The sequence below is a fragment of the Afipia sp. GW823-FHT06G09 genome, assembly GCF_058794875.1.
The window spans coordinates 808391-865486 of sequence record NZ_JBXAHF010000004.1 but is presented as its reverse complement, the minus strand read 5'-3'; the positions used below and the strand labels follow the sequence as shown (position 1 = coordinate 865486).

The window sequence follows — 57096 nt, the reverse complement described above, 5'->3', positions numbered from 1 at the left end:
TCCAGGAGGGTGGTCCGGGTTGGCAGGACCGCATCAATGCCGCCTTGAGGAAGGCGGCAGGGATGTGCGAATAGCTCACGCCACGCGATTGACGCGCGCGGCTTCCTTCTGTGCATCGAAATCGCGCCGCCGCCGGGCAAGCTCTTCCGGCGACATGCGCTCGACATTGTTGTAGTCGAGCTTCCATGAAGCATCTGCGCTCCAGCGCAGTGGCGACTGCACAGTGGTCTGCGGACCCGGTGCGCTTTCGAGCACCTTCAGCGCCAGTTCCAGCGTGAGCGCCTGGGACGACAGATCGTTCGGTCTGCCGGCGGAGTTACCCAGCGGGAAGTCACTGAACAGGAACCGCGGCACGGCAGCGTGCTCGACGATGTCCTTGGCGCATCCCATCACTACGGTTGAAATTCCACTGGCCTCGAGGTGTCGGGCAACCAAAGCCGTGGTCTGGTGGCACACGGGACAATTGGGGACCAGCACGACGGCATCGACGTTGTCGGCCTTGCATCGCGCCAGGATATCCGGCGCGTCGGTGTCGACCGTGACGCGGTGGCTGCGATTGGTCGGCGCGCCGAAGAAGCGCGGCGCGACGTCACCGATCCGGCCTTCGCGGGCAAGCCGGTACAACTGCTCCAGCGGAAACCAGGTGTTCATATCGGTTGCGGACGTATGCACGCGATCGTAGGCGATGTGGGAAATGCGCAGGTCGTGCTTCTTCCCGCTGTCGCCATCATAGACTTGATAGAACTTCGCACTGCCGTTGTAGGCCGCCCCCGGTCCCTGATCGCCCTTCGTCGGATCAAAACGGGCCGCCGTGGTGACGATGGCAACCCGCGATTGCGCCAGGGGCTTCGTAAGCGGCTGAAAGGGAGCGTCGACGTTGTGCGCCCAGCGGTAGGGCGTGTCGTAGCCGATGGCCAGATAGTAGTCGCGCGTCCGCTGCATGTACGGCACCGGCACGTCGAATTCCTGGACGGTGTTCTCGGGGGCCGCAGGCGAATCCGTCATGGCGTATGTCCTCGAAATCTGGAGAAGTAGGCGTAGCAGATGCGCTTCGCCTCAGCCATATTCTAGGGAACCATGCCGGTCATTCCGGCAGCGCAGGCAAGGAAACCAGCGATGGCCGGAAAGAAGAAAAAGGGCGACGCCACCGACAAGGGCAAACGGAAAGGGCGCCTGGATCCCACCAGGAACGCGCCGTTCAAGGTCGATCCCGATAGTGATGATTTCGCGACGCCGAGGATCGATCTCAGCGAAGATGAATTGAAAGAGCAGGAAGACCGCAGGTCCTGATGGCTCCCTCTACAGGCCGCTCAAATCCGTGGGGACGCTGCCAAAGGTTTTCAGCACCATGGCGTCCTTGAAGTCACCCGTCATTGGGTCACCGGAGCGAGTGAAAGCGACCGCGCCGATAATTCCGGAGGTGCGTGACAGCGTCTCGGCCCGCCGAATCGCCGTGGACGCGCTCTGGAACTCCTCGGCGGTCCCGGTCACAACGGACCCTTCGTCGTCCTCAGTGAACGGAAGGGCTACATAATAGGATATATCGGCCATCCAGGCCTCCCGCAGTGAGAACTCACTATGTTCTCTTTTTGTTCATGTGTCAATTGTCGTTCTCAAGCCGGGATTTTTAAACTTTGGCGGTGAATTCCACAGGTTGAACAAGGATGCCGGCCTGCACTTGACCCACATCCACCCGCCACCTACACACCGCGACACGTGAGCGCGTAGCTCAGGCGGTAGAGCACGTGACTTTTAATCATGGGGTCGAGGGTTCGAGTCCCTCCGCGCTCACCATGGTGCCCTGTCAAACCGCATCCTTGCGGCTACAATCGGCTAGGATTCGCATCGTGGGATGAGTCGGCGATGCGGGCTTGGGAGCGAAAAGGGCCAACTAGAATGTATTTCGTCGCCGGTATCCTGGTTGCTCTCTCGGGGCTCTTCTACGCAGCTGACCACGGCCAGCTCGGCCGGTTTGGAAAGACGATGTGCAATTACGGCGACACGTTTTGCCAGCATCCCGTCTACGTTCTGGTCGGAGCGGGAATAGCCGCAGCATGGGGCACATTCGTCAGCATTAAATAGCTGACGACATTTCCGCGCATTAGGTCGCAGCAATCACTTGATATCGGGACGGACGTCCGACGTGACCGGCTGTTGAACCGTCATGTTAGTTGGCGTTGTTTCCCGGCGAAGACCGATCAGTTCCGCAGCACGCACTGTTGACGAACTCCAAAAGCCAAAGGCGTTGATGCGCGAGTTCTCGAGGATCGCGATCGCGACAGCCGACAGGAACGGCAGGCTCTGAAGCACAAGCACGCCGGCGAAGATGTTGATCTCGCGAACTTCCTTCTGGTTGAAAGCAACCAGCACGATAGCGCCGATGATGAGGAGGATACCGATCACGGCCTCCCAGAAAGCCTGGAATTCCACCGACATGCGGGACAGGCCGCCCTTGGAGGTGCGTGCGAACGGGAGGTGGTCGGTGATCAGGCCGTTGGCGACGGCGCGCGACACAGTCCACTGCACCGACATTGCCGCAACCATTGCGCCCAGCATCTGGCCGACCTTCACCGGCACACGCAGCCTGTAGAGTGTCAGGAAGTGCGCCAGCGAGACGATGAATGCCGCGATGATCGGCAGGGTCAGGATCTTGTCGGGAATGGCGATGTCGGCGAATGAGACGATCGGCACCCAGATCAGGTTGAGGATCGCAACGACCACGCCGAGGCTTTCCGCGCCGAGCCAGTTCAGCCAGCCGAGTGCAAACTCGCGCTTCTGATCGGGCGAAAGCCTGCTCGCATTGGGCAGGAACCGGCGCCAGTGCTTCTTGACGATCTGGAAGCCGCCATAGGCCCAGCGGTGACGTTGTTTCTTGAAGGCCTCGTAGGTGTCCGGCAGCAGGCCATACCCGTAGCGCCTGTTGGTGTAGTGCGTCAGCCAGCCGTGCTCGATGATCGCAAGACCGAGATCGGTGTCTTCGCAGATCGTGTCACCTGCCCAGCCGCCCGCCATGTCCATCGCCGCACGGCGGATCAGGCACATCGTGCCATGGACGATGATGGCGTTGGCTTCGTTCCGCTGCACCATGCCGATGTCGAAGAATCCGGCATATTCGCCGTTCATGGCGTAGTGCATCAGCGAGCGGTCGCCGTCACGATGCTCCTGCGGAGCCTGCACGAGACCCACGCGCGGATCGACGAAAGCCGGGACCAGATCCTTGAGCCAGTCCGGCGTGACGACATAGTCGGCGTCGATGATGCCGATGATTTCCGCGTCCGGGGCCGTGCGCTCCATGGCAATCCGCAGCGCACCGGCCTTGAAGCCCTGCACCTTCTCGGCGTTGATGAAGATGAAGCGCTCGCCGAGAGCGCGGCAGTGGTCCTGGATCGGCTGCCAGAACGCCGGATCGGGCGTGTTGTTGATGATCACCACGCATTCGAAATTTGGATAATCGAGCCGGGACACCGCATCGAGCGTCAGCTTCAGCATCTCAGGCGGTTCGAAATACGCAGGCACGTGAATCGAGACTTTTGGTGCGTAACCTTCAGGCGGAGCGGGGACAGCCGCCGAGATCAGGCGCGAAGGCTTGCGCCCGAAAGCAATGGTCGCGATCTCTTCGATCCGGGCCATCGCAATCAGGACCAGCGGTACGAGCAGAATGAGGCCCAAGGTCAGCGCAAAGGCCGAGCCGAAGACGAAGTAGTGCGTGTTCCAGTAGGCGAACACGGTTGCGAACCATGCGCCCACTCCGTTTGCCGCAGCGGCCAGCATGATGGCTTGCATCACGGTTGGATGGGCCAGGCGCAGGATCGGCAGCGACAGCAGGACGCCGATCAGCAGGGCTATGCCTGCAATTTTCCAGTAATCCGGATCGACGATGGGGCCGGTCCATGCGAATTTCGGCTCGCGTGATGCATTAAGAACGCCCCAGTAAGGTCCAACGCCGCCTTCAAAAAATTTCCAAGGCTGATCGATCGCTTCGACGATGTTGTAGTCCATCCCGATGGCCTCGGCGCGGGTCACGAAATTCCGCAGCACTGAGGCCTGTTCAAATGGGCCGGGGTTGGCGTTCTTGAGATTGTAGCCGGCGCTTGGCCAGCCGAACTCGGCGATCACGATGCGCTTGCCGGGAAAGGTATCCCGCAGCAGGCCATAGATATACATCGCCTGATCGACAGCCTGCTTGTCGGTGAAGTTTTCCCAGTACGGCAGGATGTGCGCGGCGATGAAATCGACCGCCGAGGCCAATTGCGGATTGTCGCGCCAGATATTCCAGATTTCGCCAGTCGTAACAGGGACATTAGTCTGTTTTTTGACGCGCTGGATCAGCTCAATGAGGTCTTCGACCTTCTGTTCGCCGCGGTAGATGGTTTCATTGCCGACGACTATGCCGATGACGTTGCTGTTTCGCTTGGCAAGTTCGAGGGCAGCGGCGATTTCGCGTTCGTTCCGCTCTGCGTTCTTGTCGATCCAGGCGCCGACCGTGACCTTGAGGCCGAATTCGGCGGCAATCGGGGGAACCAGCTCAACGCCGCCCGTCGACGAGTACAGGCGGATGGCCTTGGTCATCGTCGCGAGTTTCTTGAGGTCGGCGCGGATTTTTTCCTTGTTAGGAATGTTGTCGACGTCCGGGTGTCCTGCGCCTTCGAACGGGGCGTAGGACAAGCTGGGCAACATTCCGTTGAAGTCGGGTGCCTTCTGCTCATCCCTCAGGAGGCCCCAGATGGCCGCGTGGACAGCAGTAACGCAGAGGAGGACAGCAACGATGGCGCGCATCAAGGAAAACCATACGGGGCCGAACGTGGCAGGATCGCGAACCTGTCCCCTCGGTTCGTCAGCGTTGATGGCAGCTTATCTATGCTGCGCGGCTTAACAACTCATACGGCGACATGGCCTTTTGAGGGCGTAGCCGAGACCGTATGAATACCCAATGAATACGGGATCGGTTCGTTCCTGTTCCGCCAGCGCTTTGGCGCTCACTTGGCCGGTGTTGCCGGAGCAGGCGCCGCCGCGGGTGCTGGCGGTGTCGCTGCTGGGGGTGCAGCAGCCGGGGGCTGTGGCGCAGCGGCTGCCTGTGGTTGGGCCGCCGGATTGATCCAGCATGCGTGCACACGGCCGTTAAGGGTCTCAGCGACCTTGGGGTCGATCGTGGCGCCGAACCTCACGACACAGCGGAAAGTCGCCTGGATGTGCCCGCCGGGGCAGCCGAAGCGCTCATAGAGGTCGAGGTGACGGAACGCCGTGTCGAGGTCGTCGCGCCACATCAACCCGACCACCCGCCGTCCAAGCCAGACACATTCCGGGTTTCCGGCAGGACCGTTAATCGCCTGGGCCGCCTCGACGAACTCGTCGGCCTTGCGCTTGCTTTCCTTGGCTGCGTCGGCCGGGGCCGCCTGTTTGGGGGCCGTGTCCTGGGCCCGGAGGTCACCGCTTTGAGCGATTGCAGCCCCGATCCCGACAAACAAAGCAAGGGCCGGAACGGCGACTCGCTGAAAAACCGCAACTCGAAACCCGGTACGTACCCGAAGCATGAAATCCCCGATTGATGGCGTGCCGGCCGCCGCGCGCCGCCCACACAGATGCCCTGCCAATGCGGCAGAAGATTGCCTCTACCGCAACTGCCTGATTCACATGAAGGACATTTATGTTTTTGTCCAGCAAGCCGGAAGTTTGATGCCCCCGTAATGAAGGTGTGCGACGAGAAGACCGGGGGTAGCCATTGACTGGGGTCTTGGCAGACCGGCGGCGACCGGTTATCGACGTGCCTCCCTGGAGGACGGAACCCATTTCCCTTCGTACGCCACTGGCCCTTCTGGTCATATCCCTGAGCGCTATTGCCGCAATTTGGTGGTGGTTGGCCACGCCGATTGTACTGGCGCGCGCCCCGATCGACCCTTCCGCGAAGCTTGAATGCGTCTCCTACGCACCGTTCCGCGGGGGGCAGAATCCCCTTCAGCCCGGATTGATCATTGCGCCGGAGCAGATCGCGCAGGATCTGGCACAACTTGCCAAGGTCACTGACTGCATCCGGACCTATTCGGTCGGCAACGGCCTCGATCAGGTTCCAGAACTCGCTCAGAAGGCCGGGCTCAAGGTGATGCTCGGAATCTGGATCGGCACCAATCGCGTCGACAACCGCACGCAGATGGAAACCGCCATCGGGCTCGCCAAGAAATATCCCGGCGTCGTCAGCGCGGTCATTGTCGGCAACGAGGTGCTTCTGCGCGGCGAGATGACCGCTGCCGACCTGACGGCGAATATCCGCTACGTGAAGTCGAAGGTCGGAGCTATCCAGGTCACCTATGCCGATGTCTGGGAGTTCTGGCTCAAGAACCGTGACGTCTATGACGCCGTCGATTTCGTTACGATTCACATTCTTCCGTATTGGGAAGACTTCCCGATTCGTGCGCGCCATGCTGCCAACCACGTCGACGCGATCCGCAAGCGGATGGCGGTTGCGTTCCCGAACAAGGAAATCCTGATCGGAGAAACCGGCTGGCCAAGCGCGGGCCGCATGCGTGAAGGCGCGCTGCCGTCACGGGCCAATCAGGCCCGGGTGGTTTCCGAAATCCTCCAGCTTGCCCGTCAGGAAAAGTTCCGGGTCAATCTGATCGAGGCCTACGACCAGCCCTGGAAGCGGATGTGGGAAGGCACTGTCGGCGGCCATTGGGGTCTGTTCGACGCCGACGGCGCCCGCGATCTGAAATATCCCGCCGGCGAGCCGATCACCAACTTCCCGCGCGCAAAGATCTATGCCGTTGCCGGCATGATTTTCTCGGCGCTCGTCTTTGGCGTGGCGCTGCTGACGCTGCGCCGCAGGCCCTGGTCGCCGCACCTGAGCTCGTGGGTCACGGTCGCGATCTGCGCGACTGCGGGCGGCGCGCTTCTCGGCGTGGCGTACGACAAGCTGATCGTCGAAAGCCTCGGTCTCGGCGGCTGGACCGTCGGCATCCTGCTGTTCGGAGCCGCTGTGCTGTCGCCGCTGATCGTCGCCAACACCGTGATGTACGGGCGCAGTCTTCCGACGTTCATGGAACTTATCGGACCGCGAGAGTATCGCACGGGCTCGCGCATGCAGACCATTCTTGGGATCGTGCTGCTGATTACGACTGTGCTGGCCACCCAGACCGCGCTCGGCTTCGTCTTCGATCCACGCTACCGCGATTTCCAGTTCGCGGCGCTGACCATGGCTGTCGTCCCGTTTGTACTGCTGACGGCGCTCAACAGGCCGGCAAAGGGCACGCGCCCGATAACTGAATCCGTTTTCGCAGGCGCTCTCGCGCTCTCCGCGATCTATATCGGATTCAACGAGGGGCCGGCGAACTGGCAGTCGCTATGGACTTGCGGATTGTATCTGCTTTTGGCGCTTACGCTGTCGCGGGCGCGGGTCGCGCAAACCCAAGAATAAGCAGCGCGATCGCGACGCCCGACAGGCCGATATTGTAGAGCACGATCCCGAAACATGCTGCGACCAGCCCGGCGGTGAGAGTGACAATCGATGGCCGGATGAAGTGCAGGGTCGCAATGACCAGCGCGGCTATTCCGAACACGTAGTTCTTGAACAGATAGGTCATCGTCAGCCGCGTCTTGCACAGCATGGTTTGCAGACCGGCCTCGCATTCGAGCCGAACCTGCGCAAACTCAATGGCCATGTAACGCAGATACAATGCGTATCCGATCGTGAGAAATCCCACGATCAAAATCCATTGCACCTGATAAGGGGTCAGTCTGAACGGCTCTTTTTTCATGCGCCGAATATGGTTCGGAACGGATTGCGATACAACCCGGACGGCCACAAAGTTGAGTGGTTATTTGTTACCGAAAAAAGAGCTGAAGGACGACGGCTTGGGCTGTTCTGCCACAGGTTCGCCGCGCTGCTTGCTTCGCCGCTTCGAGCGATGAACCTGACCTTCGGGCTTCTTCGCTTCCGGTTGTTTCTCGCTGATCATGCTCAGCCGCTGCCCCTCATACAGAGCCGTTTCGCAAGGCCGGTTGCTCTCGGTCAGCACTCCCGCACACAGCTTGGCCGCTTCCGCAGCGTCGGACAAAGGTCCGGCAACGAGCCGCAGTTGCATTCCCAAACCGTCGTGACGCTCTTTCACGACGATGATCGGCTGGAGCGATGCGAGCTGTTGTGAGTTGCTCTTGACTGCACCGCGCCACACTGCGCGCAGGCCTTCGATCGAATTCGCGCCGCCGAGGTCGATACCGAACTCCGTCTTGCGCACGATAGCTGTCGACGGCGTTTCAACAGGCGCCGGGTTTGGCGGGGGGATGGCAGCAGTGACGGCTGGGGCCGGAGGTTGGTCAGTAGCTGACGTTTCAGCCCTCTGCTCGGTAGCCTTGGCAGGAGGAGACGGTGCGGCGGGGGCAGTGGCGACCGGCGCGATCTTGGGAAGCTGCGCCACAGGTTCGGTTTTCGCCTCGGCTGGTTTGACCGGTCCGATGGGGTCAGCTTCAACAACCGGCGGGAGAACTCCCGGTGCAGGAGCCGCAGCCGCTGGTAATGTTGCGGGTGGAGGGGCCGGTGCAGGCCGCGCTAGGGCGCCGGTAACGGAATCCAGTCCCTGCTCAAGCACGGTCACACGCGCGTAAAGGCGGTCGCGGTCGCTGTTTAGCGTCTCGACGGCTGCGGCAAGTTCACGCGCCTTGTTCTGGCTTTCCTTTGCGATCCACTGAACTTGTTGGGACTGCCGTGCAAGTTCGGCGGACGCCATTTGATCGCGGTTAATCGCCGCCGGTGAGCGCGTCGCAAGAATCGCAACGATCAGCGCTCCGACCGTGCCGACGCCCCAGGATGCCAGACGCCACATCGAAGGTCCGCCAAACTCGTCCTCTTCCGCGAGAAAACGATTGATCCAGCCGGCACCGTCATCCTCGGTCAGATCATCGCGGAAATGGTTGCGATCCTTGGTCATGGGACTGTCGGGCCCTCCCGCGGCCCTGCGAATCATTGCGTAAAGATTAACAGAAGCCGGGCCACATGCGTGCTGGCGAGAGCCCCCAAAATGCTTTTGTCGCCCGGCGCTCTCGGGTAAGACCACGCTGGCGCGCACCCGCACGCTGCACAGGAAAAAGCATGAGCGGCAGATCAACTCTTACGATCGTACTCGCAGCCGGCGAGGGCACGCGAATGCGTTCCAGCCTGCCCAAGGTGCTGCATGCAGTTGGGGGACGGCCGCTGATTGCCCACGTGCTGGGGGCTGCGCCGGCCGGTAAGAGCGACGCCGTCGCTGTGGTGGTCGGGCCGGACCATCAGGCAGTGATCGACGAGATCAAGAGAGTTCGCCCGGAGGCCGGCACTTTCGTGCAGCGTGAGCGACTTGGCACGGCTCATGCGGTGCTGGCGGCTCGCGAAGCCATCGCGGCGGGTGCTGACGATCTCCTCATTGCATTCGGCGACACCCCGCTGATCGACGCCATGACGTTCGAGCGCATGCGTGCAGCGTTGAAAGACGGCGCGGCGCTGGCCGTGCTGGGATTCCGCGCCGCCGATCCGACAGGTTACGGACGGCTGCTGGAAGACGGCGGGCAGCTTGTAGCGATCCGTGAACACGCGGACGCCAGCGCGGCGGAGCGCGCGGTGACACTCTGCAATGCTGGCGTCATGGCGTTTGCGGGCAAGACCGCTCTGCAAATCCTCGATCGTATCGGCAATGGCAACAGCAAGGGCGAGTACTATCTAACGGATGCGGTGGCGATCGTGCGCGAGCTCGGCTTGCGGGCAGTGGTCATCGAAACCAGCGAGGACGAAGTGCGCGGAATCAACACCAAGGCCCAGCTTGCCGAAGCCGAACAGGTGATGCAGCGAAAGCTGCGGCAGGCGGCACTTGATGCCGGTGTGACGCTGATCGCGCCGGACACGGTTTTTCTTTCGGCAGACACGACCTTCGGCAAGGACGTCACGATCGAGCCGTTTGTCGTGATCGGTGCGGGCGTGAGCATTGACGACGGCGCGGTGATTCATTCGTTCTCGAACATCGTCGGCGCGCGCATCGGCAAGAACGCGTCCATCGGTCCCTACGCACGGCTGAGGCCAGGTACGGTGCTGGGCGAGGGCGTGCGTATCGGCAACTTCGTCGAGACCAAGGCCGCCGATCTTGAAGCCGGGGTGAAGGTCAATCACCTGACCTATATCGGCGACACCCATATCGGCGAGAACGCCAATATCGGCGCAGGCACCATTACCTGCAACTACGACGGCTTCGACAAGCACCGGACCGAGATCGGCGCCGGGGCTTTCGTGGGCTCGAACTCGTCGCTGGTGGCGCCGGTCAAGATCGGCACCGGTGCCTTTATCGGATCGGGCTCGGTCATCACCCGGGATGTGCCGGACGATTCGCTGGCCGTCGAACGCAGCGATCAGGCGGTGCGCGAAGGTTGGGCAAAGCGATTCCGCGACATGAAAATGCTCAATCGGAAGCCCAAAAGTCCAAAGTAAGGCCCCGCGCCCTATCTGACTGTTTTCGTTAACGGTTTACCCTGTCTCAATCCGCAACAATTGTTGAGGCAGAACCGTGTTATTCCTCGGTACATAAGGCCGCATTGGGGCGGCTGGAGATCACAAACCGCATGTGCGGAATTGTCGGAATTCTTGGACGTGGGCCGGTTGCGGAGCAACTGGTCGATTCCCTCAAGCGGCTTGAATATCGCGGATACGACTCCGCGGGCGTCGCCACGCTGGAAGGCGTGCTGCTCGATCGCCGCCGCGCCAAGGGCAAGCTGAAAAACCTCGAAGCGGTGCTGAAATCATCGCCGCTCGAGGGGCATATCGGCATCGGTCACACGCGGTGGGCCACCCACGGCAAGCCGACCGAGAACAACGCCCATCCGCATGCGACCGACAATGTCGCTGTGGTTCACAACGGCATCATCGAGAATTTCCGTGACCTGCGCGCGCAGCTCGAAGCGCAGGGCGCGAAGTTTTCCAGCGAGACCGATACCGAGGTCGTCGCCCATCTGGTCAATTCATATCTCGCCAAGGGCCTGTCTCCGGCGGATGCCGTGAAGGCGACCCTTCCGCAGTTGCATGGCGCATTCGCGCTGGCCTTCATCTTCAAGGGCGAAGAGGACCTGATGATCGGCGCGCGCAAGGGCTCGCCGCTCGCGGTTGGCTACGGTGACGGCGAGATGTATCTCGGCTCCGACGCCATTGCGCTCGGACCCTTTACCGACACCATCAGCTATCTCGATGACGGCGACTGGGTTGTGCTGTCGCGCGGCGATGCGACCGTGTATGACGACAAGAACGCCGTGGTCGAACGCGAGATCGTCAAGCACAACACCGCCACATCGCTGGTGGACAAGGCGAACTACCGCCACTTCATGGCGAAGGAAATCCACGAGCAGCCTGAAGTCGTCGGTCACACGCTGGCGCACTATGTCGACATGGCCACCGAGAAGGTGTCCATGCCGGTCAAGCTGCCGTTCGACTTCAAGGATATTCAGCGGGTATCGATTACGGCCTGCGGAACCGCAAGCTACGCAGGCTTCGTTGCCAAGTACTGGTTCGAGCGCCTCGCACGGCTGCCGGTCGAACTCGATGTCGCTTCAGAGTTTCGTTACCGCGAAGCGCCGCTGCGCAAGGGCGATCTTGCAATCTTCATTTCGCAGTCCGGCGAAACCGCCGATACGCTGGCGGCGCTGCGCTATGCCAAGTCGCAGGGCCTGCACACCATCTCCATCGTCAACGTTCCCACATCGACCATCGCCCGCGAAAGCGAGACCGCGCTGCCGACGCTGGCTGGACCCGAGATCGGCGTCGCTTCGACCAAGGCTTTCACCTGTCAGCTTGCCGCGCTTGCTTCGCTCGTGGTCGCCGCGGGCAGGGCGCGAGGCGAACTGTCTGCTGAAGACGAGACCAAGCTGGTACATGCGCTGATCGAAGTGCCGCGCCTGATGACGCAGGCGCTTGCGCTCGAACCGCAAATCGAAAAGCTCGCCCGCGACATCGCCAAGAGCCAGGATGTGCTTTATCTCGGCCGCGGCACCAATTATCCGCTGGCGCTGGAAGGCGCGCTGAAGCTCAAGGAAATTTCCTACATTCACGCCGAAGGCTACGCCGCCGGCGAACTCAAGCATGGCCCGATTGCGCTGATCGATGAGAAGATGCCTGTTGTCGTGATCGCGCCGTACGACCGCGTGTTCGAGAAGACGGTTTCGAACATGCAGGAGGTCGCGGCGCGCGGCGGCCGGATTATCCTGATGACCGACGCGCAGGGCGCCAAGGAAGCGACCGTTGACTCGCTGGTCACCATTATCCTGCCTGACATGCCGGCTACGGTGACGCCGCTGGTCTATGCGATCCCGGTACAGATGCTGGCGTATCACACCGCCGTGGTGATGGGCACCGACGTCGACCAGCCGCGGAACCTCGCCAAATCTGTGACCGTTGAGTAAGGCGCGGGCAGACAAACGGTCGCAGCGCGGGCCGTTCTGGCCCCGAAAAGTCTGATACAGTGGTGTCGCAATGATTTGCGATGGTGTTCCCGCGCGTATTCCGCAAAAATGGGCACCGGTTTTGCGATCAGAATACGCGCCAAGATAGTGTTTCGCTTGAGGATAATTTGGCTCGCCAATGAATGAGACTAGCCCCAACATGATTCCGGGAGGCCTGCCGCCCGTACCGCCGGCCGGCGCGCCGCGCGGTGCGATGGCGCGGCTCCGCAACTATTTCCTCACCGGCCTGATCATTGCCGGTCCCATCGCGATCACGATCTACCTGGTCTGGTGGTTCGTCACCTGGGTCGACGGCATCGTTCGGCCGTTCGTGCCGGTCGCCTATCGTCCCGAGACCTATCTGCCGTTCGGTCTGCCGGGGTCGGGACTGATCGTCGCCGTGTTCGCGCTGACGTTCCTCGGCTTCCTCGCTGCCAATCTGATCGGGCGTACGCTGGTCGAATTCGGCGAGGGACTGCTCGGCCGTATGCCGGTCGTGCGGGCGATCTATCGCGGCCTCAAGCAGGTGTTCGAAACGCTGTTCTCGGGCAACGGATCCAGCTTTCGCAAGGTGGGGCTGGTGGAGTTCCCGTCGCCGGGCATGTGGTCGATCGTGCTGATCTCCCAGCCGCCGAGCACGGAGATCGCCACGAAGCTTCCACAGGACGACGAGTTCATCTCGGTGTTCCTGCCATGCGCGCCGAACCCGACCACCGGATTCTTCTTCTATGTTCCGAAATCGAAACTCATCGAAGTCGATATGAGCACCGACGCCGCCGCGACACTGATCATGTCGGCGGGCGTGGTGCAGCCCGGCAGCGACGCACAGAAGAAGGTCAATGCGCTGGCCGAGATGGCCAATGCCGCGCGCGTGGCAACGGCATCGCAAACGCCGGCGAAGGTGGAGTAGGGCGCGCGTCATTCGCGATTGTGCGCTTTCAATATCCGTGAGCTCCATCAGCGCTGAAAGGCAGACATGCTGCGGCTTCCGCCATGAGCCACTGTCAGCGCATAAACTTGGCGGTCCTGTGAGAGAGCATGTTGAATGAGCGTTGCGAGCGATACCCGCTTCTGGGACCGGGCATCAAAAAAATATGCCAAGGCCGCGATTGCGGATAGGGATGGATACGAACGCACGCTGGATCGGACTCGCGCTCTGTTGGGTGCGGGAGATCGGGTGCTGGAGCTTGGATGCGGCACCGGAACGACGGCATTGCAACTCGCGGGTGATGTGAGAAGTTATCTCGCCACGGATTTTTCGGCCAGCATGATCATGATTGCCGAAGAAAAACGCATTGCAGCTCCTGTCCCCGCGCTTGAATTTCGCACGGCAACCGCTCAGGCGCTTGAGCTTGATGCGACCGGGCAGTTCAACGCAGTTCTTGGGTTCAATTATCTCCATCTGGTTCGCGATCTGCCGGGCACCTTACAACGCATCCACAGCCTGCTTGCCGCCGATGGTCTGTTCATTTCCAAGACTCCTTGCGTTGGCGACATGAACCCGCTGATCCGGTTCGTCCTGCCTGCAATGCGCGCAATCGGCAAGGCGCCCCATGCCGGCGTTTTCAGTGCAGCGGAGTTGAGTCGTTGCATATCCGCCGCGGGCTTCGACATTCTTTCAACAGAACGCCATTCGACCAAGGGCTACGACAACCGGCCTTTCATCGTTGCGCATAAGAAGTGATAGCGCGCTGCGCAATCTTGAATTCGCTAACCCGCGCCGATCAACGGCAGCGCCTCGTCCCGCTCATAGAGATAGAGCAGGCAGCGCAGCGCTTCGCCGCGCTCGCCCTTGAGCTTCGGATTGTCCTGCATGATCCGCACCGCCTCGTCGCGTGCCTGCGCGATCAGTTGCGCGTGGACCTCGGGCCGCGCGATGCGATAGCCGGGCAGGCCGCTCTGGCGGGTGCCGAGCACTTCGCCTTCGCCGCGCAAGCGCAGATCTTCCTCGGCGATCCGGAACCCATCGGTTGTTTCGCGGATGACCTTCAGCCGCGCCGCGGACATCTCCGAGAGTGGCTCGTGATAGAGCAGGAGGCAGGTCGAGGCTTCCGAACCGCGCCCGATACGCCCGCGCAACTGATGCAACTGTGCCAGACCGAAACGCTCCGCGTTCTCGATCACCATGATGGAGGCAGCGGGCACATCGACGCCGACTTCGACCACCGTGGTCGCCACCAGCACCTGAATCTCGGCGGCAGCGAACTGCGCCATCACGCGATCCTTTTCCGTGCCCTTCATCTGGCCGTGGACCAGGCCGACACGATCGCCGAACCGCTTCTGCAAAATCTCGAACCGCCTCGTCGCATTCGTCAGATGCTCGATTCCCTCAGCCTCGGATTCCTCGACCAGCGGGCAGATCCAGTAGACCAGCTTTCCGCTGTCGATGGCACGGCCAACTGCGTCGATGATCTCGCCGGTGCGGCTGTCGGCCACCGCGCGGGTATCAATGGGCTGGCGTCCGGCGGGCTTCTCGCGCAATTCGGAGATGTCCATGTCGCCGAAATAGGTGAGCACGAGCGTGCGCGGGATCGGCGTGGCGCTCAGCACCAGCACGTCGACCGCTTCGCCTTTCTCTGTGAGCGCAAGGCGCTCGCGCACGCCAAAGCGGTGTTGTTCATCGACCACGGCGAGCGCCAGATCCTTGAAGATCACGTCGTCCTGGATCAGCGCATGGGTGCCGACCAGCAGATCGATCTCACCGTCCGCGAGCCCTGCGATGATTTCGCGGCGTTCCTTGCCTTTCTCGCGCCCCGTGAGAATGGCGACGCGTAGTCCGGCCCGCTCCGCCAACGGAGCAATGGTCTTGATGTGTTGCCGCGCAAGGATTTCCGTCGGCGCCATCAGCGCGGATTGCTTGCCGGTTTCGGCAACGGCAGCAGCGGCGAGCAGAGCCACGACGGTCTTGCCTGAGCCCACGTCTCCCTGCAGAAGTCGCAGCATCCGCACCGGCTCGTTGAGATCGCTGGCAATGGCTTTCGCCGCTTCCTGCTGCGAGTTCGTCAGTGCATAGGGCAGGGCATCGATGATCTTGTGCCGCAGATGTCCGTCGCCGGCATTGCGGACACCGGCGGGGCGGCGAAGCTGCGCACGTACCAGCGCCAGCGCGAGTTGTCCCGCCAGCAACTCATCGAACGCCAGCCGCGACCAGAACTGATTTTGCGGCAGGATGTCGGTCAGTTCGGTTGGTTCATGGACGTGACGCAGCGACACGCTCAGTGGTGGAAACTTACAGCGACGCAGCACCTCGGGACTGATCCATTCCGGCAGTTCGGGCAGCTTTTGCAGCGCCTGCGCCATGGCGCGGCGGATCGAACCGATGGCGAGACCCTCGGTCAGCGGATACACGGTGTCGATCTGCGGCAGCTTGGCGAGGCCTTCCTCGTCCACGACGCGGTCGGGATGCACAATCTGGAGCGTGCCGTCGAACATCTGCGCGGTGCCGGAGACGTAGCGCTTCTCGCCCTTCGGCAGCAACTTCTCGATATATTCGGGTTTGGCGCGGAAGTAGGTCAGCACCACATCGCCGGTCTCGTCGCTCGCATAGACCAGATGCGGCGCGCGGGAGCGGCCGGGAGGCGCGGGCCGGTGACGGTCGATGGTGACTTCGAGCGTCACCACGGTTCCCGGAACAGCTTCGGCGATAGTCGGCCGCGTGCGGCGGTCGATCACATTGGTTGGCAGGTGCAGCAGCAGGTCGACCAGACGCGGCGTTTCGCTGCGGCCCAGCAGATAGCGAAACAGCTTTTCCTGCTTCGGCCCCACGCCTGTGAGGCTGGTGACGGGGGCGAACAGGGGATTGAGCAGGGACGGACGCATTCAGATCGACTCAATTGGGACGTTTGCCGCCGCTTTTGCATATCCCGAATGCAAGATCAGAGAAATGCTGACATCGGTTGCCATGACGGCTATATCAGCCTCCCCGGCACCGTCCGGGCTTTTTGCGTTGGAGAGAGTTCAGGACATGACGGGAACGACACGATCAAGCGATGGCCTCGACGACCGGCGCAAGCGACTGCTGTTCCGTTGCTGGCATCGTGGCACGCGCGAGATGGACATGATCCTCGGAGGCTTCGCCGATGTGCATATCGCCGCGTTGTCGGACGCGGATCTGGACGATCTCGAAGGCCTGATGGAATTGCCAGACCCCGATCTTTACGCGGCATTCAGCGGCGCGCAGCCGCTCACGTCCCCTTACAAGGACGGCATCTTCGTGCGCATCAAGCAGTTCCTGGATACGAGCCGGTTCTCATGAAGGCTTCGGCGAAATCTCCGGCTCAGGCGTTGCGGCCCGGCCATGCGCTGACGCTGTCGAACGTTGCCGATGGTGCCGAGGCGCTGGTGGTGTCGGACATGGCCCGCGCAGTCGCGGCCAAGCCGAACCCGCCTGCGATCAGCCTTGCCGTGGTCTGCCGCGACGGCCCGCGGATGGCGCAACTGGCCCGCGCGCTGGAGTTTTTCGCGCCTGACCTGTCAGTGATGCAGTTTCCGGCATGGGACTGCCAGCCCTATGACCGTGTCTCGCCCCATGGCGGCATTCTGGCGCAGCGCCTGACGACGCTGGCGAAACTCTCGCGTCTTCAGGGCAGCGAAAAGCCGCTGATCGTGCTGACCACCGTCAACGCCATCGTCCAGCGCGTGCCCGCGCGCGATGTGGTCGCGGCGCAGGCACTGTCGGTCGCCCCGGGACATCGCGTGCCGATGGATAACATCGCGGCGTGGCTTGAGCACAACGGCTACAACCGCGTCTCGACGGTGCGCGAGCCCGGCGAATATGCCGTGCGCGGCGGCATCCTCGATCTGTTTCCGGCCGGGCTGGACCAGCCGGTGCGGTTCGACTTCTTCGGCGACACGCTGGAATCGATCCGTACCTTCGACGCGGAGTCCCAGCGCACGCTGCTCGACATGCGCGGACTCGATCTCGTGCCGGTGTCGGAATTCCAGCTCGTCACCGAAACCATCAAGCGTTTCCGCATGGGCTATGTCGCGCAGTTCGGCGCGCCGGACCGCGACGACATGCTCTACGAGGCGGTGAGCGAAGGCCGCCGCCATCCGGGCATGGAGCACTGGCTGCCGCTGTTTCAGGAGCGGATGGACACGCTGTTCGATTATCTCGGCGCCGCGCCCATCGTCATGGAGCCTCTGGCGGAGGACGCCACCCGCGAACGCTTCACCCAGATCAACGATTACTATGAGGCGCGGCGCGAGGCGATGGACACGCCGGGCGGCGGCGCGATCTACAAGCCGCTGCCGCCGGACCGGCTGTATCTCACCGACGCCGAATGGACGTCATTGCTGGCGGACAGCGCACTGGCGCGGCTGACGCCGTTCGCGCTGCCCGAGGGTGAGGGCGTCATCGATGTCGGCGCGCGGCAGGGACGCGACTTCGCGCCGGAGCGTGGCGATACCAAGGTCAACGTCTTCGAAAGCGTGGTGGCGCATATCAACGGCTTGCAGGCGGCGCGCAAGAAGGTCGTTGTCGCGCTGTGGTCCGAGGGCTCGCGCGATCGTATGGCGAGCATGCTGAAGGATCACAAGCTGCTCAACATCACCAGCGTCAACACATGGCGCGCAGTGCAGGCGACGCCGCGCAACGAGACCATGCTGGCGGTGATCGGCCTCGAGTCCGGTTTCGAGACCGAGACCATTGCGCTCATCACCGAACAGGACATTCTTGGCGACCGCCTCGTGCGTCCACGCAAGGCGAGCCGCAAGCTCGACAATTTCATCTCCGAAGTAACGTCGCTGGCCACCGGCGATGTCGTCGTCCATGTCGAGCACGGCATCGGGCGGTTTGTCGGATTGCAGACGCTGCAGGTCGGCGGCGCGCCACATGACTGTCTTGAACTGCACTACGCCAACGAGACCAAGCTGTTTCTCCCCGTCGAGAACATCGAGCTACTGTCGCGCTACGGTTCTGACCAGACCAATGTCGAATTGGACAAGTTAGGGGGCGGCGGATGGCAGGCGCGCAAGGCCAAGCTGAAGAACCGCATCCGCGAGATCGCGGGCGAACTGATCAAGATCGCCGCCGAACGCCATATTCACGAGGCACCGAAGTTCCCGATTCACCAAGGCACGTATGACGAGTTCTGCGCGCGTTTCCCTTATGAGGAAACCGAGGATCAACTCGGCGCGATCACGTCTACGCTGCACGATCTCGATGCCGGACGTCCGATGGATCGCCTGATCTGCGGCGACGTCGGCTTCGGCAAGACCGAGGTTGCGCTGCGCGCAGCCTTTGCCGCCGCGATGGATGGCAAGCAGGTCGCGGTCGTCGTGCCCACCACGTTGCTGGCCCGGCAGCATACGAAGACATTCACGGAACGCTTCAAAGGGTTCCCGGTGAACGTTGCGCAGGCGTCGCGCCTTGTCGCGCCCAAGCAGATGACGCAGGTCAAGAAGGATCTTGCGGACGGCAATATCGACATCATCGTCGGAACCCACGCGCTGCTCGGCAAGAGCATCAAGTTCAAGGATCTCGGCCTTTTGATCGTGGACGAGGAACAGCACTTCGGCGTGTCCCACAAGGAACGGCTGAAGCAGCTGCGTGCTGAGATCCATGTGCTGACGCTGTCGGCTACGCCGATCCCGCGCACGCTCCAACTGGCGCTGACAGGCGTTCGCGAACTGTCGATCATCGCGTCTCCGCCGGTCGATCGTCTCGCGGTGCGCACCTTTGTCGCGCCGCACGACCCGCTGATGATCCGCGAGGCGTTGCTGCGCGAACGATACAGGGGCGGTCAGGCGTTCTATGTCGTGCCGCGCATCGAATATCTCGCGGAGGTGAAGGACTTCCTCGACAAGCATGTGCCGGAAATGAAAGTCGCCGTCGCCCACGGCCAGATGCCGCCGACGGTGATCGAGGACATCATGTCCGCGTTCTACGACGGCAAGTACGACGTGCTGCTCTCGACCACCATTGTCGAGTCCGGTCTCGACATTCCGTCCGCAAATACGCTGATCGTGCATCGCGCCGACATGTTCGGCCTCGCGCAGCTCTATCAGCTGCGCGGACGCGTCGGCCGTTCGAAGCTGCGCGCCTATGCGCTGTTCACACTGCCGTCCACGCACAAGATCACCGCGCAGGCCGAGCGCCGCCTGAAGGTGCTTCAGTCGCTGGACAACCTCGGCGCGGGCTTCCAGCTCGCGTCGCACGATCTCGACATTCGCGGCGCAGGCAATCTGCTCGGCGAAGAGCAGTCGGGCCACATCAAGGAAGTCGGTTTCGAACTGTATCAATCGATGCTGGAGGAAGCGATCCTCTCGCTCAAGGCCGGCATCTCCGAGCCGGTCGCGGACCGCTGGTCGCCGCAGATCACGCTCGGCATGCCTGTCCTTATTCCGGAAGACTACGTGGCTGATCTCTCGATCCGGCTGTCGTTGTATCGCCGTCTTGCGGATCTCGACACCGAGGACGAGATCGAAAACTTCGGCGCGGAGCTGCGTGACCGTTTCGGGCCGTTGCCGGATGAAGTGCGCTGGCTGTTCAAGATTGCGGCGATCAAGTCGTACTGCCGCCGCGCCAACATCGAGAAGGTCGATGCCGGCCCGAAGGGCGCGGTCATCACATTCCGCGATAACTCATTCGCGCATCCGGACCGGCTTATGTTCTTCATCAGCCGCCACGGCAAAGCCGCCAAGGTCCGCCCGGACGTGAAAGTGGTATTCTTCCAGGAATGGGAGACGGCGGAGGAGCGCGTCGAAGGCACGACCACGATCCTGCGCGATCTTGCCAATCTGGCGGAAGGCAAGAAGGCGGCGTGATGTTCCGCGCCGTCATTGCGAGCGAAGCGAAGCAATCCAGTCTTGGCATCTAAGGAGCTGGATTGCTTCGTCGCAAATGCTCCTCGCAACGACGAAGAGCTTATCTAGCAGGAACCGTTACTTCGGATACTTGAACTCAGGCGCGGCCTTCAGCGCCTCCTTGGTGGTGTTCATCTTCGCAGTCCAAGTGTCCTTGTCCTTGTTGTAGCTCACACGCACGGACGAAGGTGACACAGCGACGTAATGCTCGCCGACGCCGAGGAACCCGCCGACGGACAGGATCATGGCTTGAATCTGCTCGCCCTTGCCGATGGCAAGATCGGTGATTTCGCCCACCTTTTCGTCCTTCTGGTTGTAGACGTTCAGGCCCTTGAGCTTCGAACTGAACATCTCGTCCTTCGCGACGGTCGAGAATTTGGCTTCAGCAGGAGCAGTTCCGCTGGTCTGCGCGAGTGCCGGACCGGCGAGAACGGCCAGCGATGCGGCGACGAGTGCAATCTTCTTCATGGTATCCTCCAAAGGGAATAGAGGCTCACCAATGCGAAGCCGGTGCGATTGTTCCTGACGATATCGAAAGTAAAATTCTTTTAGGACGCGACCCGCTGCGCCTCGGTGTGCAGCCGCCGGAGGATCGCGGACGCCGTATCGCCGGGCATCAGTGTTGCGACGGTGACCTGCGGATCGAGCCGCTGGTCGCGCTTGGTGCTGTACATCGTGTGCCTCAGCACGCTGGTCAGCCGCCGTGCAATGGCGTGCGCGTTGCGCAGGTCGGTTTCGGCGAACACCGCGACGATCGCGCCTTCTTCATCCAGCGTGGCGAAGTCCATCCGCCGCATCAGGCGGCTGAGAATGCGCGCCGCGTCGAGGCGCATGCGTTCCGAGATCGAGCCGTGCGCGAAGGTGATGCGGGCGACGGACAATCCCGCGCCGCGCGTCTGGGTGTCTGTCACGGCGGTCTCGAAATCGCGACTGAAGGCGTCTTCGTTCAGCAATCCCGTGCGCGGATCGAGCAGGCCGCCGACGTCAATCGATTTCAGTGCGCGTGCGATGCGCGACTCGAACGCCTGCTGCCGGATCAGCGGGACGGCGTGGGTTGCGACCGTGTGCGGATCGCCGTTGGAGATTTCAAGGTTGGGCAGGTCGTAACCGGCGGTCAGACCAGTTCCACTTCCCACCAGAACAGGAAGGTTACGGAACCGGGAGTCTTCCGACAGCACGGTCAGAAACGCATCGAGTACGCGCAGGGTAAACCCGTCACCGATGATGATGCCGTCGAGTTCGCGGGCATTGAGGTGCTTGGCGGCGGCCTCGATGCTGAGTGCGCCGACGACACCCATCCGTTGGCCGAGTGAGACCGACAGGGCAGGATAGCCCGCGCCGCGCCCGATCAGCAGGACCGTCGCGTCGTCGATGGGATCACTCGTTGGCATGCGGGTAGACGTGGAACGTTCGTTTGCCAGACGGCGCAGCAACGTCACGTGCAGCGCGCGCACGCGCAGTGCGGCATTGAGCCTGCTGACCAGGCGCTCGGCGTTTCGGCCAACCTGTGTGAACGGAAGAACATTTTGCGGCAACACTGTGCCGGGGTCGACGGCCAGAACCGGCACGTAGGGATCGGCTTGCGCGGCTTGTTTCGCGAGACTTGCCAATGCGGCGTCGTGACCGTCGAGATCGGCCGCGAGTACGGCTGCTGGCCGCAGCCTTGCTATGGCGTCTGCCGCATCCGGCCAGCCCACATCCACCAGCGGAAATGTCTTCACCTGCGCGATCGCGTCGGCGAGGGTTCGGCCTTCCCGATTTGAAACAGTGAGGATCGGGCCTTGCTGCGACATGGTGTAGTGACTCACAGAAACCGTGGAACAGCCGAAAGTGTCGGCAGCGCGCGAAGCCTAAACCGCGCCTGTTAATGGCAGGTCAATGCGATCGATGAAATGAGGGGCTCAGGTTCCGCTGGAACGGTCGCGGAATGCATCCACCATCAGTGGATTCAGGCCCAGTTCGCCGAGCGCTTCGCGCGCGCGGCGGTTATCTCCGGCGCGTCCGGCGAGGCGGAAGCCGTTGAGTTGATCAGGCAATGCGGTCAGCATCGCGCCTGCTGCGAGCCGTTTCGCCCATGACTCAAGATCCTGCGCGAGAAAGCGATAGCCGCCGACACCGACAATTCCGACGGGCGGTGCGGTGATGCCGATGGCGCCTGTCGTACGATCAACATGCGCAGCATATCCCGTATCGACGTAGTCCGGAGCAGCCGCTTCCTTCAGCGGGTCGTCAGATGAAATCCGATAGGCCGTGACCGGCACCATCGTGCCGCGCAGTGCGAGCGTCGCCTTCGGGGTCACGATGATCTCGCCGATGGCTTTCGAGCTTGCCGCGCCACGTGGTGCGCTGAACGAGCCAGGTGTGATCGGCACCGGCGCGCCGTCGGTGAGACGCCGGGCGGCGAACAGGCCGGCTTCGCCGAACAGATAGACATCGGTGAGCGTGGTGCCGGTATCCTGCCAGTCTTCGCTCGCCATGACGCGGTCCGGCGTGCGCCACAGTCCGATGACGTTCCTGATGGCGACCTGGGGCCGCGCCAGCGTTCCGCTCTCCGCAAGCCGGAGCGCCAGCGGGGCGGGCGCGATCAGTGTGTCATGGTGTTCGTCGACGATCTGCTGTTCAAGAACCTGCAGGTCCGCCGGGTGATGCAGCGCCAGCGATCCGCCGCTGAGCAACCAGGTCACCACGGACGACACGCAGCCTGCGAACGATGCCGGCGCAATCGCGGACAACAGCCTTGCACTTTGCGGGAGGCCGGCTTCAAGGAAGATCGCAAGACCACCCGAGATCAATTGCAGATGGTTGCGCGGAATTGCACGAAATCCATCCGGCGTGACGTCAAACGTTATGATCGCCGGTCTGCGCGCATCAGGCGGCGCAGGCGGCAGCCAGCCATTCATGCCACTGGTCGTGATTTCGAGCGGCGCCATGCCTTCCGGCAGATCGTCGCCGAAGCCAAACACATGGCGGATCGAAAAGGCTTCGACCGCCGCGTTCAGGGCGAGTTCGGCATGATCCACAATCTCGATGCGACTGACGCCGACGATGGCGCGGGCGCCGATCCGGTTGAGCGCGCCGGTCAGTTCCGACTGCCGCCAGAGCTGCGGCAGCAGCGCCGCCACCAAGCCGGCACGAAGTGCGGCCAGCACGGTCACCGCGAACTCGACAGTGTTCGGCATCTGGAGGGCGATGATCGAGCCCGGCGGCAGCCCGGCCTCCACAAAGCGCGCTGCGATGGCGGAGACGGCCTGATCGGCCTGCGCGAACGTCAGTTTCTGCGGCTGGGTGCCGGTGACGCGGTGCTTGTTCGGCGGGTCGATCAGCGCGATCGCGTCGGGTTGCCGCAGCACCGTGCGCCGGAACAGATCGTCGAGCGTCAGCGGCGCGCCTGACGAGGTCGCTGCTGAGGTCGGCGTGGTCTGCAAGGTCTCGCTCACGCGGTCACGACATCAAGAGGTCATCTAAGGCGCTTTCGCGCCCGGCTTTTGCCACCACGTCTCCGGCAGATACCCGGTGAGCGCAGTGGCCTTTGGCCGTTCTATCCGATTCCACCGCGCGAGCCATTGCTGCTGAACGTTATAAAGCGGGATAGCGTAGAAGCCCGAGATCAGCGCCCGGTCGAGCGCGCGGACGGCCGGAACGAAGCCGGATTGCTCGCGTGCCTCGAGAAGGGCGGCAATCATGGCATCGACGGCCGGTGACTTCGCCCCCATGTAGTTGCGGGTGCCCTGATTATCGGCAGCAGCGCTGCCCCAGTAGAATGCCTGCTCGTTGCCCGGCGAGAGCGACTGGTCCCACCGGTTCTGGATCATGTCAAAGTCGAAGGCGAGGCGGCGCTGGTCGAACTGCACCCCATCCACGGCGCGCACCGCCACGTCGATGCCGGCACGCTTGAGATCGCGGGAATAGGCCAGCGCGATGCGCTCCTGATCCCGCGTGGTGACCAGGATCTCGAACGTCAACGGCTTCCGGCTGGCTTTCTGCCGCAGCACCGTGCCGTCGAGCTGGTAACCGGCCTGTGCCAGTAGCGCGAGCGCCGCCCGCAGTGATGCGCGATCGCGCCCCGAGGCATCGGTGACGGGCAGGCGGTAGCTGCCGTCCATCACGTCGGGGCGGATGCTTGCCGCATAAGGCGCAAGCAATGTTTTCTCGCGCGCGTCTGCCGGGCGGGTGTAGGCGGACAGCTCGGAGCCTGCGAAGTATCCGGCCGAGCGTCCATACAGACCGAAGAAGTAGTTGCGGTTGATCCACTCAAAGTCGAACAGCAGCGTCAATGCTTCGCGAACGCGAATGTCCGTGAACACCGGACGGCGCGTATTGAAGATGAGGTATTCAGAGGGCTGCGGCGTCCCAGGCTTGGCCGTATCTCGCACCACTTCGCCGCTGCGGGCTGCGGCGAAATCATAACCTTCGTGCCAGCGCAGGGGTTCGTTCTCGATCCGGAAATCGTAGAGGCCGCGCTTGAAGGCTTCGAACGCGCCGTTGGCTTCGCGATAGTAGTCCAGACGGACCTCGTCGAAGTTCCATACGCCGCGGTTTATCGGCAGGTCGCGGCCCCAATAGTCCGGATTGCGCGTCATGGTCACGCTTTGCCCGGCGCGGACGCCGGTGATCCGATAGGGGCCCGAGCCGATCAGACCGGTAAGGGATGTGTCCTCGAAGGTTGCGACATCGATGGCGTGCTTCGGAAAGACCGGCATCAGGCCGAGGATCAGCGGCAATTCGCGGTCGTTTGCGCCGCCGAAATCGAACCGCACGGTACGTTCGTCCAGCGCTTCGGCTTTTTCGACCTTGGCGTAATACAGCCGGTGATTGGGCCGGCCCTTGTCACGCATCAACTGCCAGGAAAACAGCACGTCCGCCGCCAGCACCGGCTTGCCGTCGGAGAACCGCGCCAGCGGGTTGAGCCGGAACGTGACATAGGTCCGGTTGCTGTCGGTCTCGACGGTTTGCGCGAGCAGACCGTAGAGCGTGAACGGCTCGTCATGGCCGCGGGCCAGCAGACTTTCGATGACGTAACCGCGGACCTGCTGAACCGCGATGCCCTTCACGATGAACGGATTGAGGCTGTCGAACGCGCCGAGAAGCCCGAAAATGATCCGGCCGCCCTTTGGCGCGTCGGGATTGACGTAAGGCATATGAGCGAAGTTCGCGGGCAGGGCCGGGACGCCATGCATGGCGATACCGTGAGCCGGAACTGGGGAATCTCGTTGGCCCGTGGGCTCGGCCCGGAGGTCTGTCGCGCTTAGTCCGGCCCAGATCAGTGCCACGCAGCCAAGGTTTCGCGCCCAGCTTTGGCCGCTGCGGCGCACTGCGGATGGCACCCGGTTTGATTCGGCTGACTTCACGCGAAAATTTACCACGTTCAACCCCGATAATACGGGTTACGACCCGCAAATATCACTGTTGGCATTGATCTTTTCGTTCGCCGTTGTATTGAAGGCGGGCTATTCGAGGAAGGCTGCGGGCACTGTCACGTAACCGCCTCAATTGGCTCCGAGACAGCCGCCGAACAAACAGGCATCCGGGCCCCGAACGGGAGCGGGCGTTAAGGTTCAGAAAGGGTTTTCCACAATGAATTTCCGTATCTTGGCCGCGCAGGCCTTGCCGCGCGGCCGGGTGTTCGCCGCTTTGACCGCGGGCGCCTTTTTGGCCGCTGCCGGCATTTCCGGCGCCCAGGCCCAGACCCCCGCGCCAGCCCCTGGCGCTCCGGCTCCGAAGGCTGCTGCTCCCAAGGCTGCTCCGAAGGCCGCACCGAAGGCACCGGCTCCGGCCGCTCAGCAGGCTCCTGCCGCGGGCGCTGCCCAGCAGCCTCCGGCTGACCAGCAGGTGCAGCTGATCTACCAGCCTTGGACCAAGTTCTGCATGAAGGGCCAGGATGCCAACGCCAAGCAGGTGTGCTTCACCGGCAAGGACGGCCGCATCGAATCCGGCCAGCCTGTCGTTGCCGCCGTGATCATCGAGCCGGAAGGCGAGCCGAAGAAGCTGCTTCGCGTCACCCTGCCGCTCGGCATGCAGCTCGTGCACGGCACCCGTATTATCGTCGACCAGAACGCGCCGCAGCAGAGCCCCTACGTGATCTGCTTCGCCAACGGCTGCATGTCGGATTACGAAGTGACCCCGGACATGCTGGGCCAGATGAAGAAGGGCCAGAACCTCGTCGTGCAGGCGATCAACGCCAACGGCGCCCCGCTGACCCTGGCGCTTCCGCTTGCCGAGTTCGCAAAGGCCTACGACGGCCCGCCGACCGACCCGAAGGTGTTTGAAGAGACCCAGAAGAAGCTGCAGGAAGAGCTTCAGAAGCGCGCGGCGGAAGCCCGCCAGAAGCTGGAAAACGCGGCTCCGCCCGCCAATCCCGCCGCGAAGTAACGCGGTCTTTCGCACACGAACAAAGGGCGCGCAGCAATGCGCGCCTTTTTTATTGGCTACGGAACGGGCATAGTTCGCTGCGCGTTGCAGAATGAGCGATGCATGGCGCACCGCCACAGGAGAACTTCATGTCCGACTACAGTGCACTCTCGCTTCCCGAACTCGAAGACCGCATCGCCATCGTGCGGGACAACATCCGGCAACTCATCGAGCAGGCGGCGGCGGTGTCCGGCGGCCAGAACGAGGAGCGCAACGCCGATCGCATCGCGCAGCAGACCGAGGAGCTTGAAGCGCTGGTGAAGGAGCGGGACGGACGGAAGCAGGCTTAGGCCTAAGCCGTCAGTTCAGCGATGGATTGCGCGGACGATAGCTGCCGGACTTGTCCTTGACGAAAATCTCGGCGACCTGCGAATGCCGGATCGGCTCGCCTGACTCGTCAGGCAGCAGGTTCTGTTCCGAGACGTACGCGACGTACTCGGACTCTGAATTTTCGGCCAGCAGATGATAGAACGGCTGATCCTTGTGGGGCCGCATCTCTTCCGGGATCGACAGCCACCACTCTTCCGTGTTGTTGAATTCCGGATCGATATCGTAAATCACCCCACGGAAAGAGAAAATCCGGTGGCGAACGATCTGGCCGATCTGAAACTTGGCGGTGCGAGCTTTAATCATCCTCCGTCGAATAGACCATGATTGTGGCCGATGCTAGGGGTTTACGCCTGAATCGGGCGGGTGAGGGGCTCCCCTGCGCCGCAGTCGGTTCTCTGGTGCCGCGCGGCATAATAAGCGTATCCCAATGATCGATATTCTAAATCTCGCTCTCCCGTATTTCGGGCTGATCTTCATCGGCTATGCCTGCGGGAAATATAAACGTCTTCCGGAAGCTGGCCTGGAGTGGATGAATTTCTTCCTGCTCTACGTTTCGCTGCCGGCGCTGTTCTTTAGAACGCTTGCAAGAACGCCGTTCGAGCAACTGAACAATCCGCCATTCGTGATCGCCACGACGCTTGCGACCGCGAGCGCATTCTTCCTGTCGATGTTCGGCGCGAAATTCATCGCAAAGCTCTCGACTCGCGAATCCGCGATGGCGGGCCTCGGCGGGGGCTACGGCAACATCGGCTACATGGGACCGGGACTGGCGCTTGCCACGCTGGGCGCGAAGGCCGCGGCACCCGTCGCTCTGGTCTTCTGTTTCGATACCATTTTCCTGTTTACGACCGTGCCGCTGCTGATGGTGCTGACGGACGGCGAGCGGCGGCCGCTGCTACCGACCATCGGACTTGTTGCAAAACAGATCCTGCTGCATCCGCTCATCATTGCGTCCTACTTCGGTGTGCTGGTCGCGGCCTTCCATGTCCCGGTGCCGGTCGCGCTCGACAACACGTTTCAGTTTTTGCAAAGCGCTGCCGCACCGGTCGCGCTGTTCGCGCTCGGCGTGACCGTCGCGTTGCGGCCGTTCGAGCGCGTGCCATGGGAAGTGCCGGGGGTCATCGCCGTCAAGCTGATCCTGCATCCGCTGATCGTGTTCGGCCTTTTGATCCTGCTCGGTCCGTTCCCGATGGAGTGGGCTGCGACCGCGCTGTTGCTGGCCTCACTGCCGCCGGCGCTCAACGTGTTCGTGATCGCGCGTCAGTACGATACCTGGATCGAACCGGCCTCGACGCTGGTTCTGATCGGCACGTTCGTATCCGTGGTGACGCTGACCAGCGTCATGTGGATGATCAAGAACGGCATGATTTTTCCGTGATCTGGTGGACTCCTGGCCAGCGGACGGTGCCGCCATAGAAACGCGGCTGTGCTATGCTCCGGCGGATCGCAAGGAGCATTCCGATGACGATTGACAATCCCAATGCCAAAAGCATCCGGACGACGATTGAAATCGACAAGGACGGCGTGGAGACGGTGCTGGTTGTCGAAACCGATCTGGAATTGAATGCCGCCGCCCCGGCTTTTGATGTTGCCAAGGTCGATGCGTTGATCGAAGCCGCGATGAAGAGTTTTGCCACCAGCGGCGGCACAATCGATCGCGTGCATCTGGTGCCGGTTCGGTAAGGACCTGTGCCCGGAGCTAACGTCCGCGCCACGAGGGCGACAGTCCTTCGCGCATTGCAAGCCGCCGGATCGGACCGACCGTGTTCAGCACGTGCATCCCGGCGGCCCGGAGTGATTGCGCCGGCAGGAAATCGCTGAGCAAGGTGCGGTTTGCCATGTCCACCGCAAAGGTGCGGCTGAACACGTCCGCGCGGCGTGCGCGGGCGTAACGTCGCAGGATCGTGTCGTCGCCAAGGTCACTGCCCATCAACAGTGCATCGCGCACGATCTCCGCCAGATCGGCCGCATCGCGCAGTCCCATGTTGAGACCCTGCGCCCCGATCGGCGGCAGCACATGCGCAGCCTCGCCGACGAGCGCGATGCGCTTCGCGGCAAGATGATCGGGATTCTCAATCGCCAACGAAAAGACGTGACGTCCCGGCGCGACGGTCAGCTTGCCGAGGATCGAATGCGATTGGCGCTCGGCGGCAAGGGCGAGTGCGTCCTCGTCGAGGTTCTTTAACCGCGCGGCTTCGTCCGGCTTCACCACCCAGACGATGCTGGACCGGTTGCCGGGCAGCGGCACAAATACGCAGGGACCGGACTCGGTGTGAAACTCGGTCGAGCAGTTTCCGTGCGGGCGGGTATGCGTCACGTTCAGGGTCAATGCCGACTGACCAAGATCGCGGCGCTTGACGCCAATGCCGGCGGCCTCCCGGCACAGTGAGTGCCGTCCATCGGCGCCCACCACCAGCGCTGCGCTAAGGGTCTGACCGTCCTTGGTGGTGATAATGACTGACGTTTCGTTGGCGACGACGGATTGGGCGTCATCATCGACGCGCGCGAGATTTGGCAGTTCGGCCGCGCGCGCTTCCATCGCAACCATCAGCAGACGGTTTTCGATGTTGTAGCCGAATGCCTCCATACCGATCTCGTCGGACGAGAACTTCACCTCCGGCGAGCGGATCAGGCGGCGCGTGTCGTCCACCAGCCGCATCGTGCGCAGCGCGGCGGCGTCGCCGGTGCAGCGCCGCCAGATATCCAGCGATTGCAGAAAATCCACCGAGCCGCCGAGCAAGGCCGTGGTCCGGTTGTCGGCATAGGGCGAGCGGCGCGCGACCAGAACGGTATCGATGCCGGCCTGGGCCAGTGCGATGGCCGTGGCCAGCCCGGCGGGGCCGCCACCGACAACGGCGGCGTGATGGTTTTGCGAGGCGGATCGAGGCTCGGTCATAGGCTACCTATCGCCGGATTTTTCCGGTGTCACAATGGATATCACGTTGTCATCGTAGGGGGCATTTAAGGCAAATCCGGTTCGCGCCTGTCACAATCGAATCCGCCGGCACCGGATATGCAAAGTACCGGGAATCCTGTTAGTTACGAGAGTACATGAGCGAGCCCGGCCCGCAGCATCAGCCTCCGTTTCCCGCCAGAATGCGCGTGACCGCGTTCGGTGTTCATATTTTCACGGCGCTGGGCGGCGCGGTTGCGCTGATCGCGATGCTGGAGGCGGTCAGGGAACACTGGGCCGGGATGTTCGGCTGGCTTGGGTTGGCGCTGCTGATCGACGGTCTCGACGGGCCGCTGGCGCGGCGGCTCAACGTCGGCGACGTGCTGCCGAACTGGTCCGGCGATACGCTCGATCTGGTGGTCGATTTCCTGACCTACGTGTTTGTGCCGGCCTATGCCATCACCGCCAGCGGTCTTCTGATCCCGCTGGCGACATATGTGCTTGGCGCGGCCATCGTCATTTCCGGTGCGCTGTATTTTTCCGACCGGCGGATGAAGACCGACGACAATCACTTCCGCGGTTTCCCGGCGCTGTGGAATGCAGCAGCGTTTTACCTGTTCCTGCTCAAGCCTCCGGCGGCAGTCGGCAGCATCGCGCTCGCCATTCTGGTCGCGCTGACCTTCGTGCCGTTCAATGTGATGCATCCGCTGCGGACCACCCGGTTCCGCGAGTTAAACATCGCGCTGCTGGTCATCTGGGCGGTACTGGCAGTGATCGCGATCGCCGCCAATTTCGAGGTGTCGTGGTGGGTCACAGCCGTGCTGTGCGCCATCGGCGCATACATTCTTTTAAGTGACGTGTTGATCAGACTGTTTGGTGGGAACCGCGCATGATGGAATTATTGACGAGCCCCGAAGCCTGGGCCGCGCTGCTGACTCTGACGGCGCTCGAAATCGTGCTTGGCATCGACAACGTGATCTTCCTGTCGGTGATCGTATCGCGCATTCCGCCCGAACAGGCAGAGCGCGCCCGCAAGATCGGCCTGGCGCTGGCGCTGGTCTTCCGGATTGCGCTCTTGAGCATCCTGGTCTGGCTGATTGGTCTGACTCAGCCGGTTATCACTGTCGCGAAATTCGCTCTGTCGTGGCGCGACATTATCCTCATCGTCGGCGGCCTGTTCCTGATCGCCAAGGCGACCCATGAAATTCATGCCGAGGTTGAAGCCAAGGAGGTCGAGGAAACCGCCAAGGCCACGCCGAGCGCATTCTTCTGGGTCATCATCCAGATCATCGTCATCGATCTTGTGTTCTCGATCGATTCCATCATCACCGCGATCGGGATGGTGGACGATATCAAGATCATGGTCGCCGCTGTCATCATCGCCGTCGGCGTTATGTACGTCTCGTCCGGACCTGTTGCCGCGTTCGTGAAGGAGCACCCGACGACAAAGATGCTGGCGCTGGCGTTCCTCGTTCTGATCGGCGTGGCGCTGGTCGCGGACGGATTCCACTTTCACATTCCGCGCGCGTTCATCTACGTGGCGATCTGCTTCTCGGCGTCGGTTGAATTCTTCAACATTCTTGCCAAGCGCAATCGCAGGAAGCGGACAAGCCTGCAAAAAGGCTGATCCGGCGCGGCTTTGGTCCGCGTTGACAATTCGCTGCCGATGGACTTCGCTCCCGGTTGAGATTGCTTGAGAAAAGGCCGGGAGAAACCATGACCAAGGCTGTGCGCGTCCATCAGGTGGGCGGTCCGGAAGTGATGATCTACGAGGATGTTGAGGTGCCTCCGCCCGGTCCTGGCGAGGTCCGCATCCGCCAGCACGCCATCGGCCTGAACTTCATCGACACGTATTACCGTACCGGTCTCTATAAAGCGCCGGGCCTGCCGTTCGTTGTCGGCAACGAGGCCTCTGGCGAAGTGGTGTCTGCCGGTCCGGGCGTGACCAATTTCCATCCTGGTGATCGCGTGGCGTACTACTTCAATCTCGGCGGCTACGCGACCGAGCGCAACATTCCCGCTGACAAGCTGGTGAAGCTGCCGGATCACATCTCGCATGAGCAGGCGGCGGTGCTGATGCTCAAGGGGCTGACGGTCTGGTACCTGCTGCACAAAACCTTCAAGGTCGAGCCCGGTCATCGTGTGCTGATCCACGCAGCAGCCGGCGGCATCGGCCTGCTTGCATGCCAATGGGCCAAGGCGCTGGGCGCGAACGTCATCGGCACTGTCGGCACCGAGGAGAAGGCGAAGCTCGCGCTGGCCAACGGCTGCGATCACGTCATCCTCTACAATCAGGAAGATTTCGCCGAACGCGTGAAGCAGATCAGCCGCGGTGAACTCTGTGATGTGGTCTACGACGGCGTCGGCAAGGACACGTTCGCCGGATCGTTGAAGTCACTCAGAAAGCGCGGCCTGTTCGTGTCGTTCGGCAACGCATCGGGGCCGGTGCCGCCGTTCTCCATCGCCGAGCTCAACAATCACGGCTCGCTGTTCGCAACCCGTCCGAAGCTGAATGATTACGTCGGAACGCGCAAAGAGCTGATGGAGGGTGCGGATACGCTGTTCGCCGCCGTCATCAGCGGCACGCTGCATGTACCGATCAATCACGCCTATGCGCTGAAGGATGCACAGAAGGCGCACCGCGATCTCGAGAGCCGCGTGACCACGGGCTCGGGGATTTTGAAGCCGTAGCTTTCCGTCATTGCGAGGAGCGCTCGCGACGAAGCAATCCACTCTATTGCACCACGCGATGGATTGCTTCGCTTCGCTCGCAATGACGAAGAAGTCTTTTAAAACCCCGCCACGGTCCCGTGCAGGTCGTACTGATCCGCGCGATCGATTTTCGCGGTGACGATGTCGCCAATTTTCAACGGGCGGCGGCTGGACACATACACATTGCCGTCGATCTGCGGCGCGTCGGCCTTCGAGCGTCCCTTCGACACGGTCGGTCCGACTTCATCGATGATGACCTGCTGACGGGTGCCGACCTTGCGCTTGAGGCGCTGCGCGGAAATCTTCTGCTGACGTGCCATCAGCGCATTCCAGCGCGCGGTCTTGATCTCTTCCGGCACAGGGTTCTCGATGGCATTCGAGGTCGCGCCCGCGACCGGCTCGTACTTGAAGCAGCCGACGCGATCGATCTGCGCGTCATCGAGCCAGTCGAGCAGATACTGGAAATCGGAATCGGTCTCGCCGGGGAAGCCGACAATGAAGGTCGAGCGCAGCGTGAGATCCGGACATTCCTCGCGCCACTTCTTGATACGATTGAGCGTCTTGTCCTGCGATGCCGGGCGGCGCATCTGCTTCAGCACTTCAGGTGAGGCGTGCTGGAACGGGATGTCGAGATAGGGCAGCACCTTGCCCTCGGTCATCAGGCTGATGACTTCATCGACATGTGGGTAGGGGTAGACGTACTGCAGCCGCACCCACGCGCCGAGTTCGCCAAGCTCACGCGACAGGTCGAAGAACTTCGCGCGGACCTCGCGGTCCTTCCACATGCTGGTCGCATACTTGATGTCGACACCGTAGGCGGAGGTGTCCTGCGACACCACCAGCAATTCCTTGACGCCGGCCACGACAAGCTTCTCGGCTTCACGCAACACGTCGTTGGCTGGCCGCGAGACCAGATCGCCGCGCAGCTTCGGGATGATGCAGAAGGTGCAGCGGTTGTTGCAGCCTTCGGAAATCTTCAGGTAGGCATAGTGGCGCGGCGTCAGCTTGATGCCCTGCGGCGGCACCAGATCGATGTGCGGGTTGTGCAGCGGCGGCAGCGCGCGGTGCACGGCGTCGAGCACGCTTTCGTATTGCTGCGGTCCGGTGATCGACAGAACGTTCGGGTAGGCCTTCTCGATCTGTTCCGGTTCCGCGCCCATGCAGCCGGTGACAATGACCTTGCCGTTCTCGGCCATGGCTTCACCGATGGCGCCCAGCGATTCCTGCTTGGCGCTGTCGAGGAACCCGCAGGTGTTGACGATCACCAGGTCAGCGCCGTCATGCTTGCGCGCCAGTTCATAACCCTCGGCCCGCAGCCGCGTGATAATGCGCTCGGAATCCACCAGAGCCTTGGGGCATCCAAGCGACACAAAACTGACTTTTGGGGCGACGCCCTGTTCCATAGCTTCCGACCTGTTGGGAGAATGCAGGAGCTATCCCTGATCTGCCCTAAATACAAGGCTTTAAGCCGAGCGGGCGGGCATGCTAGGACTGTTTTGCCGGAATGCGAGTACTGAATGGCTGCGGATTCGTCGTTCAAGATAGTCATCGTCGACGAAAGCCCGATCAGAGCTGCAATCCTCAAGGAGGGGCTGCGCGACGCGGGCTTTACCAGTGTTGAGCACATTCCGGAGATGCACAATCTCCTGGCGCGCATCTATCGCATCGATCCCGACGTCATCCTGATCGACCTTGAAAACCCCAGCCGCGACGTTCTGGAACAGATGTTCCAGGTCAGCCGCGCGGTGCGGCGGCCGATTGCCATGTTCGTCGACCAAAGCGACGCCGCCTCAATCCAGCAGTCGGTCGAGGCCGGGGTGTCGGCCTACATCGTCGACGGGCTCAAGAAGGAGCGGATCAAACCGATCCTCGACCTGTGCATTTCGCGGTTCAACGCTTTCTCCAAATTGCAGGACGAACTGGACCGCACCAAGTCGGCGCTGGAAGACCGCAAGATTCTCGATCGCGCCAAGGGCCTGCTGATGAAGGCGAAGGGGCTGACTGAGGAAGAGGCCTATGTGCTGATCCGCTCCACCGCCATGCGCGAGAAAAAGAAGATCGGCGAAATCGCCCAATCGATCATTACGGCGGCGGAGTTGTTGAAATGACAGATACACCGCTCAGGATCGGATTCATCCCGCTGGTGGACGCCTCCGCGCTGATCGTTGCCGTGGACAAGGGCTTCGCCGCGGCTCAGGGCCTTGATGTCACGCTGGTGCGCGAGGTGTCTTGGTCGAACGTCCGCGACAAGCTCAACATCGGCCTGTTCGACGCCGCGCATCTGCTGGCACCGGTCGCCATCGCATCGACGCTCGGCCTGTCCCAGGTCAAGGTGCCGATCGTTACGCCCTTCAATCTCGGGCTGAACGGCAATGCCATCACGGTGTCCCCGGCGCTTCACGCCGCGATCATCGGCGAGGCTGATGGTGACCCGGCCCATCCACTGGTGACCGCGAAGGCGCTGGCGCGGGTTGTCGCAGCCCGGCGAAAGAGCGGGGGCGAACCGCTGACGTTCGGCATGACGTTCCCGTTCTCGACCCACAACTACCAGCTCAGGTTCTGGATGGCGGCCGGTGGCGTCGATCCGGACGAGGACGTGCGGCTGGTGGTGCTGCCGCCGCCTTACATGGTGGACAGCCTGGCCAATGGCCATGTCGATGCCTTCTGCGTCGGCGCGCCATGGAACTCGGTCGCGGTCGATCTCGGCGTCGGGCACATCCTGCATTACGTCTCGGACATTCTCGAACGCGCAGCGGAAAAGGTGCTGGCGGTGCGCGAGAGGTGGGCTCTGGAAAATCCGGAATCCCTCGCAAAGTTGACGCGCGCGCATGGACGCGCCGCAGATTTCATAGAAAATCCGGATAACCGGGCCGAGGTGTCCCGCATTCTGGGGGCCCCTGAACGGATAGGCGTCGATCCCGAGGTCATCCGGCGCACGCTCGACGGACGGCTGAAGATCTCGCCCGACGGGACATTCCGCGAAAGCGGGCGCTATCTCCTGATCGGCCGCGAGGGCGCGGCGCGGCCCGATCCCGTGCAGGCCGCATGGCTTTACGCCCAGATGGTTCGCTGGGGGCAAGCGGCCTACTCGCCGGAGGCGCTGGAGACTGCGAAAAAGGTCTTCCGACCTGATCTTTACGACGCGGCCCTCGGGGTACAGAAGGTGCCGGTACACAGCGTCCAGGACGGCGTAGGGGCCTTTGATGGTCCGTCGTTCGACGCCAATAACGTCAGCGCGCATCTTGCCTCAGTCGCCATAAAGCGGCGTCAGCCCTAGCAGCGATTCCTAGTTCAATATTACCTGCACAAATTTTGTGCGCCGCGCAAAAAGCGGGCATTTGCCGTCGGGGCAGGCCCGCAAAGGTAGCTGCCTTCTGCAAAGGCACCAACATAACTCCCTGAAAAATATGAATTTGCTGCGTCGCACGCGGCTGGCACGATCCTTGAATAGGTAGTTGCAGGTCAGGACGAAGGCCTACGGCTCCACGATGAGCCACGCAGCAACGCCGCTGTCTCGAGGAGCCGCACTCGCGCACCTCGAGGGCGGCTTTTTGTTTGGGCGACGAGGACGTGAGCGCAGGCGGACCGACAGGGCAACAGGACAACGGCAACCGAACAAGGACACCAGACACGATGACCAAGATCACGAAGCGGGGCAAAGCGGGAATGGCGATGGACAGCAAGATGAGCCGCCGTGCGCTGCTCAAGGCCGGTGCGGGAACGGCGGCGCTGCTGGCTGCGGCGCGACTGAATTTTCCCGGCGGCGCATTCGCGCAGACCGCCGGACCGGAAGTGACCAAGGCGATATTCGGCTACATCGCGCTGATGGACGCGTCGCCCCTGGTGATCGCCAAGGAAAAGGGAATTTTCGCGAAGCACGGCGTGCCGGACGTTGAAGTCACCAAGCAGGCGTCCTGGGGCGCGACGCGCGATAACCTCGTCCTCGGGGGCGAGAAGAACGGCATCGATGGCGCACACATCCTGACGCCGATGCCGTATCTGATTTCGGCGGGCAAGGTGACGCAGAACAACGTGCCGACGCCGATGTACATCCTGTCACGCCTCAATCTCGATGCGCAGGCGATCTCGGTCTCCAACGACTACAAGGATCTCAAGGTCACCGCGGACGCATCCGCGCTGAAGGAAGCCTTTGCCAAGAAGAAGGCCGAAGGTAAGGAAGTGAAGGTCGCCATGACCTTCCCCGGCGGCACCCATGACCTATGGCTCCGCTACTGGCTCGCCGCCGGCGGCATCGATCCCGACAAGGACGTCTCGACCATCGTCGTTCCGCCGCCGCAGATGGTGGCGAACATGAAGGTCGGCAACATGGACGCGTTCTGCGTCGGCGAGCCGTGGGGCGAACAACTCGTCAACCAGGGCATCGGTTACACCGCCTGCTCCACCGGTGAAATCTGGTCGAAGCACCCGGAAAAGGCGCTCGGCCTGCGCGCCGACTACGTGGACAAATATCCGAAGGCGACGCAGGCCATCCTGATGGCCGTGATGGAAGCGCAGCAGTGGTGCGACAAGCCCGCGAACCGCGCCGAAATGTCGGAGATCGTCGGAAAGCGTCAGTGGTTCAATGTGCCGGTCGCCGACATCATCGGCCGTGCCAATGGCGACATCAACTACGGTAACGGCCGCCTCGTGAAAGGCACGCCGCAATTCATGAAGTTCTGGCAGGACCACGCGTCCTACCCGTTCAAGAGCCATGACGCCTGGTTCGTCACCGAAGATATCCGCTGGGGCAAGTTCGAGCCGACGACGGACGTCAAGGCGCTGGTCGACAAGGTCAACCGTGAAGACCTCTGGAAGTCTGCGGCTAAGGCACTCGGCGTTGCCGCGGCCGACATTCCGGCCAGCACGTCGCGCGGCAAGGAAACCTTCTTCGATGGCAAGGTTTTCGATCCTGAAAATCCGTCGGCGTACCTCAAGAGTTTGTCGATCAAGCGTATCGATGCCTGAGACCCTGCGGGCCGCCCCACGCATGGGCGGCCCGCACCTAACACAACCGAGGCAATCTCATGAACATGCCGCTCGCCAAAACGACCAGCACTCTTCCGACACCGGCGCCGTCGCCGGCTTCGAGCGCCGCGGTCGTCCCGCTGCCGAAGTCATCCCGCAGCTTCCTGACGGACACGCTGCTTCCGAATTTGCGTGCGCTAGCAGCCCGTGTGGTCCCGCCGTTCATCATGCTCGTGCTGATCTTCGGTGTCTGGCAGATCCTCTGCATGAAGCCGGGCGCGACGTTGCCGTCGCCGTCCCGCATCTGGGCCGACGCCAAGGACCTGATCATCGATCCGTTCTTCGTCGCCGGGCCTCAGGATATCGGTCTCGGTCTGCGCGTGCTGACATCACTTCAGCGCGTCGCTGTCGGCTTCGGCCTTGCGAGCGTGGTCGGAGTGCTGGTCGGCGCGATCATCGGCCAGTCAGTCTGGGCGATGCGCGGCCTCGATCCGATCTTCCAGGTGATGCGCACGGTTCCGCCGCTGGCGTGGTTGCCGATTTCGCTCGCGGCCTTCCGTGACAGCAATCCGTCGGCCATCTTCGTGATCTTCATCACGTCGATCTGGCCGATCATCATCAATACCGCTGTCGGCATCCGCAACATTCCGCAGGACTACCGCAACGTCGCCGCTGTGGTCCGGCTGAATCCGCTCGAGTTCTTCTGGAAGATCATGATCCCGTCGGCGGCGCCTTATATCTTCACGGGCTTACGCATCGGCATCGGCCTGTCATGGCTCGCCATCGTCGCCGCTGAAATGCTCACCGGCGGCGTTGGGATCGGCTTCTTCATCTGGGACGCTTGGAACTCGTCACGGCTGTCCGACATCTTCGTGGCGCTCGCCTACATCGGCATCGTCGGATTTGTGCTCGATCGCATGGTGGCCTTCATCGGCAACATCGCGACCCGCGGCGCTCAGGCCAACTAACGGAGGATGACAATGGCTTATCTCAAGCTCGATCACGTCGATAAGGTCTTCACCCGCGGTTCGACGCAGAGCGAAGTGCTGAAGGATATCAATCTCACCGTGGAGAAGGGCGATTACGTCTCGATTATCGGCCACTCCGGATGCGGAAAGTCCACATTGCTCAACATCGTCGCTGGTTTGACCACTGCGACCCAGGGCGGCGTGCTCCTCGAAGGCCGCGAGGTGAATTCCCCGGGACCGGATCGCGCCGTGGTGTTTCAGAACCACAGCCTGCTGCCGTGGTTGACGGTCTATGACAACGTGCGTCTCGGCGTCGACAAGGTGTTCGGCAAGACCAAGACCCGCGCCGAACGAGATGAATGGGTGCTGCATAATCTCAATCTCGTGCAGATGACCCATGCCAAGGACAAGCGTCCCTCGGAAATTTCGGGCGGCATGAAGCAGCGCGTCGGCATCGCCCGTGCGCTCGCGATGGAGCCGAAGGTCCTGCTGCTCGACGAGCCGTTCGGCGCGCTCGATGCTCTGACCCGCGCCCATCTCCAGGATTCGGTGATGGCGCTGCACCAGAAGCTCAACAACACGGTGATGATGATCACCCACGACGTCGATGAAGCCGTGCTGCTGTCCAACCGCATTGTGATGATGACAAACGGCCCGAGCGCACGGATCGGCGAAGTGCTGGACGTGCCATTGCCGCACCCGCGCAAGCGGCTCGAACTGGCGTCCAACCCGATCTACCTCAAGTGCCGCCAGCGCGTGCTTGAGTTCCTCTATGAGCGTCATCGTTTCGTCGAGGCGGCTTGATCGAGGCATTGGTGTGAGGACGTGACGTGAGCGAACCTCTTGTCATCATTGGCAACGGAATGGCCGCAGCCCGCTTTGTCGACGAAATGGCGAAGCGCGCACTCGGACGTTACGCCATTGCCGTGATCGGTGACGAGCCGAGGCTGGCCTATAACCGCGTGCTGCTGTCGTCGGTGCTGGCGGGCGAGGCTACCTCGCAGGAGATCGAACTACGGTCGGCCTCGTGGTGGCGCGACCGCGGCGTCACGCTGACATACGGCTGCGCCGCCACCTCTGTTGATCTGACGGACCGCATGATTCATCTGGCGAACGGCGCAGCCGTTCCGTTCTCGAAGGTGGTCATTGCCACGGGCTCCACTGCGATCCGGCTGAATGTGCCGGGCGCGGACCTGCCGGGCGTTCATACGTTTCGCGACAGCCGTGACGTGGATCTGCTGCTGAAACTGGCGCGTGACAAGAAGCGCGTCGCGGTGGTTGGCGGCGGACTGCTCGGTCTTGAAGCAGCCTACGGCCTTGCCAAGGCTGGCTCCAAGGTGACGTTGCTGCATCTGATGGACCGCCTGATGGAACGGCAACTCGATGCGCCGGCGGCAGCGCTGTTGAAGCGGCTGGTGGAAAGCAAGGGCATCGAAGTTCTGCTCGGCGCCAATACCAAACAGATTTTTGGCGAGGGCACGACGCAGGGCATCGAACTGTCGGATGGGCGGGCGATTGCGGCGGACGCCGTGGTGTTCGCCGCAGGTATCCGTCCGAACATTGCGCTGGCGAAAGACGCCGGCGTTCCGGTCAACCGTGGCATCGTCGTCGACGATCAGTTGCGGACGGGCCATGCCGATGTGTTTGCGCTCGGTGAATGTGCTGAGCATCGCGGCACGTGTTACGGGCTCGTTGAACCCGCTTATGAGCAAGCGCGGGTCCTTGCCGATCATCTTGCGGGTGGTTCGGCGCAGTACAACGGCAGCGTCGTTTCCACGAACTTGAAGGTTTCCGGCGTCAGCGTGTTTTCGGCTGGCGATTTCCTCGGCGAGTCCGGCGCCGACACGCTTGTGTTCAATGACGAACGGCGTGGCACTTACAAGAAGCTTGTGGTGGCAGATGGCCGCCTCAAGGGAGCGGTCCTGGTCGGCGATACGCAGGACGCGCTCTGGTACCTCGAACTGATCAGGACAACGGCGTCCATCGAAGCGATCCGTGGCGACATGATGTTTGGCCGCGCTCTCGCACAACCGAAGGCCGCATGAGACATGTCCAGCGATTTTTCTCCGGACCAGAAGCGATATCTCGAAGGATTCGTGTCGGGGCTCTCTGCCTCGCGTGTTGCACGCACCAATGCGCCGGCGAAGTCCGAGCCGGTTGGGCCTGACGCCATTCACCTCAAGGCACAGGACCGCGCCGTTGCCGCTGGCGGCAAGCTCAACGATCAGGAGAAATTCAAGCGCGAGGAGCATCCGTTCGATGCCTATCCGCGGCTGGTGAAGCAGGCGCAGAACAACGAAGCGCCGAAGCCGCCGGACAATTTCCGCTGGCGCTATTACGGCATCTTCTACGTTGCGCCGACGCAGGCATCCTACATGTGCCGCATGCGGATTCCGAACGGCATCCTCAAGCACTGGCAGTTCGCAGGTGTGGCCGATCTGGCCGAGAATTTCGCCGGCCCTTATGCGCATGTAACCACGCGCGCCAATCTCCAGCTTCGCGAGATCGAGCCGAAGAACGCAATCAACATCATCGAGGGGTTGCAGGATCTCGGTCTTTGTTCGCGCGGTTCTGGCGCTGACAATATCCGCAACGTCACCGGTACATCGACTGCGGGAATCGATCCGCAGGAGATCCTCGATACGCGGCGTTATGCCCGCGAATGGCACTTCCACATTCTTAACGACCGTTCGCTGTACGGCCTGCCGCGCAAGTTCAATGTGGCGTTCGACGGAGCAGGGCGCATTGCGACTCTGGAAGAGACCAACGACATCGCGTTTCAGGCCGTCGAGGTGCTTGATGGTCACGGTGTCGAGCCCGGCATTTACTTCCGGCTGGCGCTGGGTGGCATCACCGGCCACAAGGATTTCGCACGCGACACTGGCGTCATTCTGAAGCCGCAGGACGCAACCGACGTTGCCGACAAGATCGTGCGCGTCTTTATAGAGAACGGTGATCGCACCAACCGCAACAAGGCGCGGCTCAAGTACGTGCTGGACTCGTGGGGCTTCGACAAGTTTCTCGCCGCCGTCGAGGAGAAGCTCGGCCGCAAGCTGGCGCGTGTCCCCGCGGAAGCCATCGCACCGCGCCCGGCCTATGATCGCCTGGCCCATATTGGCGTGCACCCGCAGAAGCAGGCGGGCCTGAACTGGATTGGCGTTGCGCTGAAGCTCGGACGGTTGTCACCGGAGCAAATTCGTGGACTTGCGAAGCTCTCGGCGGATTTCGGCGATGGCGATATCCGTCTTACGGTCTGGCAAAACCTGCTGATCTCCGGAGTGCCGGACGGCAACGTTGCGACCGTCACCGCGGCCATCGAGGCTTTGGGGTTGGCGACAACGACGTCCGCACTGCGTGCCGGCCTGATCGCGTGCACGGGAGCGACCGGTTGCCGCTTCGCCGCGGCTCACACCAAGGAGAGCGCCGACGAGATTGCCGCGTGGTGTGAGGAGCGCGTGCCGCTGGAAACGCCGGTGAACATTCATCTTACGGGATGTCACCATTCATGCGCGCAGCACTATATCGGCGACATTGGCCTGATCGGTGCACGTGTTCCGATCAATGACGATGGTGACACCGTCGATGGGTATCACCTGTTGGTGGGCGGCGGGTTCGGTACCGAAGCTACGATGGGTCGCGAACTGTTCCAGAATGTGAAGGCGGTGGATGCACCGCGTACCGTCGAGCGTGTGTTGAAGGCGTATGTCGCCAATCGCGCCTCCGAAGAGGAGACGTTTATCGCTTTCGCTAAGCGGATCGAGATCGACGACCTCAAGCGCATGACCGAACTGGAGGCTGTGTGATGAACCAGATTACACCTCCTGCGCAGCTTCAGATCATTCCGGAAACCGCGCCGTTTTCGCAGGAGCAGCGTTCCTGGCTCAATGGGTTCTTTGCCGGTCTCGTGTCGCTCGACAACGCCGTGACGCCGCTGTCGGCGGAGCAGGGCGCGGCGGTGATGAATGGCGCCGTTGGCGATGGCGATGACGGCGAAGCGCCATGGCACGATCAGACCATGCCGATCGCGGAGCGCATGAAACTTGCCGAGGGGCGTCCGATCCGCCGCAAGATGATGGCGGCGATGGCGCAGCAGGATTGCGGCCAGTGCGGTTACAACTGCCACGATTATTCGGAGGTGATCGCCAACAAGTCCGAGGCACGGCTCAACCTCTGCGTTCCGGGCGGCAAGGAAACCGCACGGATGCTCAAGTCTCTTTACGAGGAGCTCGAGAAAGCCCCCGCTGCCGCATCAGCGCCTGCGAGTGCACCCGCCGCAGCGCCTGTCGCCGCCGCGCCGACGGGAGAACCGGGCCGATCGCGTGACAATCCCGTAAAGGCTTCCTTCCTGTCGCGCCGCCTGGTCAACAAGCCCGGCTCGGAAAAGGAGACCTGGCACATTGAGTTCGACCTTTCGCAGGCCGGTCTCGATTATGTTGTCGGGGACTCCTTCGGCGTGTTCGCCGCCAACGATCTCGGTCTCGTGGACCAGATCATTGCAATGCTCGGCGCGTCGCACATGACGGAAGTGAACGGCAAGCCGCTGCGCGAGGTCTTGCTCAACGATGTGTCCCTGTCTCCTGCGCCGGATACGCTGTTCGAGCTGATTTCGTTCGTGACCGGCGGCGCACAGCGCGAGAAGGCGCGGGCGCTGGCGTCGGGCGATGATCCGGACGGCGATGCAGCCAATCTCGACGTGCTGGCGGCATTGCAGAAGTTTGCCGGCGTCCGGCCGCATCCCGAAGCCTTCATCGAGACGCTGGAGCCATTGCAGCCGCGGCTGTACTCGATCTCGTCGTCGCATAACGCCACGCCGGGCAAGCTGTCGCTGACCGTCGATGCGGTGCGCTACGTCATCGGCAAACGCAAGCGTCTTGGCCTTGCATCGACGTTTCTCGCGGAGCGGATCAATCCCGGCGAGCAGCTTGGTGTCTACGTTCAGAAGGCGCATGGCTTTGGCCTGCCGCAGGACCCGAACACACCGATCATCATGATCGGTCCGGGAACCGGCATCGCGCCGTTCCGCGCGTTCCTGCATGACCGGCAGGCGACCAAGGCGCCGGGCCGCAACTGGCTGTTCTTCGGCCATCAGCGCAGCGAATACGATTTCTTCTATTCCGATGAGTTGAACGCGATGAAGGCATCCGGTCTGCTGACGCGGCTGTCGCTGGCCTGGTCGCGCGATGGCGCGGAGAAATTCTACGTGCAGGACCGGATGCGCGAGGTTGGCCGCGAGCTGTGGAACTGGCTGGCGGACGGCGCGCATGTCTATGTCTGCGGTGACGCCAAGCGAATGGCGAAGGATGTCGAGCGCGCGCTGGTCGACATCACCGCGCAGTTCGGCGCGCGATCGACGGACGAAGCGATCGCCTTCGTAGCCGATCTGAAGAAGAAGGGCCGCTATCAGCAGGACGTCTATTGATGGCAGGCAGGGGTAAATTGCCGGTTCCGCCGGAGACAGTTCATCCTCTGCAGACCGTCAGGGGAGGAATTTCCTCTCCTGTGGCGCAGGGCGGGGCAAGTTTATCGTCTTTTCACGGCGCGCCTTGTAAGTGGCTGATAAAGCAATTCAATATCGTCTCACGTGATCGATTGGAGATCGGCGATGAGCGATATTGCGTCTGGAATAGAAGCCCATGCCCGGGCGGCTTCCGCCCAAGCGGAGCCGGACGATCGCGTTCATACGCTCGCGGTCTACAGCGCGTTCGCGCTGATCGCTGCCATCGTGTTCGGCACGCTCTCGTACCATCCGTTCTGACCTCTGATCCGTTTGTCGTGCGGGGAACCGCATGACAAACGCCGGTCCATCCCTCGCTCCCACAAAAACCACCTGTCCTTATTGCGGCGTTGGTTGCGGCGTGATCGCCGCGCCCGACGGCAAGGGCGGCGCGACAATCGCGGGTGATCCCGAACATCCGGCGAATTTCGGCCGGCTGTGTTCCAAGGGCTCGGCGCTTGGCGAAACTCTGGGCCTCGGCGAGCGATTGCTGGATCCCATGATCCGCTGCTCGAACGGCAAGCTTGAGCAGGTGGCGTGGACCGATGCTCTGGATCACATCGCCAACCGGCTTCAGCACATTATCGCCAAGCATGGACCCGGATCGGTCGGCTTCTATCTTTCGGGGCAATTGCTCACCGAGGACTACTATGTCGCCAACAAGCTGATGAAGGGCTTCATCGGCACGGCGAATGTCGACACCAACTCGCGGCTCTGCATGTCGTCGTCGGTCGCGGGGCATCGCCGCGCTTTCGGCTCCGACACGGTGCCGGGCTGCTATGAGGATCTCGATCAGGCCGACCTGCTGGTGCTGGTCGGATCGAACGCGGCATGGTGTCATCCGGTCCTGTTCCAGCGGATGATAGCCAACAAGCAGAAGCGCGGCGCACGCATCGTCGTGATCGATCCGCGACAGACCGAGACATCGGGCGACGCCGATCTATTTCTCGGCCTTAAACCCGGAACCGATACGGCGCTGTTCAGCGGACTGCTGACATACCTCGCGGATAACGGCGCGCTCGACCGCGCCTACATCGAGGAGCATACGGCCGGGTTCGATCAAGCATTGGCGAAGGCGCGCAGCATTGCCGGCAGCATTCCCGCGACTGCGCTCGCGACGGGCCTCTCCGAATCCGACGTCGCGGCTTTTTTCCAGATGTTTGCCAAAACGCCGCGTGCCGTGACGCTCTATTCGCAGGGAGTCAACCAGTCGGCGCAAGGGACCGACAAGGTCAATGCGATCATCAATTGCCATCTCGCGACCGGGCGTATCGGCAAGCCGGGGGCTTCACCGTTCTCGCTGACTGGTCAGCCGAACGCCATGGGCGGGCGCGAGGTGGGCGGTCTCGCCAATCAGCTTGCCGCGCATATGAGTTTCACGCCGCCGGACATCGACCGCGTACGCCGGTTCTGGAAAGCGCCGCATATCGCCACCCATGAAGGGCTCAAGGCGGTGCAGATGTTCCAGGCCATCGGCCGCGGAGAGATCAAAGCGCTGTGGGTGATGGGCACCAACCCCGCCGTGTCGCTGCCGAACGCGGACGCCGTGCGCGCAGCGATGCGCAAGCTCGATCTGCTGGTGATTTCCGAGAATGTGCAGTCCAACGACAGCATCAATTCCGGCGCACATGTGCTGCTGCCCGCACATGCATGGGGCGAGAAGTCCGGTACGGTAACCAATTCCGAGCGGCGGATATCGCGTCAGCGCGCATTCCTGCCGCCACCGGGGCAGGCGAAGGCGGACTGGTGGATCATGAGCGAGGTTGCGAAGCGCCTCGGTTACGGCGCGGCATTCACCTATAACTCAGCCGCCGACATTTTCCGTGAGCACGCCGAGTTGTCGGCGTTTGAAAATGGCGGCAGCCGCGACTTCGATATCGGGGCGATGGTGTCGGTTGCCGACGATGAATTCGACACGATGCCGTCGTTCATGTGGCCGGCTCCGAAAGGAACGACAGAACCGCAGTCGCGCTTCTTCGCCGACGGGCGATATTTCACGCCGGATCGCAGGGGGCACTTTATCGCGCCGGACGTGCCGGTGCTCCGCGGAGAAATCTCCGCGGCGCGACCTTTGCGGCTCAACACCGGACGCATCCGCGACCAGTGGCACACCATGACCCGCACAGGTCTCAGTCCGCGTCTCGGTCAGCATCTTCCCGAACCATATGTGGAGATTCATCCGGCCGACGCCGCGCAGGCTGACATCGTCGACGGCGGTTATGCGCGTCTCGCGACCGATCTCGGGCAGTGCATCCTGAAGGTCGTCGTCAGCGAGCGGCAGCAGCGCGGCATGCTGTTCGCGCCAATTCACTGGAGTCAGGAAAATTCTGCGTCCGGGCGCATAGGGGCGCTGGTTGCGCCGTTCACCGATCCGTTCTCCGGTCAGCCGGAGAACAAGGCCACGCCGGTCGCGATCGAGGCGGTTGTGTTCGCGCAACGCGGCTTTGTGTTGTCACGCAAGCCCGTGGCGTTTCCGAAAGGCGTGTGGTGGTCGCGCGTGGCGGTCACCGGCGGATATGGTTATCTGCTCGCCAGCAATCTCGATGCCACAAACTGGAGAACCTTTCTCGCGGCGCAGGGCGAGACTGAACACGTCGCCGAGTACGAAGATGCGGCTCACGGGGTGTACCGCGCGGCACAGTTTTCCGGCGACATGCTTGAAGCCTGCCTGTTTATCGGCCTGGCGGCCGACGCGCTGAATTGGGACGCGGTGAAAGTGGCATTCGCTGCAGAAGCGGTCAGCGACGACCAGCGGCGACTTCTGCTGTCTGGCAAATCAGCGGATGGCGTCGCGAGCGATGGTCCCGTGGTCTGCGCCTGCTTCGGTGTCGGCCGGAATGCGATCTGTGGTGCAATCGCGGAAGGTTCGCGTAGTGCGGCTGACATCGGCGCAAAACTGAAAGCGGGCACCAATTGCGGCTCGTGCATTCCGGAACTGAAGCGGCTGATCGCGCAGACAGACGTCGTTCAACCGATGGAAGCTAGCGCCGCGAGTTGAACGGCGCGACGGTAACGCCGCTATTCTCCAGTTCAGTGCGCACCCTGCGTGCGATGTCGACCGCGCCCGGCGTGTCGCCGTGAATGCAGACGGTATCGATCTTCACCGGGATGATTTTCCCGGATGCGGCAGTGATGGCATTGTCCTGAACCATGCGAACCACACGCTGCGCGATCTGGTCGGCGTCATGAAGAACCGATCCGGGTTTGCTTCGCGCCATCAGTTGCGCGTCGTCCTCATAAGCGCGGTCGGCGAACACCTCATAGATCAGCTTCAGCCCGGCGGCTTCGCCCGCGCGGACCAGCGCGGTGTTTGGTAGCACCACAAAATAGAGGTTCGGATCAACAGCCTTGATCGCAGCCGCGATAGCGCGCGCGGTCATGTCGTCTGCGCATGCAACGTTCGAGAGCGCGCCGTGCGCCTTGACGTGGGTCACCTTGTGACCGGCCAGTGCGGCGACCGCCTGCAAGGCGCCGATCTGGTAGGCAACCATGGTCTCGATCTCGGACGATTTCAGCCCCGGCACCGGCCGCCGCCCGAAACCGTGCAGATCGCGGTAGCCCGGATGCGCGCCGATGCTGACGCCGCGTTCCCTTGCGAGCTTCGCAGTCCTGAGCATGATGTCGGAATCACCGGCGTGAAAACCGCACGCGACATTGACGCTGCTGGCGAGGCCGAGCATGGCGTCATCGCTGCCCATGTCCCACGCACCGAATCCTTCGCCGAGATCGCTGTTGAGATCAACGCTCATGGTACGCCTCGTGGTTACGGCTCGTCGATGGCATTCACCGCGACGCCGGCGACATTGGCCTTTTGCAATTCGACAAGATTGAGGCTCGATCCACCGGCGGGATGAAGGCGGCCGGGCAGGTCGTGGATGAATTTCGCAAGTTTGCGCGCTTCGGTCTGCGCGTCCTCGACACTGACGGCCTTGAAGCGAATGATGGCGCCAGACTGGGCCTGCGCCAATCGTCCAAGGTCGGAGCTGATCACTGTTGCGATCTTGGGATAACCGCCGGTCGTCCCGTGATCCGCCATCAGCACGATGGGCTGTCCGTTACCCGGCACCTGAATGCTGCCGTGAACCGCGCCGTCGGAAACAATGTTATGGCCGCCTGGGTGAACAACTTTCGGTCCTTCCAGCCGATAGCCCATGCGATCGCTGGTGGCGGAGATGCGCCATTCGCTGTTGAGAAACACATCGCACGCAGCGCCGAACTCGTCATCCTGCGGTCCCATCACGACGCGAATAGGTGCCTGTGGAATGTCGAACGTATCCAGCGCGCGCTCGTGCGGGGCAATCTGCGCGGTTCCGACGTCCAGCGCATCGCCCACCTGCAGCGGGCGCGGGAAGGGACTGCCGAGATCGGCGCGAGCGTTGACTGACAGGCTTCCGAAAACCGGCTCACCCGCGATGCCGCCTTCGATCGCGAGATAACTAAACATGCCATTCCGCGCTGCGCCCAGCCTGAGCGTTTCGCCCTCCGCAATCAGTGCTGTTTCATTCGTCAGCAGCGGCGAGCCTGCAACGTCCGCGGCGCGCGCGGCTCCCGATAGTGCGACGCGCACGGCTCCGTTGCGTGCCGTGAAAGCGGTCGCGAATGGCCCGATCTCAATGGCCGCGGCCAGCGGAGAATTTCCTGCAAGAGTATTGGCCATCGCCAGCGACACACGGTCCATCGCGCCGCTGGTGGTGAGACCGTAGCGTTGTGCGCCGAACCTCCCGGCATCTTGAACCGAGGTTGCGGGCCCGGTTGTAACGACGACGAGTTTGCTCATGACGCAATCAGTTCGGCGACGGCTTCGCCTTGCTCAGCAGCGCGATCAAGCGAGGCAAATTCATTGGCCTTGATGGCATGGAAGGTGATGGCATCTCCGGGCTCCATCAGGAACACCGGATCGCGATGCGGATGGAAGGTGCGGACAGGCGTTCGCCCCAGCAGGTGCCAGCCGCTTGGAGCGGCGAGGCACTGCACGCAGGCCTGTACGCCGCCAATGGAAATGGTGCCGGCCGGTGTTTCGGTCCGCGGGGTCTCACGCCGCGGCGTGGCGATGGCGGGATCGAGGCCGCCGAGATATGCGAAGCCCGGCGTGAAGCCGATCATTGCGACGCGGTAGTCGCCGCCGGTATGCTTGGCGATCACCTCGGAAGTCGAGATGTTATGCGCACGCGCGACATCGTCGAGGTCGATACCGTGCTCTCCGCCATAGACCACCGGAACACGCCAGCGCCTGATGCCGGTTTGCGCGGGAACGGGCCGCTGCGCGAGCGTCAGCAGTTTCTCCGACAGGGTTGCGAAATCGATCCGCAGCGGATCGTAATGAACCAGCAGCGAGCGATAGGTCGGAACAGTCTCCGTGACCCCGGTGACGGCTTCGCGGGCGACCTCGCGATCAAGCGCAAGGACCTGCCGGTTGACCGCCGGATCGATGCTGCGGCCGAATTCGACCGCCAAGGCAGTGTCTCCAGACGGGAGGATGCGGGGCGGGGTCATCGACGGGCCGGATCTCGATATCGACGCCCCTTTGTCCGATACTCCAGGTCAAATGGCAAATAAGTTGGTGTTATCGCGGCACATAAGCGGAGATTACCGGTCACGCGAATGTCGCCTTGACGCCAAGCCGGGCTTTCGCAAAAAGGCGTGGCACACCACACCGGAGTTTTCCCATGTCGCTCTCGCCTGAAGCCATCGCCACGCTCAAGAAAATCACGACCGCCACCATCACGACCATCCTTCTCAAGAAGGGGCTCCGCAATGTGTGGCTGCGTGGGTCGCGGCCGTTGCGTCCGGGACAGGAGCGTCTGGTCGGTCCGGCCTTCACGCTGCGCTTTGTGCCGGCGCGGGAAGATCTTGCGACGCCGGAATCGTGGTCGAAGCCGATTTCAACCCGGACCGCCATCGAAGCGATGCCGCCGGGCTGCATCGCCGTTGTCGACGCGATGGGCATCACCGACGCGGGCATCTTCGGAGACATTCTCTGCGCGCGCATGGCGAAGCGCGGCGTCACGGCGCTGGTGACGGATGGCGTGGTGCGCGATGTTGAGGGCGTGCTCGGCACCGGCCTGCCGGTATGGTGCGACGGGGCTGCTGCACCGCCGTCGGTCGCCGGACTGACGTTCGTCAATTGGGGCGAGCCGATCGGTTGCGGCGGGGTCGCCGTGTTTCCCGATGACGTGATCGTGGCCGATCAGGATGGCGCGGTGCTGATCCCGCAGGCATTCCTCGAGCTGATCCTGACGGAAGGTCCGGAGCAGGAGGCGATGGAGGGCTGGATCGTCAACGAGGTCAACAACGGCGCGGAACTGCCCGGCCTCTATCCCATGAACGCCGAGACCAAGGCGCGTTACGCTGCTTCCAAGGCGAAGAAGTAAGCATCAGGTCGGCGCGAGGCGTGATCGCGTCTGAAGGCCGCTGCGGCTCTTCAGTCAGGATCGCGCCTCCCGGGGCCGCCTCCACCCGACGACCATCGCTTCGACAAGACTTCCGGATTCGCTGTTGCGCCATTCGCCGTTGACCCGGCGGCATGCGAAGGGAAGCTGATAGGTCCCGCTCTTATCCTCGCATAAAACCTGAACCGCCTCATCGGGAGACGGTTCGCCATTGCCATCAAATTCTGCAAGTCTTTGTAGACGTGTTGCCATCGGCAAAATTCCTTTCCGCGAAAATGCGACGGCTGCAACGCGCGTGCTCCGCGGTTCCACCCCGACGCGACGGATAACGATCAAAGTAAGACGCCTGCGCGTGTCCATTTTAAGACATTCGCAAATTCACATTTCATATTTGAATCGGTTGCTTGCGATGATCGTTGGTCGACGCTGGTTCTCGCTCACCCGATTGTGAGATGATGGCGTCAGCGAAAAGAATCATTGGGGGAAACATGCAGGAACTCGCGGGCAAGACAGCGTTCGTGACGGGGGGTGCCAGCGGCATCGGTTTCGCACTCGGCCGGGCCTTTGCGGAAGCGGGCATGAAGGTGATGCTCGCCGATATCGAAACGGACGCATTGGCCGCTGCGGTAAAAAGCCTTCACAACACAGGTCCGGAGGTGCGCGGTATCGACTGCGATGTCACCGATATTGTCAGCGTCGAGCGCGCCGCGAAGGCAACATATGACGCATTCGGAAACGTACACATCGTTTGCAACAATGCCGGTGTCGCCGCTGGCGGCGGAATTGACAACATCTCGCTGGATAGCTGGCGATGGGTGCTCGATGTCAACCTCATGGGCGTCGTGCACGGCATCCGCACCTTCGTTCCGCACATCCGTGCCCACGGCGAGGGCGGTCACATCGTCAACACGGCCTCGATGGCCGGCATGGAGAGCGCATTGGGTTTCAGCCCCTACACCGCAAGCAAATTCGCGGTGGTCGGCATGTCTGAGGGGCTCGCGCTACAACTTGCGCCGTTCGGAATCGGGGTCAGCGTCCTCTGTCCAGGATTCGTCCGCACGCGCATCGGAGAGAGCGGACGTAACCGGCCGGAGCATTACGGTCAGACAGAAACGCCAGATCCCGCAACTCCGCTAGGCATGATGGTCGCCCACATTGCCGAACTGATCCAGTCAGGGCTCGACCCGTCGGACGTTGCCGCGCGTGTGCTGACGGCGATCCGCGCGAACGATCTCTACGTATTTACTCATCCTGAGATGCGCACCGGGGTTGAGGGCCGGTTCGCCGCCATAGGGGCAGCCATGGACAAGGCCGCCGCCCTCAAGCGTGGCTGATTTTCTCGCGAAACACCCGGGTTTCGGCAATCCGGACAAGCATTGATTCACTTGTTCCCGCCGAACATCGGCGTCGGAAAGGAGTGGACCCATGCGTCAGCTTATTCTCGCAATCACAGGCGCGGGCGGCATCTTCCTGCTCGCCGGCGCCACCCGGAACCGCGGCTGGGCTCTGGCCGACGAAGTCTGCCGTCAGGGAGCGACCCTGTGCGACAACCCCGGATGGCTGCTCGTTACACTCGCTGCCTTGTTGTTTGTCGCGACCATTAAAACCATCGCCAAAATCTGAGCGATGGACACAGATCAGTTAACCGGACCGTGAGCCAATCCGGCCGGGCCTCGTCAGATGTCCGTTACATCGCGAGGGTCTGACAGAACTCGTCGAATGCAGAACTATCCATGCTCAACGCGGTTTCCGATGTTCCGGGACCGGCGGCGACTTCATGCTGCGCGATCTCGGCCGGGCGCGCCTGCGTGACCTGTGCGGCGTTCGCGAACATCGGCTGTTCAAACCGTTTCGCGCCTTCCGCGTCGATCGCGAAGAGGGGGCGGTATTTGTCGAAATCGCTGTCCTCAAGCATGATGAAAGTCCGGTTGTCGAGCACCCGCCACTGTCCTTCGAACCGGGCTGCAACCACGGCATGGTCGTCGCCGGTTGCGGTCTCGCGGATGATCAGAAGGCGAAGGTCCTCGGCGGCAACCCCGGCGGCGCGGAGCGCAACGAGCTTGGCAATCGCGTAATCTTCACAGTCGCCCGCGCCAGCCGCGAGTGTCGCCAGCGGTGACTGCCAGTAGTCCTCGACGCCGTACTGAGCACGATCGCTGACCGGCCGGATGGCAAGGTTGAAAGCGCGGTTGATTTCGCCAAACCGGGCAAGGCCTTCACGGCTGGAAGCCATCTTTACGATTTCAAGGAATCGGAGGGCCGGCTGGGATGCGCAGTGTCCAGGATCGCCGGCGCAGCCGGCAATGACCTCGGCTTCGGCCGCGATGGCGCGCTCAACCGTCAGCCATTTGGCGCGAAGCGGGCCGTCGGCCAGGGTCGAGGTCGGCAGCCCAAACGGCTCCGTAGCCGTGCCCGGCCGGTCCTTGATAGCTTCGCTGTACGCTTCGTGCACGGCGTGAGGCGCCCCGTGAGCAACGCCGCTCAAGGTGCTGATAACAATCACGAATGACAGTGCGCTCGTGCGCAGAACATTGAAAGCCGACATGTGACGCCCCGTGTCCGGGCATCGGCTTGCAGAGATATGCGAGCTCGTGACCAGATCATTTCGTCACAAGGAGTAGGCGCGATCCCCTTTTCGACGGCTTAAACGAGGGGCTAATCCGCCATTTGGATTCAAATATGCGGAACTAACGCTGACCACATTGTCTAAAATTGTAGATAGGGCTAACGGCGCGGCTGACCGTGTAAATCGCCAAAACACGCAAGTGTTTGACGTATTGTAGAGCGTACAGCACAAGTCTATTTTGATATATCGATTGTATAGTTTGGTTATCTTGCGTTTATTTTTGTGCGTTTCTTCAGGCTTTTAGGCTGGATTGGCCTTTCCTCACCCGGGGATGATTTTGCGGAGCAGCATGAATTATCGACTTTATCCCATGACGTTAGAAAGTAGTGGCGGAATAGCCAAGTCATGACCCCGCAGCTTTACTTAACGCGGCCATGTAAAACCATGCCGTTTAGTTCAATTCACTATGGGGCCGCGGTCTTTGATGCTATGAACCGGCAATTCTGAATTTCTTAAGAATAATTTTCAGACGGGCGGGCTGAGTTTGAATTTTTCCGGACCATTTGACGCCGGGTTAGCGCACGACTCCCCAGTTTCGCTGGGTGGGGAGCGATTGTCTTTTGATCCGAAACCAGGATTCGTTCAGCATCACGCGTCGGACAGCCACATCGTTGTTCCCGACGCGCATCTGCTGTTCTCTGGCGAGTATATGCGGATCGGCAGCGACCTGATCATTTCGGGCGACGGCCAGAAATTCGTCGTCGGAAACTACTTCAAGGGTGACGCACGGCCAGCCCTCGCCACCAAGGACGGTGCGACCCTTGCCGGTCACATCGTTGATGCGCTGACCGGCCACGTCCACTACGCGCAGGCCACAGCGCCGGCACAGGCTGGACAGATCATCGGTCACGTCCAGAAAATGTCCGGAAGCGCCACCGTCATCCGCAACGGCGTATCGGTCGAATTGCGTGTCGGGGACGCCGTGCAAAAAGGCGACGTGGTCCAGACCGGATCCGACTCTTCGATCGGCATGACGTTTGTTGATGGCAGCGTGTTCGGCATGACGTCGAACGCACGCATGGTGCTCAACGAAATGATCTTCGATCCGAACGGATCGTCGAACTCATCGCTGATCAGCCTGGTTCAGGGCACCATTACTTTCGTTGCGGGACAGACCGCCAAGAACGGCAACATGCGCGTCGAGACGCCGGTTGCCACGATGGGTATTCGCGGTACGGCGGTGCTGGTGGAAATCGGCGCGAATGACGGACCGACAAAATTTTCGGTGCTGGTCGAGCCTGATGGGCACACGGGTTCCTACAATCTCTACGACAAGACGACCGGCCAACTGATCGGCACGGTGTCGCAGGCCGGGCAGGTGACCTATGTTTCGGTTAGCGGCATCGGTCAGCCTCCGACGGCGATCGAACAGCTCAAGACGCTTGCGGATCAGGAATCTGCGAAGGCCCTGATCCAGGAAGTCTTCAAGCTGTACTTCCCGAACTACAATCCGGACAACTCCAATCCGAAGTCGCAGAAAACCGGATTTGGCTCTCCCGGCGACAACATCAATCCGTTTGCGTTCTACAAGCCTTTGCAGGACCTCGGGCCACCGAAGGTCATCACAATTCCGGGCGTCGGAGTCGATCCCGTTACCGGTCAGCCAAATCCCTCGAGGACTTTCTACAACACAAAGGCGCAATTTTCGGCGCTCCCTGTTTTCGCGGATCAGGCGTTTGCTCCGACGATCAGGGTTTTCAACTTCAAGGACGTGGTCAAGATCGACGACCCGGATATCGGCAGTGCGCCGTTCTACGATATCGGTGTTCCATTCGTCGCCGGCAGCGCCATCATCAAGAGCGCAGTCAGCACGGTCGGCTATCTCAGCGAAGCTTTTCTGAAACCGCTGCTTAACATCAACCAGACCACAGGCATCGTTTCCTTCGATCGCGAGCAGTTCAATTTTCTGGACGACGGCCAGACTGTCACCTTCAAGATCCAGGTGACCGCGACATCTGGACCAGATACCGGCATCGTTGAAATCCCGATCACGATTACGGGCGCCAACGACGCGCCGACCATCGTGGGAGGAACTCCGACGATCATCACCGGCGCGGTCAAGGAAGACGTCCCGGTCACGTCGGGTCATATTGAGGCAAACGGCACGATCACGTTCAAGGACGTCGATCTGACCGATGCACACACCGCCACCGTCGAACTGACATCGACGACCAGTTCAGCCCTGCCAGGTTTTGTCAACGGGGCTGGAAATGCCCCGACGACGACCAAGATCGGAACATTCACCGTCGACCCGGTTTCCGAAAGCACCACGGATACCAACAATCAGGGCTCGGTTGGCTGGCACTTCTCGCTGGACGACAACGATCCCACGCTGCAGTCGCTGGCTGAAGGCCAGACGATCACGCAGGTCTATACGATCACGATCAAGGACGACAACGGCGTCCCGGTCACACAAGCCGTCACGATCACGATCACCGGCACCAACGATGCACCGGTGCTGACGGCCGACGCGTCGATTCATCAGGCCGACGAGGTTCCCGACACAACAGGCGCGCCTAATTCGGTCGTCGATGTTGCGACCGGCACGCTGGCGTTTGCCGATGTGGACCTCTCCGACACCCATACGGCGAGTGCCGCGCTTCAGGGCGCCTCATTAGTGGTCTGGTCGGGCGGCAGTTACAACGACATTCCGCAGGCAACCCGCGATGCCCTCAATGGCGCGGTGACGGCCTCGGTATCGGAGAACAATACCGATACCAACAACCAGGGCTCGATCAGCTGGGAATTCAAGCTGCCGGACCATCTGTTCGACTTTCTGGCGAAGGGGCAGACCCTGACGCTGATCTACGACGTCACGGTCACGGACAACAACGGCCTTTCGTCGACAAAGCAGATCACGGTTCAGGTCGGCGCCGCGAATGACCAGCCCGTTATTTCTGTCATCGACAACGGCGCAGCAGTCAAGGAAGACGTCGATCCTGTCGGTGGTATTCTGAAAGACCACGGCTCGGTCACGTTCACTGATACCGACCTGACGGATACCCATACGGCGCACGTTGCCTACAACAACGATGCAGCGGGAAGCGCAGGTGTCTCTCCTGCATTGGCTCTCGCGCTGGCCACCGCACTGACGGTTCCTTCGTCGACCCTGGCTGCGGGCGATCATGACTTCAACTGGGATTTCGCGCTGGATACCAACCTGATCCAGTACCTCGCGGAAGGCGAGACAATTACGGCGACCTATACGATCACTGTCAAAGACAACAGCAGCAACAGCAACGATACGTCGGTTGCCAAGACTGTAACCGTCACCATTACGGGCGCCAACGATGCGCCGACGATAACCAGCGGCACTGCTGCCGCCAGTGCCACGGTCCCGGAGTTGACGGCCACCACCGGATCCGCGACGTTGGATCCGGCCGGCGGCACCGTAACCTTCGCCGATGTCGACCTGACCGACACACATCAGGTCACGCAATCGTCCGCTATTTTCGACTGGTCGGGCGGGACATTGACGTCAATCCAGATCAATGACCTGACAAACGCAAGCGCGCGTACGCTGGTGCCGCATGACAGCACAGGGACGGGCAGTGGGTCGGTTGACTGGACTTACAAGATCACGGACAGCGCGCTGGATTTCCTGGCGGATGGCCAGACCCTCACGGTTACCTACGACATCACCGTTGCCGATTATCATAACGGCGTCGCTACTGGCACCTCGAGCAGCCAAACGGTGACCGTCACCTATACCGGTTCGAATGACGAGCCTGTCGTCAGCGGCACCGTGTCCGATGCGCTGGTAGTCGAGGATGCTCCGGTCAGTGTTTTGAATGCGCTGGCCAACGCTTCGGACGTCGATGACGGAGCGACGCTGTCTGTGGTCAACGTGCCCGGCGTCGATGTCCCCGGTTCACTGCCTGCCGGTGTTACCTACGATGCCGTCAATCATACCTTTACGCTCGATCCGGGCAACGCCGCCTATCAGCATTTGGCCGAGGGTGCGACGACGACGGTAACCGTCAACTACGGCGTTTCGGACGGCATTGTCACCACGCCGACGCCGGCTTCGGTGTCGTGGACGATCACAGGGACGAACGACGCACCGG

General features: G+C 61.9%; 49 protein-coding genes and 1 tRNA gene (1 of these 50 running past the window's edge). 31 read left to right on the top strand and 19 right to left on the bottom strand.

Going from position 1 to position 57096, the window contains the following annotated elements:
• On the top strand, positions 1 to 74 hold the 3' end of the coding sequence (locus AC1Q67_RS20965; protein WP_492236492.1) for a BrnA antitoxin family protein. 172 nt of this gene lie to the left of the window's left edge; 74 of the gene's 246 nt are visible here — the last part of the coding sequence; its start codon lies off the left edge, out of view; it ends in the stop codon at positions 72 to 74.
• 1 nt (position 75) lies between these two features.
• Here the strand turns inward: AC1Q67_RS20965 and AC1Q67_RS20960 are convergent, their stop codons facing one another.
• The gene (locus tag AC1Q67_RS20960) at positions 76 to 1005 is read right to left on the bottom strand and encodes a glycine/sarcosine/betaine reductase selenoprotein B family protein (protein WP_492236493.1); all 930 of its coding nucleotides are present in this window, start codon (positions 1003 to 1005) and stop codon (positions 76 to 78) included.
• A 111-nt stretch (positions 1006 to 1116) separates the two neighbouring features.
• Here AC1Q67_RS20960 and AC1Q67_RS20955 point away from each other — a divergent pair, with 111 nt between their 5' ends.
• The gene (locus AC1Q67_RS20955; RefSeq protein ID WP_192817725.1) at positions 1117 to 1290 is read left to right on the top strand and encodes a hypothetical protein; all 174 of its coding nucleotides are present in this window, start codon (positions 1117 to 1119) and stop codon (positions 1288 to 1290) included.
• A gap of 9 nt (positions 1291 to 1299) precedes the next feature.
• On the opposite strand, the gene AC1Q67_RS20950 is transcribed toward AC1Q67_RS20955, so the two are convergent.
• The gene (locus tag AC1Q67_RS20950) at positions 1300 to 1551 is read right to left on the bottom strand and encodes a hypothetical protein (RefSeq protein WP_492236494.1); all 252 of its coding nucleotides are present in this window, start codon (positions 1549 to 1551) and stop codon (positions 1300 to 1302) included.
• Positions 1552 to 1718: 167 nt separating this feature from the next.
• Here AC1Q67_RS20950 and AC1Q67_RS20945 point away from each other — a divergent pair.
• A tRNA-Lys gene (locus AC1Q67_RS20945) sits at positions 1719 to 1794 on the top strand.
• A gap of 321 nt (positions 1795 to 2115) precedes the next feature.
• Here the strand turns inward: AC1Q67_RS20945 and AC1Q67_RS20940 are convergent.
• Together AC1Q67_RS20940 and AC1Q67_RS20935 are read right to left on the bottom strand one after the other, a co-directional pair.
• Positions 2116 to 4776, bottom strand: coding sequence for a glycosyltransferase (locus tag AC1Q67_RS20940; RefSeq protein ID WP_492236495.1), 2661 nt, complete (start codon positions 4774 to 4776; stop codon positions 2116 to 2118).
• A gap of 200 nt (positions 4777 to 4976) precedes the next feature.
• Positions 4977 to 5531 carry a beta-1-3, beta-1-6-glucan biosynthesis protein gene (locus AC1Q67_RS20935; RefSeq protein ID WP_492236496.1) on the bottom strand — a complete coding sequence of 185 codons (555 nt, stop codon included), beginning with the start codon at positions 5529 to 5531 and terminating at the stop codon, positions 4977 to 4979.
• 323 nt (positions 5532 to 5854) lie between these two features.
• Between AC1Q67_RS20935 and AC1Q67_RS20930 the strand changes: the two genes are divergently transcribed.
• Positions 5855 to 7408: a glycoside hydrolase family 17 protein gene (locus AC1Q67_RS20930; protein ID WP_492236497.1), complete on the top strand. Its 1554-nt coding sequence runs from the start codon at positions 5855 to 5857 to the stop codon at positions 7406 to 7408.
• Here AC1Q67_RS20930 and AC1Q67_RS20925 read toward each other — a convergent pair.
• Together AC1Q67_RS20925 and AC1Q67_RS20920 are read right to left on the bottom strand one after the other, a co-directional pair.
• Positions 7368 to 7748, bottom strand: coding sequence for a hypothetical protein (locus AC1Q67_RS20925; RefSeq protein WP_492236498.1), 381 nt, complete (start codon positions 7746 to 7748; stop codon positions 7368 to 7370). The genes AC1Q67_RS20930 and AC1Q67_RS20925 overlap by 41 nt on opposite strands.
• Positions 7749 to 7808: 60 nt before the next feature.
• Positions 7809 to 8918 carry a hypothetical protein gene (locus tag AC1Q67_RS20920; protein WP_492236499.1) on the bottom strand — a complete coding sequence of 370 codons (1110 nt, stop codon included), beginning with the start codon at positions 8916 to 8918 and terminating at the stop codon, positions 7809 to 7811.
• A gap of 161 nt (positions 8919 to 9079) precedes the next feature.
• Here AC1Q67_RS20920 and glmU point away from each other — a divergent pair, with 161 nt between their 5' ends.
• The 4 genes from glmU to AC1Q67_RS20900 all read left to right on the top strand — a co-directional run bounded on the left by glmU (position 9080) and on the right by AC1Q67_RS20900 (position 14122).
• On the top strand, positions 9080 to 10441 hold the full coding sequence (gene glmU, locus AC1Q67_RS20915) for a bifunctional UDP-N-acetylglucosamine diphosphorylase/glucosamine-1-phosphate N-acetyltransferase GlmU (protein ID WP_492236500.1): 1362 nt from the start codon (positions 9080 to 9082) through the stop codon (positions 10439 to 10441).
• 131 nt (positions 10442 to 10572) lie between these two features.
• The gene (glmS, locus tag AC1Q67_RS20910; RefSeq protein ID WP_024578014.1) at positions 10573 to 12399 is read left to right on the top strand and encodes a glutamine--fructose-6-phosphate transaminase (isomerizing); all 1827 of its coding nucleotides are present in this window, start codon (positions 10573 to 10575) and stop codon (positions 12397 to 12399) included.
• A gap of 199 nt (positions 12400 to 12598) precedes the next feature.
• Positions 12599 to 13348, top strand: a complete 750-nt coding sequence (locus AC1Q67_RS20905; protein WP_492237145.1) for a DUF502 domain-containing protein — start codon at positions 12599 to 12601, stop codon at positions 13346 to 13348.
• A 135-nt stretch (positions 13349 to 13483) separates the two neighbouring features.
• On the top strand, positions 13484 to 14122 hold the full coding sequence (locus tag AC1Q67_RS20900) for a class I SAM-dependent methyltransferase (protein ID WP_492236501.1): 639 nt from the start codon (positions 13484 to 13486) through the stop codon (positions 14120 to 14122).
• A gap of 26 nt (positions 14123 to 14148) precedes the next feature.
• Here AC1Q67_RS20900 and recG read toward each other — a convergent pair whose 3' ends face one another.
• Complete coding sequence (gene recG, locus AC1Q67_RS20895; RefSeq protein ID WP_492236502.1) at positions 14149 to 16257, bottom strand: ATP-dependent DNA helicase RecG; 2109 nt, start codon at positions 16255 to 16257, stop codon at positions 14149 to 14151.
• 145 nt (positions 16258 to 16402) lie between these two features.
• Between recG and AC1Q67_RS20890 the strand changes: the two genes are divergently transcribed.
• The gene (locus tag AC1Q67_RS20890; protein ID WP_024578010.1) at positions 16403 to 16693 is read left to right on the top strand and encodes an FAD assembly factor SdhE; all 291 of its coding nucleotides are present in this window, start codon (positions 16403 to 16405) and stop codon (positions 16691 to 16693) included.
• Positions 16690 to 20205 (top strand): transcription-repair coupling factor, encoded by a 3516-nt coding sequence (mfd, locus tag AC1Q67_RS20885; RefSeq protein ID WP_492236503.1) that lies wholly within the window; start codon positions 16690 to 16692, stop codon positions 20203 to 20205. The genes AC1Q67_RS20890 and mfd overlap by 4 nt, the downstream gene beginning before the upstream one ends.
• Before the next feature lie 117 nt (positions 20206 to 20322).
• On the opposite strand, the gene AC1Q67_RS20880 is transcribed toward mfd, so the two are convergent.
• The 4 genes from AC1Q67_RS20880 to AC1Q67_RS20865 form a co-directional block, all read right to left on the bottom strand.
• Complete coding sequence (locus AC1Q67_RS20880; RefSeq protein ID WP_006020618.1) at positions 20323 to 20712, bottom strand: PRC-barrel domain-containing protein; 390 nt, start codon at positions 20710 to 20712, stop codon at positions 20323 to 20325.
• 80 nt (positions 20713 to 20792) lie between these two features.
• Positions 20793 to 22037: a GGDEF domain-containing protein gene (locus AC1Q67_RS20875; protein ID WP_492236504.1), complete on the bottom strand. Its 1245-nt coding sequence runs from the start codon at positions 22035 to 22037 to the stop codon at positions 20793 to 20795.
• Between the two features lie 108 nt (positions 22038 to 22145).
• The gene (locus tag AC1Q67_RS20870) at positions 22146 to 23669 is read right to left on the bottom strand and encodes an AMP-binding protein (RefSeq protein WP_492237146.1); all 1524 of its coding nucleotides are present in this window, start codon (positions 23667 to 23669) and stop codon (positions 22146 to 22148) included.
• Positions 23670 to 23705: 36 nt separating this feature from the next.
• A complete protein-coding gene (locus AC1Q67_RS20865; RefSeq protein WP_492236505.1) occupies positions 23706 to 25421 on the bottom strand; it encodes an extracellular solute-binding protein in 1716 nt (571 codons plus the stop codon).
• Positions 25422 to 25818: 397 nt separating this feature from the next.
• On the opposite strand from AC1Q67_RS20865, the gene AC1Q67_RS20860 reads away from it, so the two are divergent.
• Both AC1Q67_RS20860 and AC1Q67_RS20855 read left to right on the top strand, forming a co-directional pair.
• Entirely contained in the window at positions 25819 to 26613 is a 795-nt protein-coding gene (locus tag AC1Q67_RS20860; protein ID WP_024578005.1) for an invasion associated locus B family protein, read from the top strand.
• A gap of 128 nt (positions 26614 to 26741) precedes the next feature.
• Positions 26742 to 26942, top strand: a complete 201-nt coding sequence (locus tag AC1Q67_RS20855) for a hypothetical protein (RefSeq protein ID WP_024578004.1) — start codon at positions 26742 to 26744, stop codon at positions 26940 to 26942.
• A 10-nt stretch (positions 26943 to 26952) separates the two neighbouring features.
• On the opposite strand, the gene hspQ is transcribed toward AC1Q67_RS20855, so the two are convergent.
• Positions 26953 to 27285, bottom strand: coding sequence for a heat shock protein HspQ (gene hspQ, locus AC1Q67_RS20850; RefSeq protein ID WP_006020612.1), 333 nt, complete (start codon positions 27283 to 27285; stop codon positions 26953 to 26955).
• A gap of 124 nt (positions 27286 to 27409) precedes the next feature.
• On the opposite strand from hspQ, the gene AC1Q67_RS20845 reads away from it, so the two are divergent.
• On the top strand, positions 27410 to 28360 hold the full coding sequence (locus tag AC1Q67_RS20845; protein ID WP_024578003.1) for an AEC family transporter: 951 nt from the start codon (positions 27410 to 27412) through the stop codon (positions 28358 to 28360).
• Positions 28361 to 28443: 83 nt separating this feature from the next.
• Complete coding sequence (locus AC1Q67_RS20840; RefSeq protein WP_024578002.1) at positions 28444 to 28665, top strand: hypothetical protein; 222 nt, start codon at positions 28444 to 28446, stop codon at positions 28663 to 28665.
• 16 nt (positions 28666 to 28681) lie between these two features.
• Here AC1Q67_RS20840 and AC1Q67_RS20835 read toward each other — a convergent pair whose 3' ends face one another.
• Positions 28682 to 29878 (bottom strand): UbiH/UbiF family hydroxylase, encoded by a 1197-nt coding sequence (locus tag AC1Q67_RS20835; RefSeq protein ID WP_492236506.1) that lies wholly within the window; start codon positions 29876 to 29878, stop codon positions 28682 to 28684.
• Positions 29879 to 30033: 155 nt separating this feature from the next.
• On the opposite strand from AC1Q67_RS20835, the gene pcsA reads away from it, so the two are divergent.
• The 3 genes from pcsA to AC1Q67_RS20820 all read left to right on the top strand — a co-directional run bounded on the left by pcsA (position 30034) and on the right by AC1Q67_RS20820 (position 32566).
• Positions 30034 to 30768, top strand: a complete 735-nt coding sequence (gene pcsA, locus AC1Q67_RS20830) for a phosphatidylcholine synthase (protein WP_492236507.1) — start codon at positions 30034 to 30036, stop codon at positions 30766 to 30768.
• The gene (locus tag AC1Q67_RS20825) at positions 30765 to 31502 is read left to right on the top strand and encodes a TerC family protein (RefSeq protein ID WP_024577999.1); all 738 of its coding nucleotides are present in this window, start codon (positions 30765 to 30767) and stop codon (positions 31500 to 31502) included. Before pcsA ends, AC1Q67_RS20825 begins: the two co-directional genes overlap by 4 nt.
• An 89-nt stretch (positions 31503 to 31591) precedes the next feature.
• On the top strand, positions 31592 to 32566 hold the full coding sequence (locus tag AC1Q67_RS20820) for a quinone oxidoreductase family protein (protein WP_492236508.1): 975 nt from the start codon (positions 31592 to 31594) through the stop codon (positions 32564 to 32566).
• A 98-nt stretch (positions 32567 to 32664) separates the two neighbouring features.
• Here the strand turns inward: AC1Q67_RS20820 and rimO are convergent, their stop codons facing one another.
• Entirely contained in the window at positions 32665 to 33990 is a 1326-nt protein-coding gene (gene rimO / locus AC1Q67_RS20815; RefSeq protein WP_492236509.1) for a 30S ribosomal protein S12 methylthiotransferase RimO, read from the bottom strand.
• Positions 33991 to 34104: 114 nt separating this feature from the next.
• On the opposite strand from rimO, the gene AC1Q67_RS20810 reads away from it, so the two are divergent.
• The 10 genes from AC1Q67_RS20810 (at position 34105) to AC1Q67_RS20765 (ending at position 47012) form a co-directional block, all read left to right on the top strand.
• Positions 34105 to 34695: an ANTAR domain-containing response regulator gene (locus AC1Q67_RS20810; protein WP_024577996.1), complete on the top strand. Its 591-nt coding sequence runs from the start codon at positions 34105 to 34107 to the stop codon at positions 34693 to 34695.
• A complete protein-coding gene (locus AC1Q67_RS20805; protein ID WP_492236510.1) occupies positions 34692 to 35864 on the top strand; it encodes a CmpA/NrtA family ABC transporter substrate-binding protein in 1173 nt (390 codons plus the stop codon). Before AC1Q67_RS20810 ends, AC1Q67_RS20805 begins: the two co-directional genes overlap by 4 nt.
• Positions 35865 to 36220: 356 nt before the next feature.
• Complete coding sequence (locus AC1Q67_RS20800; protein ID WP_492236511.1) at positions 36221 to 37552, top strand: CmpA/NrtA family ABC transporter substrate-binding protein; 1332 nt, start codon at positions 36221 to 36223, stop codon at positions 37550 to 37552.
• Positions 37553 to 37617: 65 nt separating this feature from the next.
• Positions 37618 to 38520, top strand: a complete 903-nt coding sequence (gene ntrB / locus AC1Q67_RS20795; RefSeq protein WP_492237147.1) for a nitrate ABC transporter permease — start codon at positions 37618 to 37620, stop codon at positions 38518 to 38520.
• A 12-nt stretch (positions 38521 to 38532) separates the two neighbouring features.
• Entirely contained in the window at positions 38533 to 39324 is a 792-nt protein-coding gene (locus tag AC1Q67_RS20790; RefSeq protein WP_492236512.1) for an ABC transporter ATP-binding protein, read from the top strand.
• 26 nt (positions 39325 to 39350) lie between these two features.
• A complete protein-coding gene (locus AC1Q67_RS20785) occupies positions 39351 to 40565 on the top strand; it encodes an NAD(P)/FAD-dependent oxidoreductase (RefSeq protein ID WP_492236513.1) in 1215 nt (404 codons plus the stop codon).
• A 3-nt stretch (positions 40566 to 40568) separates the two neighbouring features.
• On the top strand, positions 40569 to 42323 hold the full coding sequence (locus AC1Q67_RS20780; protein ID WP_492236514.1) for a NirA family protein: 1755 nt from the start codon (positions 40569 to 40571) through the stop codon (positions 42321 to 42323).
• Positions 42323 to 43939: a sulfite reductase subunit alpha gene (locus AC1Q67_RS20775; protein ID WP_492236515.1), complete on the top strand. Its 1617-nt coding sequence runs from the start codon at positions 42323 to 42325 to the stop codon at positions 43937 to 43939. Before AC1Q67_RS20780 ends, AC1Q67_RS20775 begins: the two co-directional genes overlap by 1 nt.
• A 183-nt stretch (positions 43940 to 44122) precedes the next feature.
• Positions 44123 to 44275 carry a hypothetical protein gene (locus AC1Q67_RS20770; RefSeq protein ID WP_492236516.1) on the top strand — a complete coding sequence of 51 codons (153 nt, stop codon included), beginning with the start codon at positions 44123 to 44125 and terminating at the stop codon, positions 44273 to 44275.
• Positions 44276 to 44306: 31 nt separating this feature from the next.
• Complete coding sequence (locus AC1Q67_RS20765; protein ID WP_492236517.1) at positions 44307 to 47012, top strand: molybdopterin-dependent oxidoreductase; 2706 nt, start codon at positions 44307 to 44309, stop codon at positions 47010 to 47012.
• Here AC1Q67_RS20765 and AC1Q67_RS20760 read toward each other — a convergent pair.
• From AC1Q67_RS20760 to pxpB, 3 genes are read right to left on the bottom strand one after another with little or no spacing between them, the layout of a single operon-like run.
• On the bottom strand, positions 46996 to 47763 hold the full coding sequence (locus AC1Q67_RS20760; protein WP_492236518.1) for a LamB/YcsF family protein: 768 nt from the start codon (positions 47761 to 47763) through the stop codon (positions 46996 to 46998). The genes AC1Q67_RS20765 and AC1Q67_RS20760 overlap by 17 nt on opposite strands.
• A 14-nt stretch (positions 47764 to 47777) precedes the next feature.
• Complete coding sequence (locus AC1Q67_RS20755; protein WP_492236519.1) at positions 47778 to 48791, bottom strand: 5-oxoprolinase subunit C family protein; 1014 nt, start codon at positions 48789 to 48791, stop codon at positions 47778 to 47780.
• Positions 48788 to 49507, bottom strand: coding sequence for a 5-oxoprolinase subunit PxpB (gene pxpB, locus AC1Q67_RS20750; protein ID WP_492236520.1), 720 nt, complete (start codon positions 49505 to 49507; stop codon positions 48788 to 48790). Before pxpB ends, AC1Q67_RS20755 begins: the two co-directional genes overlap by 4 nt.
• Before the next feature lie 173 nt (positions 49508 to 49680).
• On the opposite strand from pxpB, the gene AC1Q67_RS20745 reads away from it, so the two are divergent.
• The gene (locus AC1Q67_RS20745; RefSeq protein ID WP_024577985.1) at positions 49681 to 50385 is read left to right on the top strand and encodes a ribonuclease activity regulator RraA; all 705 of its coding nucleotides are present in this window, start codon (positions 49681 to 49683) and stop codon (positions 50383 to 50385) included.
• 54 nt (positions 50386 to 50439) lie between these two features.
• Here the strand turns inward: AC1Q67_RS20745 and AC1Q67_RS20740 are convergent, their stop codons facing one another.
• The gene (locus AC1Q67_RS20740; RefSeq protein WP_024578158.1) at positions 50440 to 50655 is read right to left on the bottom strand and encodes a hypothetical protein; all 216 of its coding nucleotides are present in this window, start codon (positions 50653 to 50655) and stop codon (positions 50440 to 50442) included.
• 236 nt (positions 50656 to 50891) lie between these two features.
• Between AC1Q67_RS20740 and AC1Q67_RS20735 the strand changes: the two genes are divergently transcribed.
• Positions 50892 to 51737, top strand: a complete 846-nt coding sequence (locus AC1Q67_RS20735) for an SDR family NAD(P)-dependent oxidoreductase (RefSeq protein WP_492236521.1) — start codon at positions 50892 to 50894, stop codon at positions 51735 to 51737.
• 91 nt (positions 51738 to 51828) lie between these two features.
• Positions 51829 to 52026: a hypothetical protein gene (locus AC1Q67_RS20730; RefSeq protein ID WP_024577983.1), complete on the top strand. Its 198-nt coding sequence runs from the start codon at positions 51829 to 51831 to the stop codon at positions 52024 to 52026.
• 64 nt (positions 52027 to 52090) lie between these two features.
• On the opposite strand, the gene AC1Q67_RS20725 is transcribed toward AC1Q67_RS20730, so the two are convergent.
• Positions 52091 to 52948, bottom strand: coding sequence for a transglutaminase-like cysteine peptidase (locus AC1Q67_RS20725; protein ID WP_492236522.1), 858 nt, complete (start codon positions 52946 to 52948; stop codon positions 52091 to 52093).
• 634 nt (positions 52949 to 53582) lie between these two features.
• On the opposite strand from AC1Q67_RS20725, the gene AC1Q67_RS20720 reads away from it, so the two are divergent.
• A partial coding sequence (locus AC1Q67_RS20720) for a VCBS domain-containing protein (RefSeq protein ID WP_492238168.1) occupies positions 53583 to 57096 on the top strand: 3514 nt, incomplete at its 3' end.

What these genes read in the sequence shown, in the direction of transcription:
- pcsA (WP_492236507.1), top strand. Translation starts at nt 30,034, where the DNA reads ATGAGCGAGCCCGGCCCGCAGCATCAGCCTCCGTTTCCCGCCAGAATG.
- AC1Q67_RS20865 (WP_492236505.1), bottom strand. Translation starts at nt 25,421, where the DNA reads ATGCATGGCGTCCCGGCCCTGCCCGCGAACTTCGCTCATATGCCTTAC.
- glmU (WP_492236500.1), top strand. Translation starts at nt 9,080, where the DNA reads ATGAGCGGCAGATCAACTCTTACGATCGTACTCGCAGCCGGCGAGGGC.
- AC1Q67_RS20940 (WP_492236495.1), bottom strand. Translation starts at nt 4,776, where the DNA reads ATGCGCGCCATCGTTGCTGTCCTCCTCTGCGTTACTGCTGTCCACGCG.
- hspQ (WP_006020612.1), bottom strand. Translation starts at nt 27,285, where the DNA reads ATGATTAAAGCTCGCACCGCCAAGTTTCAGATCGGCCAGATCGTTCGC.
- AC1Q67_RS20835 (WP_492236506.1), bottom strand. Translation starts at nt 29,878, where the DNA reads ATGACCGAGCCTCGATCCGCCTCGCAAAACCATCACGCCGCCGTTGTC.
- AC1Q67_RS20745 (WP_024577985.1), top strand. Translation starts at nt 49,681, where the DNA reads ATGTCGCTCTCGCCTGAAGCCATCGCCACGCTCAAGAAAATCACGACC.
- AC1Q67_RS20725 (WP_492236522.1), bottom strand. Translation starts at nt 52,948, where the DNA reads ATGTCGGCTTTCAATGTTCTGCGCACGAGCGCACTGTCATTCGTGATT.
- AC1Q67_RS20780 (WP_492236514.1), top strand. Translation starts at nt 40,569, where the DNA reads ATGTCCAGCGATTTTTCTCCGGACCAGAAGCGATATCTCGAAGGATTC.
- AC1Q67_RS20855 (WP_024578004.1), top strand. Translation starts at nt 26,742, where the DNA reads ATGTCCGACTACAGTGCACTCTCGCTTCCCGAACTCGAAGACCGCATC.
- AC1Q67_RS20770 (WP_492236516.1), top strand. Translation starts at nt 44,123, where the DNA reads ATGAGCGATATTGCGTCTGGAATAGAAGCCCATGCCCGGGCGGCTTCC.
- AC1Q67_RS20880 (WP_006020618.1), bottom strand. Translation starts at nt 20,712, where the DNA reads ATGAAGAAGATTGCACTCGTCGCCGCATCGCTGGCCGTTCTCGCCGGT.
- AC1Q67_RS20955 (WP_192817725.1), top strand. Translation starts at nt 1,117, where the DNA reads ATGGCCGGAAAGAAGAAAAAGGGCGACGCCACCGACAAGGGCAAACGG.
- AC1Q67_RS20900 (WP_492236501.1), top strand. Translation starts at nt 13,484, where the DNA reads ATGAGCGTTGCGAGCGATACCCGCTTCTGGGACCGGGCATCAAAAAAA.
- AC1Q67_RS20755 (WP_492236519.1), bottom strand. Translation starts at nt 48,791, where the DNA reads ATGAGCAAACTCGTCGTCGTTACAACCGGGCCCGCAACCTCGGTTCAA.
- AC1Q67_RS20810 (WP_024577996.1), top strand. Translation starts at nt 34,105, where the DNA reads ATGGCTGCGGATTCGTCGTTCAAGATAGTCATCGTCGACGAAAGCCCG.
- AC1Q67_RS20740 (WP_024578158.1), bottom strand. Translation starts at nt 50,655, where the DNA reads ATGGCAACACGTCTACAAAGACTTGCAGAATTTGATGGCAATGGCGAA.
- AC1Q67_RS20825 (WP_024577999.1), top strand. Translation starts at nt 30,765, where the DNA reads ATGATGGAATTATTGACGAGCCCCGAAGCCTGGGCCGCGCTGCTGACT.
- AC1Q67_RS20890 (WP_024578010.1), top strand. Translation starts at nt 16,403, where the DNA reads ATGACGGGAACGACACGATCAAGCGATGGCCTCGACGACCGGCGCAAG.
- pxpB (WP_492236520.1), bottom strand. Translation starts at nt 49,507, where the DNA reads ATGACCCCGCCCCGCATCCTCCCGTCTGGAGACACTGCCTTGGCGGTC.
- AC1Q67_RS20820 (WP_492236508.1), top strand. Translation starts at nt 31,592, where the DNA reads ATGACCAAGGCTGTGCGCGTCCATCAGGTGGGCGGTCCGGAAGTGATG.
- AC1Q67_RS20875 (WP_492236504.1), bottom strand. Translation starts at nt 22,037, where the DNA reads ATGTCGCAGCAAGGCCCGATCCTCACTGTTTCAAATCGGGAAGGCCGA.
- AC1Q67_RS20860 (WP_024578005.1), top strand. Translation starts at nt 25,819, where the DNA reads ATGAATTTCCGTATCTTGGCCGCGCAGGCCTTGCCGCGCGGCCGGGTG.
- AC1Q67_RS20935 (WP_492236496.1), bottom strand. Translation starts at nt 5,531, where the DNA reads ATGCTTCGGGTACGTACCGGGTTTCGAGTTGCGGTTTTTCAGCGAGTC.
- AC1Q67_RS20845 (WP_024578003.1), top strand. Translation starts at nt 27,410, where the DNA reads ATGATCGATATTCTAAATCTCGCTCTCCCGTATTTCGGGCTGATCTTC.
- recG (WP_492236502.1), bottom strand. Translation starts at nt 16,257, where the DNA reads ATGCGTCCGTCCCTGCTCAATCCCCTGTTCGCCCCCGTCACCAGCCTC.
- AC1Q67_RS20730 (WP_024577983.1), top strand. Translation starts at nt 51,829, where the DNA reads ATGCGTCAGCTTATTCTCGCAATCACAGGCGCGGGCGGCATCTTCCTG.
- glmS (WP_024578014.1), top strand. Translation starts at nt 10,573, where the DNA reads ATGTGCGGAATTGTCGGAATTCTTGGACGTGGGCCGGTTGCGGAGCAA.
- AC1Q67_RS20760 (WP_492236518.1), bottom strand. Translation starts at nt 47,763, where the DNA reads ATGAGCGTTGATCTCAACAGCGATCTCGGCGAAGGATTCGGTGCGTGG.
- rimO (WP_492236509.1), bottom strand. Translation starts at nt 33,990, where the DNA reads ATGGAACAGGGCGTCGCCCCAAAAGTCAGTTTTGTGTCGCTTGGATGC.
- AC1Q67_RS20840 (WP_024578002.1), top strand. Translation starts at nt 28,444, where the DNA reads ATGACGATTGACAATCCCAATGCCAAAAGCATCCGGACGACGATTGAA.
- AC1Q67_RS20775 (WP_492236515.1), top strand. Translation starts at nt 42,323, where the DNA reads ATGAACCAGATTACACCTCCTGCGCAGCTTCAGATCATTCCGGAAACC.
- AC1Q67_RS20735 (WP_492236521.1), top strand. Translation starts at nt 50,892, where the DNA reads ATGCAGGAACTCGCGGGCAAGACAGCGTTCGTGACGGGGGGTGCCAGC.
- AC1Q67_RS20950 (WP_492236494.1), bottom strand. Translation starts at nt 1,551, where the DNA reads ATGGCCGATATATCCTATTATGTAGCCCTTCCGTTCACTGAGGACGAC.
- AC1Q67_RS20920 (WP_492236499.1), bottom strand. Translation starts at nt 8,918, where the DNA reads ATGACCAAGGATCGCAACCATTTCCGCGATGATCTGACCGAGGATGAC.
- mfd (WP_492236503.1), top strand. Translation starts at nt 16,690, where the DNA reads ATGAAGGCTTCGGCGAAATCTCCGGCTCAGGCGTTGCGGCCCGGCCAT.
- AC1Q67_RS20765 (WP_492236517.1), top strand. Translation starts at nt 44,307, where the DNA reads ATGACAAACGCCGGTCCATCCCTCGCTCCCACAAAAACCACCTGTCCT.
- AC1Q67_RS20805 (WP_492236510.1), top strand. Translation starts at nt 34,692, where the DNA reads ATGACAGATACACCGCTCAGGATCGGATTCATCCCGCTGGTGGACGCC.
- AC1Q67_RS20800 (WP_492236511.1), top strand. Translation starts at nt 36,221, where the DNA reads ATGACCAAGATCACGAAGCGGGGCAAAGCGGGAATGGCGATGGACAGC.
- AC1Q67_RS20925 (WP_492236498.1), bottom strand. Translation starts at nt 7,748, where the DNA reads ATGAAAAAAGAGCCGTTCAGACTGACCCCTTATCAGGTGCAATGGATT.
- AC1Q67_RS20790 (WP_492236512.1), top strand. Translation starts at nt 38,533, where the DNA reads ATGGCTTATCTCAAGCTCGATCACGTCGATAAGGTCTTCACCCGCGGT.
- ntrB (WP_492237147.1), top strand. Translation starts at nt 37,618, where the DNA reads ATGCCGCTCGCCAAAACGACCAGCACTCTTCCGACACCGGCGCCGTCG.
- AC1Q67_RS20905 (WP_492237145.1), top strand. Translation starts at nt 12,599, where the DNA reads ATGATTCCGGGAGGCCTGCCGCCCGTACCGCCGGCCGGCGCGCCGCGC.
- AC1Q67_RS20960 (WP_492236493.1), bottom strand. Translation starts at nt 1,005, where the DNA reads ATGACGGATTCGCCTGCGGCCCCCGAGAACACCGTCCAGGAATTCGAC.